Genomic DNA, 56,029 nt, shown 5'->3' with positions numbered 1-56,029 from the left:
CAGTTCCGCGCGCTTGCCCCGCAGCCGCTGCTCCAGCTTGGCGCGCAGCTCGCGCGACTCGTCGAGGTCGGTCTCCAGCTCGGCGATCCGCTCCTCGTGCCGCCAGTCGTCGCTCGCACGCGCGCGCGTGAGGTCGGCGACCTGTTTGCCCGCCTGGGCGTCCCAGCGCCGCATGACGGCCGCGCCGACGACCGCCGTGGCCGCGGCGAACGCGGCTATGACGCGGAGCACGGACGATTGTGTGAACACCCACGGCCCGAAGGCGCAGACGAGCGAGACGCCCGCTATCGCCGACGGGGGCAGCAGCCTGTGCAAGGGCGGTGAATGGCGATGACGTCCACGTGGCATGGCCAGAAACTTACCGCGCGTAGGCGAACGTTGGTGCCCCGCCCCGTAAAAACACAGCCATACCGAAACGTTCACAGGGCATCAGGAATTGCAATGCACCGAATTCACCAAGATCGACAATGCCCGAGCCCCTTGTCGAGCTGCCTCTCGACCTGCCTCTCGGCTCCCTCTCCGGCCCCTCTCGGCCCCCTCTTCGGCCCCTCTCCGACGTCTCTCCCGGCCCCTTGTCAGCGGTCGCTCAGCCGCCCGCTGATCCACTGGAGCGTCGCCGGAATCTCCCGTCGCCAGGTGTTGAAGTTGTGCCCGCCGCTTTCGAGGATGATCGACGAGATCCGGGTCAGCTTGGTCTCGCGTACGCGCTCTATGAACTTCCGTGTGTCCCGGTAGTTGGATTCCCCGATCCGGCTGCTGGTGACGAGCAGTGAAGTGTCGGGCGCGGGCTCGTGCTTGAGGAACCACCACAGGTCCGCGCGGTCGCGCAGCCGCTTGTCGCCCTGGAAGAGATCGCCGGTGGTCGGGTCGATCGGCGCCTTGTAGTACGGCGACAGGCCCGCCCCAGCCGCGTAGGAACCGGGGTGGTGCATCGCGAGCTTGAGTGCGCAGTAGCCGCCCGTGGAGTCGCCGATGATTCCCCAGGAGCCCGGTTTCGCGCCCACCCTGTAGTGCGCGAGCACGGCCTCGGGAAGGTCTTTCGCGAAGAACGTCTCGGTCTGCGGCCCGCCGGGCACGTCCACGCACTCGGTGTCCCGGGGCGGCGCGACCGTCGGCCGCATCATCACGAGGATCATCGGCTGCATACGGCCGTCCTTCGCGAGTTCCTGAGCCGTGCGCGGGTAGTGCAGCTTGTCGACGAGCGCCTTGGCGGTGCCCGGATATCCGGTCAGGACGACGGCTGCGGGAAAGGTACGCGCGCGATAGCGGGCCTGGAAGTACTCCGGCGGGAGATAGACGTACGCGGGAGTGGCGATATGGGTCGTACGCCCGACGATGTCGACCTGCTGGATCTGTCCGGCCACCTCCGGCCGCGAACCGGCCGCGCCACGCACGCGTGCCGTGTCGACCACCTCCAGGGGGCCGCCCGAGCCGCCGAGCGCCGTGTGGTCGACGACCACGCCCTGACCCTTCTCACGGCCCATCAGGTCCGCCCAGCTGGCGTAGAACCCGAAGGCCTGGTTGGCGGCGAGGGCGACGCACACGAAGAGGGCCAGCTGGGTGGCGAGGAGCAGCCCCACACGCCCGCTGACGGCCCGCCAGTTCCGCCGGGCCAGCCGCGGCCACAGCCACACCGTGCCGCCGAACAGCAGTACGGCGAACACGATCGCCGCCACCAGCACCTGATTGCTCGTCAGTCCCATGACATGCTTCCCGCCTGCGCTTTCTCCCTGGTCCCCCACTCCTTCGCGAGGGCTTGTCCGGGACTTTCCCGGGCCTTTGAACCGGCTTTGAGGAGCAGAGTGAACCTCTCCCCCTGAGACACCGTCCTAGAGGGCGCAATGTCGCCGGATGCCCGAATCGGGCCCGGATCCAAGCTCTCTCGCAGAACTACGGGATGCGATGTCTGTCAGGACAGATGAGGAAATGTCGGGCGGGGTTCCGACCCGGACACGCGGCGCGCGGCGCGTACTGAACGGTCCGCGCCCCGAGGCCGTCCCCGTCCTGGTCGCCAGAGCCTGCGCTCTCGTAGGACTTCTGGACATCGCCGCGGGCGTCTTCCCACGCTTCCGGCACAGCCGGATGCACACCCTCGCCGAGGTGCTGCCCGGCGCGCTCGGTCCGTTCGCGGCGGCCCTCTCGCTCAGCACCGGCGTCCTGTTGCTGCTGCTCGCGCACGGCCTCAGGCGCCGCAAGCGCCGGGCCTGGCGGGCCGCGGTGGCCCTGCTGCCGGCGGGCGCGGTGGCGCAGTTCACGTACCGCCACTCCCTCATCGGCGTGGTCATCTCGCTCGCGCTGCTCGCGCCGCTGCTGCGCCACCGCGACCAGTTCGCGGCCCTGCCCGACCCGCGCAGCCGCTGGCGCGCGCTGGCCAACTTCGTCCTCATGGGCGCCGGTTCCCTCGTCCTCGGGCTGGTCATCGTCAGCGTCCACCCCAGGCGCATGCTCGGCGACCCGAGCCTGGCCGATCGCATCACGCACGTCCTGTACGGCCTGTTCGGCTTCGAGGGACCGGTCGACTACGAGGGCAGCACCTCCTGGACCGTGGCCTTCTCGCTGGGCGCGCTCGGCCTGCTCACCGCGGTGACCACCATCTACCTCGCCTTCCGGCCCGAACACCCGGCCGCGCGGCTGACCGAGGCGGACGAGGCGCAGCTGCGGGTCCTGCTCGACAAGCACGGCGGCCGGGACTCCCTGGGCCACTTCGCGCTCCGCCGCGACAAGGCCGTCGTCTTCTCCCCCAGCGGCAAGGCCGCGGTGACCTACCGCGTGGTGTCCGGCGTGATGCTCGCCAGCGGCGACCCCATCGGCGACGTCGAGGCCTGGCCGGGTGCCATCGAGCGGTTCATGGACGAGGCCAGGGCGCACTCCTGGACCCCGGCCGTCATGGGCTGCTCGGAGACCGGCGGCGAGGTGTGGACCCGCGAGACCGGCCTGGACGCCCTCGAACTGGGCGACGAGGCGGTGGTGGACGTCGCGGATTTCTCCCTGGCCGGCCGCGCGATGCGCAACGTGCGACAGATGGTCAAACGCATCGAGCGCGCCGGGTACGAGACCCGGGTACGACGAGTCCGTGACGTCGGCGAGGCCGAGCTGGAGCGGATCCGGCAGGCCGCCGAGGACTGGCGCGGCACCGACACCGAACGCGGCTTCTCCATGGCCCTCGGCCGCGTCGGCGACCCCTCTGACGGCGACTGCCTGATCGCCACCGCCCACAAGAGCGACGAACACCCGGGCCCCTACGGCGACTTGAAGGCGATCCTGCACTTCGTCCCCTGGGGCACCGACGGCGTCTCCCTGGACCTGATGCGCCGCGACCGCACGGCCGACCCCGGCATGAACGAACTGCTCATCGTCGCCTCCCTGGAGGCGGCACCGAAACTCGGCATCACGCGCGTGTCCCTCAACTTCGCGATGTTCCGCGCGGCGCTCGCGCGGGGCGAGAAGATCGGCGCGGGTCCGGTGCTGCGCGCCTGGCGCGGGCTGCTGGTGTTCCTCTCCCGCTGGTTCCAGATCGAGTCCCTGTACAAGTTCAACGCCAAGTTCCGGCCCCGCTGGGAGCCGCGCTTCGTCGTCTACCGCGCCTCCGCGGACCTGCCCCGGATCGGCTTCGCCGCCATGCAGGCGGAGGGCTTCGTCAACCTCGCGCTGCCGCTGCCACGATTCCTGCGCCGCCGTCGGACGCCCGCACGCGTGTGTGCCCACGCGGTGACCGAAAGAGACGTCAGAGCGGCCTAGGGACGCGTCCCGATGCCGTCGCAGCGGCCCGAGGACCCCGCGTGACACCCCGGGACGCGTCCCGATGCCGTCCCAGCGGCCCGCGGACCCCGTGTGACACCCCGGGACAGGCCCGGGCGGAAGCCCCCCTCCAGCCCTGAGGGCCTCCGCCCGGGCCGCGGCGTCCTGCGTGCCCTGTCCTGGGCCTACGCTGAACGCATGAGCAAGCAGAGCGGACGCGGGCGCGTCGCGGGCCTACCGGAATGGGACCGCTGCGCGGTCATGGGAGTCGTGAACGTGACCCCCGACTCCTTCTCCGACGGCGGCCGCTTCTTCGACACCACGGCCGCCGTCAAGCACGGTCTCGACCTCGTCAGCGAGGGTGCCGACCTGGTCGACGTCGGCGGCGAGTCCACCCGCCCGCACGCCGCCCGCGTCGACGAGGCCGAGGAACTCAAGCGCATCATCCCCGTCGTGCGCGGCCTGGCCTCCGAGGGCGTCACCATCTCCGTCGACACCATGCGCGCCTCCGTCGCCGAGCAGGCCCTCGCCGCCGGCGCCGTCCTCGTCAACGACGTCAGCGGCGGCCTCGCCGACCCCGCGATGATCCCCGTGGTCGCCGCCGCCGGCGCCCCCTTCGTCGTCATGCACTGGCGCGGCTTCCTGGCCGGCGAGAACGTCAAGGGGGTCTACGACGACGTCGTCACCGAGGTCGTCGACGAACTGCACGCACGCGTGGAGGCCGTTTTGGCCGGCGGCGTCGCCCCCGACCGCATCGTCGTCGACCCCGGCCTCGGCTTCTCCAAGGACGCCGAACACGACCTCGTCCTCCTCGCCCACCTCGACCGCCTGCTCGGTCTCGGCCACCCCGTACTGGTCGCCGCCTCCCGCAAGCGGTTCCTCGGGCGCGTCCTGGCCGGCCCGGAGGGCGCGCCGCCGCCCGCGCGCGAGCGCGACGCGGCCACGGCCGCCGTCTCCGCGATCGCGGCGCACTCCGGCGCCTGGGCGGTCCGCGTGCACGAGGTGCGCGCGACGGCGGACGCGGTACGGGTGGCACGCGCCGTGGAAGGAGCGCGCGCCGCGCGAAACGGCGTGGAAGGAGCCCTGTGAGCGCCCCCCACACCGACGTGGAGCAGGTGGAAGCCGCCAACACCGCCTTCTACGAGGCCCTGGAGCGCGGCGACTTCGAGGACCTGTCCGCGCTCTGGCTCACCCCGTCCGACCTGGGCATCGACGAGGAGTACCACGACCCGGCCGACGCCGGAGTGGTCTCCTGCGTGCACCCCGGCTGGCCGGTGCTGACCGGCCGCGGCGAGGTCCTGCGGTCGTACGCGCTGATCATGGCGAACACCGACTACATCCAGTTCTTCCTCACCGACGTGCACGTCTCCGTCACCGGCGACACCGCCCTGGTCACCTGCACCGAGAACATCCTCAGCGGCGGCCCCGCGCCCGAGGGCAGCGAGGAGCTCGGGCCGCTCGTCGGCCAGCTCGTGGTCGCCACGAACGTGTTCCGGCGCACCCCCGAGGGCTGGAAGATGTGGTCCCACCACGCCTCTCCGGTTCTGACCGAAAACGACGAGGAAGAGGACGAGGAGACACCCTCCTGAGTGGGTAGGCGCCCCACAGGGACCAACAAGTGGTTGGAATCACGAACCCGTGGGTAGGGGCGGCTACCAACCCGTGAGCCGCCGGGTCCCCCAGGGGGAACGAGCGAGGAAACCTCCTGGCCCCGGCACCGGCCCGCACCCCGGCGGACCGGCGCTGTCAGTGCCCGCGGGTAGATTCGTTTGAGGCCGGTGTGCCGCCCGCACACGGCACGGACCGGCCGTTACCGACGACTGCAGGAGTGATTCGCGTGGATCGTGTCGCGCTGCGCGGCCTCAAGGCCCGCGGGCACCACGGGGTGTTCCCCAAGGAGCGCGAGGAGGGCCAGACCTTCATCGTGGACCTCGTCCTGGGCCTGGACACCCGACCGGCCGCGGCCGACGACGACCTGGCGAAGACCGTGCACTACGGCATCGTGGCGGAAGAGGTCGTGGCCGACGTCCAGGGGGAGCCGGTCAACCTCGTCGAGACGCTCGCCGAACGCATCGCCCAGACCTGTCTGAAGCACGACGGGGTCCAGGAGGTCGAAGTCTGCGTCCACAAGCCGGACGCGCCGATCACGGTCCCCTTCGACGACGTGACCGTCACCATCACCCGGAGCCGAGTATGACCGCGTCCTTCACCCAGGGGCACAGCGACCCGACCGTCCAGCCGGTGCCCGCCGCCGTGGTCCAGCAGGTGGACGCCGCCGACGTCACCCTCAGCAACCCCAAGCGCGCCGTGATCTCCCTCGGCGCCAACCTGGGCAACCGCCTGGAGACCCTCCAGGGCGCCATCGACGCCCTGGAGGACACCCCCGGCGTCCGCATCAAGGCCGTCTCCCCCGTCTACGAGACCGAGCCCTGGGGCGTCGAGCCCGGCAGCCAGCCCGCCTACTTCAACGCGGTCGTGCTGCTGAAGACGACCCTGCCGCCGTCCTCGCTCCTGGAGCGCGCCCACGCCGTCGAGGAGGCCTTCCACCGCGTCCGCGACGAGCACTGGGGCGCCCGCACCCTCGACGTCGACATCGTCGCCTACGCCGATGTCGTGGACGACGATCCGCAGCTCACGCTCCCGCACCCGCGCGCCCACGAGCGGGCCTTCGTCCTCGCCCCCTGGCACGACGTCGACCCGGACGCGCAGCTGCCCGGCCGCGGCACGGTCGCGGCCCTCCTGGACACCGTCACCCTCGACGGCGTGGCCGCCCGCAAGGACCTGGAACTTCACCTGCCCGAGTAGTCGTTAAGGTCAAGACGACCACAGTCCGGGATCGGTCCGGGGGAGCTGAAGGGACACCGTGAGAGAGCTGCGCATCAGGTTGCTGGCGGGCGTGTTCGTCGTCGCGGGCGTCCTGTCCTGGGCGGGTGCCCGCCTCTGGAACTCGATCGGGACCCTGCCCAGCGTCCCCCTGGCCGCCCCCATCGTGCTGGCCCTGATCGCCGTCGTCCTGATGGCCACGGCGCTCTCGATCCGCGGCCGCCTCAAGGCCCAGCGCGAGCGCCGCCCCGACGCCAAGGGCGTCGACCCCCTGATGGCGGCCCGCGCGGTCGTCTTCGGCCAGGCCAGCGCCCTGGTGGCCGCCCTGGTCTCCGGCATGTACGGCGGCACGGGAGCCTTCCTCCTGGAGCTCCTGGACACCCCCGCCCGCCGCGACCAGGCCTTCTACGCCGGCTTCTCGGTCCTCGCCGGCATCGCGGTCATAGCGGCGGCCATCTTCCTGGAACGCATCTGCAAGCTCCCGGAGGACGACGAACACAACAACGGGGCGACGTCCACGGCCTGACGAGCCTGACGCCCGCCTCGGGTCAGCGCGCCAGTATCAGGCTCATCGCCTCGGCGCGGGTCGTCGCGTCCCGGAGCTGACCGCGCACCGCCGACGTCGTGGTCTTGGCGCCCGGCTTGCGGACACCTCTCACGGACATGCACATGTGCTCGGCCTCGATGACGACGATCGCGCCCCGGGCCTCCAGAATGCGCATGAGGGAGTCAGCGATCTGCGTGGTGAGTCGTTCCTGCACCTGCGGGCGGCGGGCGAACACCTCGACGAGCCGGGCCAGCTTCGACAGGCCCGTGATCTTGCCGGTCTCCGCCGGGATGTAGCCCACGTGGGCCACGCCGTGGAACGGCAGCAGGTGATGCTCGCAGAAGCTGACGATCTCGATGTCCTTCACCAGGACCATCTCGTCGTGCCCCAGATCGAACGTGGTCGTCAGCACGTCCTCGGGCTCCTGCCAGAGCCCCGCCAGCAGCTCCCGGTAGGCCCGGGCCACCCGCCCCGGCGTCTCCTTGAGCCCCTCCCGGTCAGGATCCTCGCCGACCGCGATCAGGAGCTCGCGAACGGCGGCCTCGGCGCGCTTCTCGTCGAACTCGCCGATCGTGCCCTCGCCGTCCAGCGTCACGGGGTCGGTCATCCTGTGCCTCGTTCCTGTGCGGGTCACGCGTGTGGGTTACGCGCCTCTGTGCATACATGCGAAAAATGCCGTGCCCCTCAGGCTAGGACCTGAGGGGCACGGCATCCATTCCGGGCCGGTGGGGCCGACGGGAGCCTGGGTCAGCTCTCGGGGCGTTCCTCCGGGGCCGTCTCGGTCACCGGGGCGTGCTCCGCCGCCGTCGCCTTGGCGGTGGTGATCGCCGGCGTCGAGCCGTTGGCGCCGTTCGTCAGTGCGAGCTCCTTGGGGGAGAGCACCGGCGGACGGGTGGACGGCGTACGGCGCGAGGAGCCTGTCCAGGCGGGCCGCGGCGGGCGCTTGACGATGGTGGCGAAGACCTCGGCGATCTCCTCCTTGCCCAGCGTCTCCCGCTCGAGAAGCTGCAGGACGAGGTTGTCGAGGACGTCGCGGTTCTCGACCAGGATCTCCCAGGCCTCGTTGTGCGCGTTCTCGATGAGCTTCTTGACCTCCTCGTCCACCAGGGCGGCGACCTCTTCCGAGTAGTCGCGCTGGTGAGCCATCTCACGTCCGAGGAAGGGCTCGGTGTTGTCGCCGCCGAACTTGATCGCACCCAGACGCTCGGTCATGCCGTACTGGGTGACCATCGCGCGGGCGGTGGCCGTGGCCTTCTCGATGTCGTTCGCGGCGCCGGTGGTCGGGTCGTGGAAGACGAGCTCCTCGGCCGCACGGCCGCCCAGCATGTAGGCCAGCTGGTCCAGCATCTCGTTGCGGGTCGTGGAGTACTTGTCCTCGTCCGGCAGGACCATCGTGTAACCGAGGGCCCGGCCACGCGACAGGATGGTGATCTTGTGGACCGGGTCGGAGTTCGGGGAAGCCGCCGCGACCAGGGCGTGTCCGCCCTCGTGGTACGCGGTGATCTTCTTCTCCTTGTCCGACATGATCCGGGTCCGCTTCTGCGGGCCTGCCACCACACGGTCGATGGCCTCGTCCAGTGCGGCGTTGTCGATCAGCTTCTTGTCGCTGCGGGCGGTGAGCAGCGCGGCCTCGTTGAGGACGTTGCTCAGGTCCGCGCCGGTGAAGCCGGGGGTGCGACGGGCGACGGCCGAGAGGTCGACGTCCGGGGCGACCGGCTTGCCCTTCTGGTGGACCTTGAGGATCTCCAGACGGCCCAGCAGGTCCGGCGGGTCGACCGCGATCTGGCGGTCGAAGCGACCGGGGCGCAGCAGCGCCGGGTCGAGGATGTCGGGCCGGTTCGTCGCGGCGATGAGGATCACGCCGCCCTTGACGTCGAAGCCGTCCATCTCCACGAGCAGCTGGTTCAGCGTCTGCTCGCGCTCGTCGTGACCGCCGCCGAGGCCGGCGCCGCGATGGCGGCCGACCGCGTCGATCTCGTCGACGAAGACGATCGCCGGAGCGTTCGCCTTGGCCTGCTCGAAGAGGTCACGGACCCGGGAGGCACCGACACCGACGAACATCTCGACGAAGTCGGAACCGGAGATCGAGTAGAAGGGCACCCCGGCCTCGCCGGCGACGGCACGCGCGAGGAGCGTCTTGCCGGTGCCGGGACGGCCGTAGAGGAGAACGCCCTTGGGGATCTTGGCGCCGACGGCCTGGAACTTCGCCGGCTCCTGGAGGAACTCCTTGATCTCCTGGAGCTCCTCGACGGCCTCGTCACAGCCCGCGACGTCCGAGAAGGTCGTCTTCGGGGTGTCCTTGGTGATGAGCTTCGCCTTGGACTTGCCGAAGTTCATGACCCTGGAGCCGCCACCCTGCATCTGATTCATCAGGAACAGGAAGACGACCACGATGAGGACGAAGGGGAGCAGGGAGAGCAGGATCCCGAGGAAGGGGTTCTGCTTGGACGGCGAAACGGTGTAGCCGTCCGGGATCTGCTTGTCCTGGTACTTGGTCTGCAGCGTATTGGCGAGGTTCACGCCCTGGTCGCCGATGTAGCTCGCCTGGATCTTCGAGCTGCCGTCGACCTTTTCGCCGTCCTTGAGCTGGACCTTGATGGTCTGCTCGTCGCCGGTGGTCAGCTTGGCTTGTTCGACCTTGTTGTCATTGATCGCCTGGACGACCTGGCCGGTGTCCACCGTCTTGTAGCCGCCGGACGAGCCGACGACCTGCATCAACACGACCACGGCAAGGACGGCCAGCACGATCCACATGACCGGCCCACGGAAGTATCGCTTCACGTCCATCCATACGGAGCGAAGTCGCCCCGTCCCTCCTGCCATAGTGAGTTTGATAAGACAGTTCTTCTGACGGTACCCCAGCATCGCCGCCCGCAACTGCACGGGAGGTCTGACGAACCCGTCTGCATGCTCCAACGGCGCGCAACCCGCCGGGGTTCCCGATCGTCCTACAGGACTGGCCCGTACGGCTCAGCCGCCGCATCGGGCACGGTGTCAGCCGCCGTAGACGTGGGGCGCGAGCGTACCGACGAACGGGAGGTTGCGGTACTTCTCGGCGTAGTCGAGGCCGTAGCCCACCACGAACTCGTTCGGGATGTCGAAGCCGACCCACTCGACCTCGATGGCGACCTTGGCGGCGTCCGGCTTGCGCAGCAGGGTGCACACCTTGAGGGACTCCGGCTCGCGCGAGCCGAGGTTCGACAGCAGCCAGGACAGGGTCAGGCCGGAGTCGATGATGTCCTCGACGATCAGGACGTGCTTGCCCTTGATGTCGGTGTCGAGGTCCTTGAGGATCCGCACCACACCGGAGGACTGGGTGCCCGCTCCGTACGAGGACACCGCCATCCAGTCCATGGTGACGGGGGTGGACAGCGCCCGGGCGAGATCGGCCATGACCATCACCGCGCCCTTGAGGACGCCGACGATCAGCAGATCCTTGCCCGCGTACTCCGCGTCGATCTTCGCGGCCAGTTCGACCAGTTTCGCGTCGATCTCTTCTTTGGTGATGAGTACCTTCTCGAGGTCGGCACCCATGTCGTTCGCGTCCACCCGCATCACTTTCGGTCGTCCTACCGGCCGCTCGATGCCTCCCCGGGGGAGAACCTGCGAACTCGGTGAGTTCGGGGTGCCCCCGGGAGAGGTGAGATTCAGCCTTGCCGAATCACCAGTCTGCCACCCTGGCGCTGGGCGACGACCTTGCCCGGGAGATTGATGGCTCCCTGGCCGCGCCAGCCGGTGATCAGCCGGTCGAGTTCCTCGATGTGGCGGGCGAACAGCGAACCGGCGGGCGCACCGGCCTCGATGGCGGCCCGGCGCAGGATGCGGCGGCGCACGGCGGGCGGCAGGGCGTAGAGCTTGGCGCACTCCAGGAGGCCCGTGGCGTCGCGTACGGCGGTCTCGGCCTGGCTGGCCCAGGCGTCGAGGGCGTCGGCGTCGTCGCGGGAGAGCTGGGCCGTACGGGCGAGCGCCTCGACGACTCCTTTGCCCAGCGCCTTCTCCAGGGCGGGCAGGCCCTCGTGGCGCAGCCGGGACCTCGTGTACGCCGGGTCGGCGTTGTGCGGGTCGTCCCAGACGGGCAGGGACTGGACCATGCAGGCCTTGCGGGCGGTCTGCCGGTCGAGCTGGAGGAAGGGGCGCCGGTAACGGCCGTCGGCCCCCGAGACCGCGGCCATTCCGGACAGGGAGCGGGTGCCGGAGCCGCGGGCGAGGCCGAGCAGGACGGTTTCGGCCTGGTCGTCGCGGGTGTGGCCGAGGAGGACGGCGGTGGCGCCGTGGCGGGCGGCGCAGGCGTCCAGGGCGGCGTAGCGGGCGTCGCGGGCGGCGGCTTCCGGGCCGCCCTCGCGTCCGACGGTGACGGCGATGGACTCGGCCGGGTCCAGGCCCAACTCGCGCAGGCGCAGGACGACTTCGTCGGCGCGCAGATCGGATCCGTCCTGCAGGCCGTGGTCGACGGTGACCCCGCCGGCGCGGATGCCGAGCTTGGGGGCCTCGAAGGCGAGGGCGGAGGCGAGGGCCATGGAGTCGGCGCCGCCGGAGCATGCGACGAGCACGAGCGGGGAGGGCGGGCGCTCGTGCGCGGTGGGCCCGGAGGCCTGGTGTTCATTGAGGATGTCGTGGAGGGCGCGGCGGACCGCCAGGCGTATCGCCGCGACCGCAGGATGGGGACCCATGTCCGGTTCCCTTCATGAAGTTTTCGGGGGAGTGAGCCCGTGTTCGGTCACTCAGAGTGTGTAGATGGTGACAGAACCGGGCCGTTCCCCGAGCATTGCACGCCTACCCACGGCTCACGGTCCCTCGGACGGGTGATTGAAGGGGCGTTCGCCTGCCGACGGCCGGATTCGTTTCACGACCCTTCTACGTCCTTCACGACTCGGTCTTGCGATGCACCCGCGCGACCCAGTCCGCCGGTTTGGCGATCTCCGTCCGGGTCGGCAGGGTGTTCGGGGAGGTCCACACGCGGTTGAAGCCGTCCATGCCGACCTCGTCGACGACGGCCCGTACGAAGCGTTCGCCGTCCCGGTACTGCCTGAGCTTGGCGTCCAGGCCGAGCAGCTTGCGCAGCGCCATGTCGAGGCGGGAGGCGCCCTTGGCCCGGCGCTGCTGGAACTTCTCGCGGATCTCGGCGACCGACGGCACGACGGCCGGGCCGACACCGTCCATCACGAAGTCGGCGTGACCCTCCAGGAGGGACATCACGGCGGTGAGCCGGGCGAGGATCTCGCGCTGGGCCGGGGTCTGCACGATCTCGACGAAGGAGCGTCCGCCGTCGTCCTCCTCGGCCTCGGGGCGACCGCCCGCGAGGGACTGGGCGGCTTCCCGGATGCGCTCCAGGACGGTCATGGGGTCGACGTCGGTCTCCCCCAGGAACGACTGGATCTCGCCCTCCAGGTGGTCGCGCAGCCAGGGCACCGCGCTGAACTGGGTGCGGTGCGTCTCCTCGTGCAGGCAGACCCAGAGACGGAAGTCGTGGGGCTGTACGTCGAGTTCGCGCTCCACGTGGACGATGTTCGGGGCGACCAGGAGCAGTCGCCCGCCGCCGTGCTCGCCTGCGGGGAGTTCGCGGGTGGCCGGGGCGAAGGTCTCGTACTGACCCAGCACCCGGGAGGACATGAAGGACAGCAGCATGCCCAGTTCGACGCCGGTGACCTTGCCGCCGACCGCGCCGAGGACCGCGCCGCCCGGGGTGTTGCCGCGCCGTTCCTGCATCTTGTCGAGGAGGGGCTTGAGGATCTCCCGGAAGCCGGCGACGTTCGCCCGGACCCAGCCCGGTCGGTCGACGACGAGGATGGGGGTGTCGTGGATGTCCTCCGAGCCCATCCGGGTAAATCCGCGGACGTGTTCCTCGGAGGCCTTCGCGTGCCGCCGCAACTCCGCCACGACATCCCGGGCCTCGTCACGGCTCACCTCGGGGCCCGGCCGCGCGAGCCGCGTCGCGGTCGCCACCGCGAGATTCCAGTCGACCATCTCTGCACCACCGATGCTCGTCATGCGTCAACGGTACGTGAGCGTTCCCACTTGGGGCAGGCCGTGGGGGTTGGTGAGCTTCAGGCGGGTCTGAGCCGCACCCGGCGCAACGGTCACCGAGCGGTCAACGGCAACCGCACGCCGCCAGTGCCGTCGCCGTTCGGTCCAGGGCCGCTTGGGCCGCGGACGTGCTCGGGGTGTCGGAGGTGAGGAAGGCGAAGGCCAACAGGTGGCCGTCCTGGTCCACGACCGTGCCCGCCAGGGTGGTCACCCCCGTGAGGGTGCCTGTCTTTGCTCTTACGACTCCTGCGGCGCCGTCGGCGTAGCGGGTGGTGAGCGTGCCGGTGAAGCCCGCCACGGGGAGGCCCGTGAGGACGGACCGGAGCTCCGGGTGGGCGGGGTCGCCGGCCTTGACGAGGAGGGCGGTCAGGAGGTCCGCGGTGAGGCGGTCGGCGCGGTCGAGGCCGCTGCCGTCGTTGAACCGGGCGCCCTTGAGCGGGAGTCGGAGTTTCTTCAGGACGCCCGCGATCGCCGCGGCGCCGCCGTCGAAGTCGGCGCGCTTGCCGGTCGCCACGGCCGTCTGGCGGGCCAGGGCCTCCGCGATGTCGTTGTCGCTGTTGGTCAGCATCCGCTCGACGATCGTCGACAGCGGCGGCGAGGAGACCGCGGCGAGCGCCTGCGCGCGGGAGGTCGCTTTCGAGGGACCGGGGGACGTCGTCTTGATGCCGTGCTCCGCCAGGAAGCCGGCGAACCTGTGGGCCGCGTCCGCCGCCGGGTCCGTGTTCCGGGTGACGGGACCGCTCGTCGAGTCGTTCGGGCGGGCCTCGTCGGCCATCAGGGCGGTGACGAGGGCGAGGTTGCCGTCGACCCCGATGGGGTGAAGTTCGGAACCGGCGAACAGGGTGGTGTCGTAGGAGAGCGTGACGTCCTTGATGCCGCGCTTCTTCAGGGCGGCGGCCGTCCGGTCGGCCAGGGTGCGCAGGCTCGCCCAGCCCTCGGCGTCCTTGCGGGCGGTCAGGGTGGGGTCGCCGCCGCCGACCAGGACTAGTTCCCCGGTGTCGGGCTCCAGGGCGGTACGGGTGGTGAGGCGGTGGTCGGCGCCCATCGCGGACAGCGCGGCGACCGCGGTGGCGATCTTCGTGGTGGACGCGGGCGTGAGGGCGTCGTCGGCGCCGGTCCCGTAGAGGCGCTTGCCGTCGGTCACGTCGACGACCGCGGCGGTGCGCCGGGCGCCGAGCGCCGGGTCGGCCAGCAGGGGCCCCAGGACGTCGGCCAGCGCCTTTCCGGTCGGGTCCGACTTCACGGTGTTCGCGGCGCGGCCGAGGCCCCGCAGGACGGACGCGGCGCTCGGGGCGGGATCCGGCGCCGAATCGGCCGTACCGGATGCCCCAGAATGGCCATCGTGATCTGCGCCACCCGTGCCGTCCAGGGCGGCTGCCCGGTCCCGCTCGGCCGTACGCTGACCGGTGGAGTCCCAGGGACCTGCGGTGACCACCACCAGGACGGCCAGTGCCACACCGGCGCCGGTCGCGCCCGCGGTGTAGCGCCACAGCCCGCCGGGCTTCGGCCTGGTGATCCGCGCGAGCTGCGGTTTCGCGGCGGCCACGGCTTTCACGAGCCGCGGTCGCACGGCGTCCGCGGCCCGTTCGAGATGTGGTCGTACGGCGCCCGCGGCCCGTGCCAGACCTGGTCGTACGGCGTTCACGAACCGCACCGCATGCGGTCTCGCGGCCCGCCACGGCCTCAGCTCAGGCACGAACACCAGCCCCTTTCGCGATCACTCCCGTGCGTGAGGGACACTTAACCACCAGAACTATGTGTTGATCATGGAGGAGCCACCGGTGGAGTTCGACGTCACGATCGAGATCCCGAAGGGTTCGCGGAACAAGTACGAGGTGGACCACGAGACCGGTCGGATCCGCCTGGACCGTCGCCTCTTCACCTCGACCGCCTACCCGACCGACTACGGATTCGTCGAGAACACCCTCGGCGAGGACGGCGACCCGCTGGACGCACTCGTCATCCTTGACGAGCCGACCTTCCCGGGCTGCCTCATCAAGTGCCGCGCGATCGGCATGTTCCGGATGACCGACGAGGCCGGCGGCGACGACAAGCTGCTGTGCGTACCGGCGACGGACCCGCGCGTGGAGCACCTGCGGGACATCCACCACGTCTCCGAGTTCGACCGCCTGGAGATCCAGCACTTCTTCGAGGTCTACAAGGACCTGGAGCCCGGCAAGTCCGTCGAGGGCGCCAACTGGGTGGGCCGCGTGGACGCCGAGATCGAGATCGAGCGGTCCTACAAGCGCTTCAAGGAGTCCGGCGGTCACTGACCCCGGCAAGCCCCGTGAACAGGCCGTACGCGTGCGCGTGCGGCCTGTTCGTGTGCCTGTGCGCATACTGAGGGCCGCAGGAGGTGTCGTACAGGGAGTGGTACGGACGTGACGGACGCGGAGGACCGCAAGCCGCAGTCGGACGAGGCCAGGATGGCGTTCACGCCGCCGGCCGGGGTCGAGGTGACGGACGGCGAGTCGGAGACCACGTCGGAGTTCGCCGTCCCGGCGGGGCTCGACGTGACGCACGCGCCCGTGCCCGACGCGGAGGGGTCGGCGTTCGACGATCCGCGCGGCTACAGCGCCAAGGACGCCCATGCGGCGTTCACCCCGGCGACCGGCATCCCCGTGGTCAGCCTGACCAAGGACGCGCCCTGGCAGGACCGGATGCGTACGATCCTGCGGCTGCCGGTGACCGAGCGGCCCGCGCCGGAGCCGGCCCAGAAGCCGGACGACAGCGGCCCCGCAGTCCCGCGCGTGCTCGATCTGACCCTGCGTATCGGCGAGTTGCTGCTCGCGGGCGGCGAGGGCGCCGAGGACGTGGAGGCCGCGATGTTCGCGGTCTGCCGGTCCTACGGCCTCGACCGCTGCGAACCGAACGTCACCTTCACGCTGCTGTCGATCTCGTACCAGCCGTCCCTGGTGGACGACCCGGTGACGGCGTCACGCACGGTGCGCCGCCGGGTCACCGACTACACCCGGCTCGCGGCCGTCTTCCGGCTGGTGGACGACCTCAGCGACCCGGAGACCGAGATCTCCCTGGAGGACGCCTACCGGCGCCTGGCGGAGATGCGCCGCAACCGGCACCCGTACACCACCTGGACGCTGACCGCGGCCAGTGGGCTGCTCGCGGGGGCCGCCTCGGTGCTGGTCGGCGGTGACGTGCTCGTGTTCGTGGCGGCGGCGCTGGGCGCGATGCTCGGTGACCGGCTGGCGTGGCTGTGCGCGGGGCGCGGGCTGCCGGAGTTCTACCAGTTCACGGTCGCCGCGATGCCTCCGGCGGCCATAGGGGTCGCCCTGACGGTCGCTCACGTCGACGTGAAGGCCTCCGCGGTCATCACCGGTGGGCTGTTCGCGCTGCTGCCGGGACGGGCCCTCGTGGCGGGCGTGCAGGACGGGCTGACCGGGTTCTACATCACCGCCTCGGCGCGGCTCCTTGAGGTGATGTACCTCTTCGTGGGGATCGTCGCCGGAGTGCTGGTCGTCCTGTACTTCGGCGTCAACCTGGGCGCCAAGCTCAACCCGGACGCGGCTCTGCAGATCGCCGAGCGGCCCTGGTGGCAGATCGGCGCGTCGATGCTGCTGTCGCTGACCTTCGCGGTGCTGCTCCAGCAGGAACGGTCCACCGTGCTGTGGGTGACCCTCAACGGCGGGGTGGCGTGGTCGGTGTACGGCGCGCTGCGCTACCCGGGCGAGCTGTCGCCGGTCGCGTCCACGGCGGTGGCGGCCGGACTCGTCGGCCTCTTCGGGCAGTTGCTGGCGCGCTACCGGTTCGCCTCGGCGCTGCCGTACACGACGGCGGCGATCGGGCCCCTGCTGCCCGGTTCCGCCACCTACTTCGGGCTGCTGTCGATCGCCCAGAACGACGTCGACAAGGGGCTGGTGTCCCTGGCCACGGCCGCGTCACTGGCCATGGCCATCGCCATCGGGGTCAACCTCGGCTCGGAGATCTCCCGGATGTTCCTGCGGATCGGGTCCCCGGAGAAGCGCCGGGCCGCCAAGCGGACGAGGGGTTTCTAGCCCCTCCGGCCGCCCTAGTAGCCCTGGTTCTGCCCCTGCCCCTGACCCTGACCCTGGCCCTGATTGCCGTACGGGTACTGCTCGTCGGGGCGGCCGCCGTACTGCTGCTGTTGCTGCGGATAGGGCTGCTGGGGGTACTGCTGCTGCGGGTACTGCTGGGCGTAGTGGCCCTGGGGCGGGTTGGGCTGCTGCGGCGCCTGCTGCTGGTAGGGCTGGTCGGCCGACGGGATGCGGCGCAGCTGAGTGGTCGCGTCGTCGATCACGGGGGGCTGCTGCTGTCCCGGCACGGGCTGCGCGGGGTTCTTCTTCGCCTTGGAGCGGGCCCGCATGAACTCGATGATGATCGGGACCACCGAGATGAGGACGATCAGGATCAGCATCGCCTCGATGTTGTTCTTCACGAAGTCGATCTTGCCGAGCCAGGAGCCGAGCAGGGTGACACCGGCGCCCCACAGGACACCGCCGATCACGTTGAAGATCACGAAGGAGCGGTACTTCATACCGCTGACGCCCGCGATGATCGGCGTGAAGGTGCGCACGATGGGCACGAAGCGGGCCAACACCAGCGACTTGGGGCCGTACTTCTCGAAGAACTCGTGCGCCTTGACCACGTTCTCCTGCTTGAACAGGCGTGAGTCGGGGCGGCTGAAGAGCGAGGGGCCGACCTTCTTGCCGAACATGTAGCCCGCCTGGTCGCCGAGGATCGCGGCGACGCAGATCAGGGCGATGGCGCCCCACAGGGGGAAGTCCAGCTGGTTCGACGTGATCAGCAGGCCGGCGGTGAACAGCAGCGAGTCGCCCGGCAGGAAGAACCCGATGAGCAGGCCCGACTCCGCGAAGACGATCAGGAGCAGGCCCCAGATGCCGAACGTGTCCAGCAGATGGTTCGGATCGAGCCAGCTCGGGCCGAGGGCGATCGTCGTCACGGTTCCGGTGCTCCTGAGGGGTGGAGGGAGGTACGGCGTCCTGCTGCGGGCGCCCAAAGCTATCAACGCAAGGTGTCCGCCCCAGGTTCCACGGGTGACTCCAGGGTGCACTGTGCGCCCGCTGGGGCGAAGCTGTGAGGCTATGGGCATCGAAGAATACGGCGGCGGCCAGGGGCCGCAGGCCGACGTACTGGTCGTGACGACGAACGACGTACCCGGTCACCGGGTCCAGGAGGTCATCGGGGAGGTCTTCGGGTTGACCGTGCGCTCACGGCATCTCGGCAGCCAGATCGGCGCCGGGCTGAAGTCGATGATCGGCGGCGAGCTCAAGGGGCTCACCAAGACGCTCGTGGAGACCCGCAACCAGGCCATGGACCGGCTCATCGAGCAGGCACGCGCGCGTGGTGCCAACGGGGTACTGGCGTTCCGCTTCGACGTGACCGAGGCGGCGGACGTCGGGACGGAGGTGTGCGCGTACGGGACGGCGGTGGTCCTGGTCCGGGAGTAGCACGCCCGGACCAGGCCACCAGGGCCCGGCACGCCCCCTAGGAGGTGTGCCGGGCCGCGTTCGCCGTGATCGCGTCCCTGAGGTGCTCGGCCAGACCCGGCCCCATGGCGTCGTAGAACGCCTTGAAGCGCTCGTCGGAGATGTACATCGCGGCCAGCGAGACGTGCATCTCGTACGGGCAGTCGTAGAACCATGTGGTGATGTGCCGCCGGTGTTCCTCGGCGAGGTCCATGGCGGCCTCGCCGGTGGCGGGTGCGCCGGCGGTCACCAGGGCGGCGTAGCGCTCGCCCCAGGCGTCGACCTCGGCCTGCATGCGTTTCCAGTCGTCCTTGGTGTAGCGGGCGGCCCGGCGCTGCGACTCGGCGTAGGCCTCGGTGCCGCCCCAGCGTGCCTCCGCCTCCTCGGCGTACTGGTCGGGATCCTTGTCGCCGAAGACCTCGAAGCGTTCCTCGGGCGTGAGGTTGATGCCCATTCTGCGTGCCTCCATGGCGTGCTCCACGGCCTCGGCCATCTTCTGCAGCTTCTCGATCCGGGCGGTCAGCAGCTCGTGCTGGCGGCGCAGATGCGCGCGCGGGTCCGCCTCCGGGTCGTCGAGCAGGGCCGCGACCTCGTCGAGCGGGAAGCCGAGCTCCCGGTAGAACAGGATCCGCTGCAGCCGGTCGAGGTCGGCGTCGCTGTAGCGCCGGTGGCCCGCGTGGCTGCGCTCGCTCGGGGCGAGCAGGCCGATGTCGTCGTAGTGGTGCAGGGTGCGCACCGTGACGCCAGCGAAGCCCGCGACCTGTCCTACGGAGTAGCTCACTTCGTCCGCTCCCTTCTGGGTACGCGCTCCACGTTGGATCCTCACGCCGCGTGAGGTGCAAGCCCGTTTCTCCTCGGCCCCGCGCCGTGCCGGTTTCCTCCAGGTGTCGCGTCCGATATGTCCGCTTATCGTGAGCGCGTGGCCCAGGACCCCGCGCTCACGGCGCCCGCCGACCGGGCGAGACCGGCGACCCCCGCGCGCGTGCTGCTGCCGTCGATCCTGCCCGCCCTGGTCGTGGGGGTGGTCGCGAGCCTGCTGTTCCTCGGGGTGAGCGCGCTGGCCGAGCGGTTGCAGCACGTCCTGTGGCGGAACCTGCCGGACGCGCTGGGCGTGGGCCGGTACTCGGTGCTGTGGATGCTGGTCATGCTCACCGCGACCGGTCTGGCGGTCGGCCTGGTGGTGTGGAAGGTGCCGGGGCACGCGGGCCCCGACCCGGCGACCATGGGCCTCGACGCGCGCGTGCTGCCGCCCGCGGTCCTCCCGGGGCTGCTCCTCGCGACCGCGCTGATGCTCGCGGGCGGGCCGAGTCTGGGTCCCGAGAACCCGATCATCGCCGTCAACGTGGGGCTCGCGTTCTGGCTGGGCACCCGGTTCGTGCCCCGGATGCCGGGCGCGATGTGGCCGGCGCTCGCGGAGGCGGCGACGATCGGCGCGCTGTTCGGCACGCCGGTCGCGGCGGCGCTGGTGATCTCCGAGGCGCTGGCCGGGCGGTCGCTCAAGGGGCCGCTGTGGGACAACGTCTTCCCGCCCCTGGTCGCGGCGGCGGCCGGCGCCCTGACCACCACCCTGGTGGCCCATCCGACCTTCGACCTGCATCTGCCGGAGCTCGGCCGGCCCGGCTGGGGCGATCTGCTGGCCGCCCTCGTGGTCGCCTCGCTGGCCGCGCTGCTCGGCATGTGCGCGGTCCGCGCCTTCCCGTACGTCCACGGGGCCTTCCAGCGACTCGGGCACCCCATGCTGGTCATTCCGGCGGGCGGGCTCGTGCTGGGCCTGCTGGCGGCCCTGGGCGGGCATCTGACGCTCTTCAAGGGTCTTGACGAGGTCGCGGAGCTGGCCCGCGATCCGGACGGCTGGTCGGCCGGCGAGTTCGCGGTGATGACGGTGGTGAAGCTGGCGGCGCTGGTGGTCGCCGCGTCCAGCGGGTTCCGGGGCGGGCGGATCTTCCCGGCGGTGTTCGTCGGCACCGCCTTCGGCCTGTGCGCGCACGCCCTGGTCGCCGGGGTCCATCCGGCCGTCGGCGTCTGCGCGGGCGTGCTCGGCATGCTGCTGGCCGTCACCCGGCAGGGCTGGGTGAGCCTGTTCACGGCCGCCGTACTGGCGTCCTCGGGGGCGATGCTCGCCCTGTTGTGCATCGCCTCGCTGCCGGCCTGGCTGCTGGTGACCGGGCGTCCGCAGATGCAGTTGCGCGAGGACGGAACTCCGGTGCGCTGACAGCCGTTCGATATCCGTTGATCGTCCCAGGAGGCAGGCCCATGGCGTTGCACAAAGGTCCCGAGCAGCCCGACGAACGCCCGCTGTCCGTCAACCCCTTCTTCGGGGAGGCGAATCCGGTCGGCGGCATGACCGAGGCGCCGCCGAAGCACCGGCTGCCGGACTCCCCGATGTCACCGTCGTCGGCGTATCAGCTCGTGCACGACGAGCTGATGCTGGACGGCAACTCCCGGCTGAATCTGGCCACGTTCGTCACCACCTGGATGGAGCCCCAGGCGGGGATCCTGATGGCGGAGTGCCGGGACAAGAACATGGTCGACAAGGACGAGTACCCGCGCACCGCCGAGCTGGAGAAGCGCTGCGTGGCGATGCTGGCGGCGCTGTGGAACGCGCCGGATCCGGCCGCCGCCGTGGGCTGTTCGACCACCGGTTCCAGCGAGGCGTGCATGCTCGCCGGGATGGCCCTCAAGCGCCGCTGGATGCGGCGCAACGCCGACCGCTACCCGTCCCGGGACGCCCGCCCCAACCTGGTCATGGGTGTCAACGTGCAGGTCTGCTGGGAGAAGTTCTGCAACTTCTGGGAGGTGGAGGCCCGCCAGGTGCCCATGGAGGGCGACCGCTACCACCTCGATCCGCAGGCCGCCGCCGAGCTGTGCGACGAGAACACCATCGGGGTCGTCGGCATCCTGGGCTCCACCTTCGACGGGTCCTACGAGCCGATCGCGGAGCTGTGCGCGGCCCTGGACGCCCTGCAGGAGCGCACCGGACTCGACATCCCGGTGCACGTCGACGGCGCGTCCGGCGCCATGGTCGCGCCCTTCCTCGACGAGGACCTGGTCTGGGACTTCCGCCTCCCGCGCGTGACGTCGATCAACACCTCGGGGCACAAGTACGGGCTGGTCTACCCGGGCGTCGGCTGGGCCCTGTGGCGCGACAAGGACGCCCTCCCGGAGGAGCTGGTCTTCCGCGTCAACTACCTGGGTGGCGACATGCCCACCTTCGCGCTCAACTTCTCCCGCCCGGGCGCCCAGGTGGTCGCGCAGTACTACACCTTCCTGCGCCTGGGCCGGGACGGCTTCCGGGCGGTGCAGCAGACCACCCGGGACGTGGCGCGTGACCTGGCCGGCCGGGTGGCGGCGCTGGGCGACTTCCGGCTGCTCACCCAGGGCGACGAGCTGCCCGTCTTCGCCTTCACCACGGGCCCGGACGTGACGGCGTACGACGTCTTCGACGTGTCCCGGCGGCTGCGCGAGAGCGGCTGGCTGGTTCCCGCGTACACCTTCCCGCCGAACCGGGAGGACCTGTCCGTGCTGCGGGTGGTGTGCCGCAACGGCTTCTCGGTCGACCTCGCCGACATGTTCGTAGAGGACCTGACCCGGCTGTTGCCGGAGTTGCGCCGCCAGCCGCACCCGCTGACCAGGGACAAGACCGCGGCAACCGGTTTCCACCACTAAGACCGGATTCGATCCTGTCGGACGAAGGACGGCAGCTGTTCACCGGACGTTCGAACGGCGGTCAGTTCATACGGTCATCAGTGAGCAGATGCCCCTCATGGCCAACGCACAAGTATCCGACAGCAATCCGGGCGAGCTCAAAGACGTGCCCGGCTGGTTTCCGCCCCTGGACCAGATCCTGTTCACCTGGCTCCTGGAACGGCAGGAGGCGCAGGGCTTCCGGGGCGGGCTGCTGGAACTCGGCGCCTACATGGGCAAGAGCGCGATCCTGCTCGGCCACCACCGGCGGGACGGCGAGGAGTTCACCGTCTGCGACCTCTTCGGCGGCGACGCGCCGGACGGGGCCAACCGGGCCGAGACGAGGAAGTCGTACGCCTCGCTCACCCGGCAGGCGTTCGAGCGGAACTACCTCGCCTTCCACGACACCCTGCCCAACGTGATCGAGGCCCCCTCCTCCGTGATCCGCAAGGAGGTGGACCCCGGGACCTGCCGGTTCGTCCACATCGACGCCTCGCACCTGTACGAGCACGTCCACGACGACATCGGCGCGGCCCGCGACCTGCTGCTGCCCGACGGCATCGTCGTCCTCGACGACTTCCGCTCCGAGCACACCCCGGGCGTCTCGGTCGCCACCTGGGAGGCCGTGCTCAACCGCGGACTGCGCCCGATCTGCCTCAGCACCCAGAAGCTGTACGGCACCTGGGGCGACCCGGAGCCGGTCCAGGAGGAGCTGCTGGCGATGCTCAAGGAGCGGGCGGACTGCGGGCTGAGCGTCCAGCCGGCCGCGGGCCACCGGCTGATCCGCACCCGCGCCCAGAAGGACCTCAAGCCGCCGCCCTTCCCGCACTCCCGGTACTACTCGGCGCCCGAGCCCGAGCAGCAGGCGACCGCCGCCCCGACCTCCGCTCGCCCGGCGCGCCGCCCCCGCTCGCGCTCCCGCCGGATCGTCCTGGACCTGCTGCCGCCGATCGTCACCCGGGCGGTACGCCGGGCCCTTGCCGCGACTCGTCCGGCGCGCCCCGCGCCGCAGAGCCCTATCGGCTGAGGCGCGCGAACCTCCGTACCGCGAGCGGGAAGAACACCGCGAGCAGGCCGAGCGGCCAGACGACGGCAGCCCAGATGTGCCCCGGCTCCCCGCCGGGGCCGCCCAGCAGGTCCCGTACGGCCGTCGCGGTCTGGGACATCGGGTTCCACTCGACGACCGTGCCGAGCCAGCCGGGCATCGAGGCCGGGTCGGCGAACGCGTTGGACAGGAAGCCGACCGGCCAGACCAGGATCTGCACGGCCTGGACCATCTCGGGTTTGCCCGCGACCAGGGCCAGTTGGATGCCGATCCACAGCATGGCGAACCGGAAGAGCAGCAACAGGCCCATGGCGCCCAGGAATTCGGCCGGCGTGCAGTGCACGCGCCAGCCCAGCGCGAACCCGACGCCGACGAGGATCGTCAGGCCCAGCGCCGACTGGAGCATGTCGGCGGCCGAACGGCCCACCAGGACCGCGCCGTTGACCATCGGCAGCGAGCGGAAACGGTCGATCACGCCCCGGTCGAGGTCCTGGGTGACGCTGAGCATCGTGCCCTCCAGGCCGAAGGCCATGGTGAGCGCGAGCATGCCGGGGACGAGGAAGTCGAGGTAGTCGCCCTCGATCCCGCGTCCGCCGCCGACCAGGTAGCCGAACATCAGCAGCAGCATCACGGGGAAGACCAGACCGACCAGCACCTGCACGGGCTGCCGTGCCCAGTGGGCGAGTTCACGGCGGGTCATGGTCCAGCAGTCGGTCAGCGCGTACGCGGTCATGCGGCGGCCCCCTTCGTGACGGACTCCTTCTTCGCGCCGGCCCCTGGCTCCGTGACGGTCTCCGTACGGTCCTCGTCCCGTGCTGTCAGCCGCAGGAACACCTCGTCCAGGGTGGGCCGGCGCAGGGCCACGTCCTCCGCCTCGATGCCGGCGTCCTCCAGGGCGCGTACGACGCCGGAGAGCGCGGCCATGCGGTCGGTGACCCGGGCGCTGAGCAGCCGGCGGTCGGGGTCGACGGAGACGTCGTCCTTGGGGACCGGCAACAGGGCGACCGCGGCGTCCAGTTGGCCGGCGTCCCGCAGGACGATGTCGATGCGGTCGCCGCCGAGGGCCGCCTTCAGCTCGTCCGGTGTGCCGTCGGCGATCACCCGGCCGCCGTCGACGACACAGACGCGGTCGGCGAGCTGATCGGCCTCCTCCAGGTACTGGGTGGTCAGCAGCACCGTCGTACCGCCGCCGGTCAGGGAGCGGACCGACGCCCACACCTCGGCGCGGCCGCGCGGGTCGAGGCCGGTCGTCGGCTCGTCCAGGAACAGCACCTCCGGGTCGGTGATCAGGGACGCGGCCAGGTCCAGGCGGCGCCGCATGCCGCCGCTGTAGGCGCGGACCTGCTTGCGGCCGGTGTCGGCGAGGCCGAAGCGCTCCAGGAGCTCGTCGGCACGCACGCGCGCGTGGCGGGCGCCCAGGTGGTGGAGGCGGCCGAACATCTCCAGGTTCTGCCGGCCGCCGAGCTCCTCGTCGAGGGCCGCGTGCTGGCCGAGCAGTCCGATGCGGGAACGGACCGCGCGGGCCTCGGTCACGACGTCGTGCCCGGCCACCCGGACGCGGCCGGCGTCGGGCCGTAGCAGGGTGGACAGGATCCGGACCAGGGTCGTCTTGCCCGCGCCGTTGGGGCCCAGGACTCCGTGCACCGCGCCGCGGGCGACCGTGAGGTCGAGCCCGTCCAGCGCGGGTTTCCCGCCGTAGGCCTTGCGTGCTCCGTCGACGGTGATTGCGGTGTCGGCCACTGCACTCCTTCACACTCGTCCAGCTGATCAAGCTCGACCAGCCAAGCCACGGCTAATCAAACTTGACTACTCCGTCGAAGGTAACGCCGTCGACCCGATTGGTCAAACTTGATTAGCGGTCGTCCTCCGGGTGCCGGTCACCCGTCGCGTACGGGTTCTCCTGGCCCTCGGCGAGGACGCCGACGAACGGTTCGCCCTCGCCGGCGAAGGTGTAGGCGCCGCCCTCGATGCGGTCGATGAGCCCCTGGGTCCAGGCCGAGTCGGAGTCGGCCGTGTGGACCCAGAGGTTCATGATCTCGCCGATGTGGCCGAGCTGTTCGGGCCCGTCCTCTGGGATGTAGTGCTCGGTGACGGCTCCCCGCCAGTCCCCGATCCGGCGGATGCGCTCCTTGAGGAGGGACACCGCCTCGTCCCGGGTCAGCTCGACCAGGAAGCCGATGGCCGCCGACTGGATGTCCATCTTCTGGTCGTAGGCGACCAGGGACTCCCGCAGCAGCCGGAAGAACTCGTCGGTGCCCCAGTCGGTGATCTCGTACTCCGTGCGCGGCGGGCCGCCGGCCGTGGACGGCGCGATCTCGTGCGCGTGCAGCAGTCCCTGCTTCGCCATCTGCTTCAGGGCGTGGTAGATCGAGCCGGGCTTGGCGTTGGACCACTCGTGCGCGCCCCAGTACTCCAGGTCGTTGCGCACCTGGTAGCCGTGGGCCCGCCCGTGCTGACGGACCGCGCCGAGCACGAGGAGACGGATCGCTGACATGGGGCCAGCGTAGGACCAGCCAGGCGCTGTCCCTGGATCAGCCCCAGCTTGCGCCCTGCTCCTGGGCGACCAGTTCGAAGGCCGTCCTGCCGTCGAGGGACTCGCGGATGATGTCGGCGTGGCCGGCGTGCCGGGCGTGCTCGCGGATCAGGTGCAGACAGAGCCAGCGCACCGAGACGCGGCCCTCCGGCGGGAACCAGGGGTCGCTGGGGAGCGGGAAGGTGTCGTCCAGGCTCGGCACCGAGCGGACGTACGCGTCGGTCTCGGCGGCGACCTTCTCCCAGTAGGCGAGCTGGGACTCGACGGTCTCGCCGTCGACGAGCGTGAAGTTCTCGTGCCAGTTGGTCTCGTCCCGCTTCACCGCCGGCGGCTCCTGCTTGGCCCGGGCGATCCAGCCCTGCTCGACCTCGGCGACATGCTTGAGCAGGCCGGAGAGGGAGAGGTCGCTGGCGCTGGGCTTGCTCGCGGCCTGCTCGTCGGTCAGCCCGAGCAGCGCCCTGCGGATGCCGCCGCGCTGCTCCTCGATGAACGCGAGCAGCGCGCCGCGCTCGTCGCCCTGGGCCTCTGCGGGAACGTGAGTGACCATGACCGGCCGCCTTTCGTCGGGTCTGTTCGAGGTTTCCCCCTGACACCGACGAAGCTACGGGCCATTGAGGTCACCTTCTGTCCTCAATGGCCCGCCCGCTTGAAGAACTAGAACGGGAAGCCGCTGCGGCCGTGCTGGACCGAGATCCACTTCAGGGTGGTGAAGGCGTCCAGGGTCGTCTCGCCGTTCAGGCGGCCGAGGCCGGAGCTCTTCTCGCCGCCGAAGGGGACGAGGGGCTCGTCGTGGACGGTGCCGTCGTTGACGTGGAACATGCCGGTGTCGATCTGCTTGGCGAAGGAGACGCCCCGCTCGATGTCACCTGTGTGGACGGCGCCGCTCAGCCCGTACGGCGTGTCGTTGACGAGACGGACGGCCTCCTCCTCGCCGTCGAAGGTGATGAGGAAGGCGACCGGGCCGAAGACTTCCTGCTGGAGCAGGGCCGAGTCGGCCGGGACGTCGGCCAGGACGGACGGCGCGACCAGGTTGTCGGTGGTCGTGCCGTGCAGCAGCGCCGTCGCGCCCTCGGCGATCGCCTGCTCGACGACGCCCGAAATGGCCTCCGCCTGCGAGGAGTTGATGACCGGGCCGATGACGGTCCCCGGGTCGCGCGGGTCGCCGACCTTGAGGGTCTTCACCTTGGCGACGAACTTCTCGGTGAACTGCTCGGCGATCGAGCGGTCCACCAGCACGCGGTTGGCGGCCATGCAGACCTGGCCCTGGTGGACGTACCGGCTGAAGACCGCCGCGTCGACCGCGTAGTCGAGGTCGGCGTCGTCGAGGACCACGATCGCGCTGTTGCCGCCGAGTTCGAGGACCGAGCGCTTGAACTGGGCGGCGCAGACGGTGGCGACGTGGCGGCCGACCTTGTCGGAGCCGGTGAAGGAGATGACCTTCGGGATCGGGTGCTCGATGAAGGCGTCACCGATCTCCGCGATGTCGGTGACGACGACGTTCAACAGGCCGCCGGGCAGGCCCGCTTCCTCGAAGATCTTGCCGACCAGGGTGCCGCCGGCGATCGGGGTGTTCTGGTGCGGCTTGAGGACGACCGCGTTGCCGAGCGCGAGGGCGGGGGCGACCGACTTGATCGACAGCAGGAAGGGGAAGTTGAAGGGGCTGATCACACCGACGACGCCGACCGGCTCGCGGTAGACGCGGTTCTCCTTGCCGTCGATCGGCGACGGCAGGATCCGGCCCTCGGGGCGCAGGGCGAGGTGGACCGACTCGCGCAGGAACTCCTTGACGAGGTGCAGTTCGAAGCCGGCCTTGAGGTAGGTGCCGCCGAGCTCGGCGATGATCACCTCGGTGATCTCCTGCTCGCGGTCCTCGATGACGCGCAGCGCCTTCTCGAAGACGGCACGGCGGGCGTAGGGGTTGGTGCGCGCCCACTGCTTCTGGGCCGCCGCCGCCGACTTGTACGCCTCGTCGACCTCGTCGACCGTGGCTATGGTGATCGAGGCGAGCTTCTCGCCGTCGTACGGGTTGAAGTCGATGATGTCCCAGGAACCTGTACCCGGGCGCCACTCACCGTCGATGTACTGCTGAGCCAGGTCGGTGAAGTAGGACGACATGTGATCCCTCAATCGCTAGCAGACACCTGCACCACGTCACGGTCTGATCACGTGTCATCGTACTTGTGCGCTAAGCGAGTTGGGGACGGAGAGCAATCTTCTGGGGAGAACCCTGGGAGAGTCTGGGGAGATCCCTAGGAGAGCTGGAGCAGGCCCCTCAGGAGGTCGCGACTCTCGTCGGGGCCCGGGCTGTCCTGCTGGAGCTCCTTGAGGGCCTTCTCGTACTGGGCCACGTCCTCCTGCTTGTCCAGGTAGAGGGCGCTGGTGAGCTGCTCCAGGTACACGACGTCCGACAGGTCGGACTCGGGGAACGACAGGATCGTGAACGCGCCGCTCTCGCCCGAGTGCCCGCCGAAGCCGAACGGCATGATCTGCAACCGCACGTTGGGCCGCGTGGAGATCTCGATCAGGTGCTGGAGCTGACCGCGCATCACCTCGCGGTCGCCGTAGGGGCGGCGCAGGGCGGCCTCGTCCAGGACGATGTGGAACTCGGGGGCGTTGTCCGCGGACAGATACTTCTGCCGCTCAAGCCGCAGCGCGACGCGCTTCTCGATGTCGGCCGGGCTCGCGCCCTTCATGCCGCGCCGCACGACCGCGCGCGCGTACTCCTCGGTCTGCAGCAGACCGTGCACGAACTGCACCTCGTAGGCACGGATCAGCGACGCGGCGCCCTCCAGGCCCACATAGGTGGGGAACCAGCTCGGCAGGACGTCCGAGTAACTGTGCCACCAGCCCGCGACGTTGGCCTCGCGGGCGAGGGAGAGCAGCGACATGCGCTCGGCCTCGTCCGTGATGCCGTACAGCGTCAACAGGTCCTCGACATCGCGTGTCTTGAAGCTCACCCGGCCCAGCTCCATCCGGCTGATCTTCGACTCCGAGGCGCGGATCGAATACCCCGCCTGCTCTCGCGTGATGCCCTTCGCCTCACGCAGTCGCCTGAGTTGCGAGCCGAGCAGCATGCGCCGCACCACCGATCCTGGCTCTCCCGCGCTCACGTTCGCCAGCCTCCCCAACCGTCTTCAGGGGCCGCAGTCTGCCACTAAAACACTCCGAGCAGTACTCGTCCGATTACAGAGACGGCAATAAGTCAAAGATTCTGCACAGGTAAGGGGGAGGTGTTGGCAAGTAGGTCACCAGAAGATGGCGGAAAAAATGGCCAACAAGCGGTACGGGAGGGTCCAATTCGGTCGCGTGCACGTGCATCTGCCCTTGCATCTGCCCTACGCATCCGAAACCATGGTCTCGCGCCACCGCTGCATCGCAACGACCGCGAATTCCCGGGAGTGCCTCGCATGGGGACGAATGGATCGACCATGCTCGAGCCGTTACGGCAGGGCCTTCCGCCGCTTGATCCCGCGGCCGTGTCCGACGCCGCGTCGTGTTCGCTGCCCGCCCGCTACGAAGCGGTGGGCGAGGCGAGACGCTTCACGCGCCGGACGCTGGACCAGTGGGACACCGGCGAGCGGTTCGACGACGTCTGCCTGGTGGTCTCCGAGCTCGTCACCAACGCCCTGCGGCACGCCCTGCCGGGAACCTGCGTCCGGGTGGACCACGCGCCGCCCGTGCGGCTGCACCTGATGCGCTGGACCGAGCGGCTGGTGTGCGCGGTGCGCGACCCCAGTCAGGACTCCCCCGTGGCCCGCGAGACGGACGACTTCTCGGCCGAGTCGGGCCGTGGCCTGTTCCTCGTCGACTCCTTCAGCGACAGCTGGGGCTGGCACCCGCTGGCGGGCACGCTCGGCGGCAAGGTGGTCTGGGCGCTGTTCCAGCTGCCGGCCACGCCCTCGCCCACGGCCGAGTGAGACACCGCGGCGCTTTTTCGCGCCGCGGTTCTACGCGCGTCAAAGCGCCGGGCGTTTCCTGTCACCCCGGGTCATCCCGAGGTGGACGGTGTGTCAGCCCGCGACCAGGTGGTCGAACTCGCCGTCCTTGACGCCGGCCAGCATGGCCTCGATCTCGGCGCGGGTGTAGACGAGGGCGGGCCCGTCGGGGAAGCGCGAGTTGCGCACCGCGACCTCGCCGCCGGGCAGCCGGGCGAACTCCACGCAGGAACCCTGCGAGTTGCTGTGCATGCTCTTCTGCCAGGCCACCCCGTTCAGCTCCGTGGCTGCCATGCCGTTGTACACGTCCCGGTCCACAGGTCGCTCCCCGGTGGTGCGGTGGCCCCTGGGGCCATTGATGCAGTGGTCAACTGATCCGGATCATAACCCTGTTCACGTGCAAATGCATGAGCAGATGCACGTGCACGCGGGGTGTTCCCTCGGTTACAGCTTTGACGACCCCTTTGCCGGACTTGATCCAGCGTGTGCCCCGGGGTCCCCGGACCATGCGATGCGGTTCACCGGGATCGAACCCCCGTGCACTAGGAAGAGACGCAGACCGGGCCGTTCCTGTTCCAGGGTCCGTGAATCGATCCAGTGGGCGGTACGTGGAGGTTCGGGCGGGGGCGGTGACCGGGAAGGTTGTTCAGCGACCTGAACCGTAACTCACCTGCTGATATAGGGCAGCAGCGCCATCTCCCTCGCGTTCTTGATGGCCCGCGCCAGCTGCCGCTGCTGCTGAGCCGTGACCCGGGTGACGCGCCGGCTGCGGATCTTGCCCCGGTCGGAGATGAACTTCCGCAACAGATCGGTGTCCTTGTAGTCGATGTACGTGATCTTCGCCTGGTCCAGCGGATTGGGGCGACTGCCCGCGGACTTGCGGTCGGACCTGCGGTCGGTGGTGCGGGGCATCAGACCTCCAAGAAGGCGTCGAAGGCGGGCGGGAGCCGCTTCCAGGCGGTGCGGCCCGCGGCGTACTCGGTGTCGGTCAACAGGCAGGACTCCAGCAGCTGTTCGAGGCCGTCGCGGTCGAGGCCCGGGGAGGTGAAGACCAAGTGCTGGCAGCAGTCGCCGTGTTCGGCGTGCCAGTCCAGCGCGGCGGCGGCGCGGCGCACCGGCGGGACCATGTCCCAGGCGGCGTCGGGCAGCGAGGCCAGCCACGGACCCGCGCTCTCCACGCACAGCGCACCGCCGGCGGCGTCCCAGTGGAGCAGCGTGTCCGGCTTGTCGGCCAGCCAGAACCGGCCCCGGCTGCGGGCGGCCGCGCAGGTCAGGTCCTCCAGGGCCGCGAAGAGCCGCTCCGGATGGAAGGGCCGGCGCCGGTGCCACACCAGGGTCGACACCCCGTGCGCGTCGGCGTCGGCGGGCAGCAGCGCGCAGGCGGGGTGCTGGGCGGCGGCTGCGGCCTCCACGTCGAAGCCGGCCAGGGCGGCCCGGGCCAGCGGGGAAGATCGTGCGCCTTCCGATGCAGGTGCAGGTGCACCGGAGGGCCGGGGCGCCGGATCGGCGGATGGCTGGAAAACGCCCGTCAAATCCCCGGAGTGGCCGCTCCGCACAGGGACTTGACGGGCTGTCGGATGCAGCTGGGCGAGCAGCTCGCGGTCCTCGTCGTCGGCCTCCGGGGAGTCGAGGACGGCGAGGACGGGGGCGTACTCCAGCTGGCGGGCGAAGGTGTCGGCGACCGTGCGCTGGTCGGTGGCGGCCGCGGCGAGGCCGCGTTCGGCGAGGTCGTCGCCGTTGCCGAGGTAGGGCAGCAGCAGCGCCGGGTCCACGGCGGTGATCACGCCGGTGACGGTCAGCCCGCCGGCCGCCACCACCTCGGCCATCGCCTTGGGCTCGACGGAGTCCCACAGCTCGACGACGGCCAGCCGGGTCAGCCCCGCGTCCGCGAGGCGGCGCAGCTCGGGGACGAGGTCCTCGCGCAGGGCGCAGCACGCGCAGTCGTTGACGAGCGGCGCCTCGCCCGCGGAGAGCAGCCCGGTGGCGTCGCTGATCGTGCGAACCACCGTGCCCGCGGCGGCCGTTGCGAGGTCGTGGTGGAGTACGACACTGCCGGGCACGTCGGCCAGCAGCCGCGCGACGGTCGCCCTGCGGGCCTCGGCGTGCAGCCCGCCGACGATGACGACGGACAGACTCACGACGCCTTGCCCCGCTTCCCGAACCGTCGCTCGAAGCGCTCCACGCGCCCGGCGGTGTCCAGCACGCGCGCGGTGCCGGTGTAGAAGGGGTGGCTGACGTTCGAGATCTCGACGTCGACGACCGGGTAGGTGCGGCCGTCCTCCCACTCGATGGTCTTCCCGCCCGCCGTCGCCTCGCCGACCAGCGTCGAGCGGGTGAGGAAGGCGTGGCCGGCGGCCCGGTCGCGGAAGACGACGGGGCCGTAGGAGGGGTGGATTCCGTTGCGCATGGCGGGGGTTCAGCGCTCCTCTCGGAAGTCGACGTGGCGGCCTGCGACCGGGTCGTACTTGCGCAGGGTCATGCGGTCGGGGTCGTTGCGCCGGTTCTTGCGGGTCACATAGGTGAAGCCGGTCCCCGCGGTGGACCGCAGCTTGATGACCGGGCGGAGTTCGTTGCGTGCCATGGTGCTACCTTACTGAAAATGAATTCCATTAACACCACTCGTGGTGACAACGATCGAGGAGAGGTACGTCACCCATGTCCGCGCACTGCATGCTGACCGGCGCACAACCCGGCTTCGGCAATCGCATCTCGCACTCCCACCGGCGGACCTCCCGCCGCTTCGACCCCAACATCCAGACCAAGCGCTACTGGCTGCCGAGCGAGGGCCGGCACGTACGACTGCGGCTGAGCGCGCGCGGGATCAAGACCGTCGACGTGATCGGCGTCGAGGCGGCCGTGGCCCGGATCAGGGCACGGGGGGTGCGGGTCTGATGGCGAAGAAGAGCAAGATCGCGAAGAACGAGCGGCGCCAGGAGCTCGTCGCCCGGTACGCCGGGCGCCGCGCCGAGCTGAAGGAGATCATCCGGCGGCCGTCCTCGACGGAGGCCGAACGGCTCGCCGCCCAGCGGGAGTTGCGCAGGCAGCCGCGCGACGCCAGCGCGACGCGGGTGCGCAACCGCGACCAGATCGACGGGCGGCCCCGCGGCTACTTCCGCGCCTTCGGGCTGTCCCGGGTGTCGCTGCGTGGGCAGGCGCATGCCGGGTATCTGCCGGGGGTGCGCAAGTCCTCCTGGTAAGCCTCACAGCTGCTCCCCATGGCAGGGAGAGCGCGGGCTGGTAGCTTGCAGCGGGCGTTGCGGCCAACCGGCCACGGCCTGCTCGGGCCTACGCGTTCGGGCCCTTTCCGGGCCGGGGCGGCTGTGCCGCGGGGTGCCTCGGGCCGAACCGGGCGGGGGCGGGTGGCTGCGCGTGCCGGTGCGGGTGGCCGGGTGGCCAGTGCCGGTCTGCGCGCAGGGTCGGTTCTGGAGGCGGGGCGCCTCTCGGCCGAGCCGTGCGGGCCGGGGCCCGCGACGCCGAGCTGATCCGAAAGACCGGTCCTAGAGCTTGGGAGTTACCAGTGACTTCGGCGACTACGAAGGTGCGGATCGTGGCCGCGGCCGCGGGTCTGGCGGGCGCGCTCGCGCTCACCGGGTGCAGCGACGACGGCGGTTCGGACGACGGCGCCTCGTCGAACCCCAGCGCGTCCGCGTCCTCCACGGCCACCGCGGACACGGGCGGCGGCTCGGGCGACTCCAGTTCCGCCGCCTCCGGTGGCTCCGACGGGACGACCGCGTCCGACGGTCTGCAGGGCAGTTGGCTCGCCACCACCGACGGCAAGGCCGTGGCGCTGGTGGTCAACGGCAAGCAGGCGGGGCTCTTCTCGACCGGCGGGACCGTGTGCAGCGGGACCGCGGGCGAGGAGGCGGGCATGCAGATGATTCACCTCACCTGCACCGACGGCAGCAAGCAGCGGGCGACCGGGATGGTCGACTCCGTGGACAAGTCCGCCCTCGCGGTCACCTGGTCGGGCAGCCTCGGCAAGGAGACGTACGCCAAGGCGGAGGGCGGACAGCTGCCGTCGGGGCTGCCGACGGCGAGTCTGGGGCAGTAGGGGCTCGGCGGTGGTCCGGCCGACTGCGGTCCGGCGCCGGCGGCTGAGCCGGGGGCGGGCAACCGGCTCGCACGTTCGTGCGTGATGATCCATGCACGCGTCTCACCGACGTCACTCCCCCGAAGCACCCGAGGACCCTCATGCGCGCCACCCGGATCACCGTCGCCGCCTTCGCCGCGGCCCTCCTTCTGACCGCCTGCGACGACGGCGGCGGTGACGGCGGGAGCGGCAGCGGCGCGAGCAAGGCCGCCGGTGGCGGCTGCACGCTCGACTCGGTCGGGGTGCAGGTCGACGCGAGCCCGGCCCCGGCCGCCGGGGACAGCGGCAACGTCACCGTGACGATCACCAACCGCGGCTCGGAGTGCACCCTGGACGGCTACCCGGGCGTCGACCTCACCGCCGGCAAGACCTCCACAAAGGTCCCCGAGGACAAGGCGTCCACGGCCGAGAAGCTGACGCTGGCCAAGGACGCGACGGCCTCCTTCACGATCACCTACGTGCGCGGAGAGGCGGGCGGCGCGAAGAGCCTGGCGGTGAAGACGGGCACGTTCACCCTCCCCGGCGCCGACGCGGACCACGGCTTCCCGTGGTCGTACGGAGAGGTCGCGCTCAAGGGGGACGCGGGCACACCGGACGCCTCGGTGACGGCGTTCACGCAGGCGGGCGACTGAGGCCTACGACGGTCAGGGCAGCCGGGGCCGGGCGCCGACCTGGGCCCGGTCGGCCGCTTCGGCGCCCTCGGTCCAGCCCGCCGCGTCGGTCACGCCCCGCAGCCGGGTCGTGGTCGTCTCGGGGAACATGCGGTCCGCCTCGGCCGTGACCGCGACCTCGCGGGTGGCCAGCACCGGGAGCAGGTCGTCGGTCACCTGGGTCTCGGCGGCGGCCGCGAGGCGGGTGCCTATCCGGTGGGCGTAGGCCGCGAGGAACGACTGCCGGAAGCTCTTCGTACGCCGCCGACCGCCCGCGCGCTGCGCCGCCTCCGCCTTCGTCATGGCCGTCTGGGCCTGGACCAGCAGGGACGCGTAGAGCAGCTCGACCACCTCCAGGTCGGCCTCGAAGCCGACGACCGTGGAGAAGGCCAGCGGTTCGTTCCACACGGCCCGGCAGTGGTTCGCGTCCGCCACCGCGTCCAGCAGCACCGCCTTGGCCTGCTCGTACGGCGGCTCGACACCGATCCGGCAGGCGGCGGGCGCGTCCTTCGCGGGCGTCCGCGCGGCGAGCAGCGCCTCGTCGATGCTGTGCCGGGCGGTCAGCTCCTGCGCCTTGGCGGTGAGCGCCTCCGCCTCCTCGGGAAACCCGGTCGCCTCGGCCTTGGCCAGCAACGCGCGGATACGGGTGAGCATGCGGGACTCGGGCCGCGGCCGACCGCCGTCCCGGGACCGGTGATCGGGCTGGTCGTCGAGAGGTTCGAGGCTCGGCAGGCGCAACAGCAGGCGGTACAGCTCCAGCACCGCGGTGGCGTGCGAGAAGCGGTCGGCGCGGGGCGGGGCGTCGCCGGCACCCGGGAGCGACTCCACCTGCGCGGTCCAACGGGGCCCGCGCGGACGGTCGTCCGGCGCCTGCTCGCGGATCAGCGCGGACACGAGATGCACGTGTACGTCGTCCAGCTCCCGGCGCACGATCCGTACGACGTCGGCGGGCTGCCAGCCGCGCCGCCAGGCCGCCGCCACGAACTCCCGCCCCCGACGGGCGAGTTCGGCGTCGGCCGCCGGGTCCGCGGCCAGCACGGACGCGCCCGTGTCGAGGGCGGAGTCGGCATCGGCGGCGTAGAGGGCGGCCTCGAAGGCGCGCTCGACGGGGCTGGTCGGCGTACTGGTCACGCTTCGATCGTGACACGGGGCACTGACAAGCCGGACCGAGTCAGCCGCGTACGGGCGCCGGGACAGTAGGAGCGGTAGGAACGGCGGCCGTCAGGTCGAGGTGGAGGAGCCAGGTGGCATCGGAGTGGCACACGAGCCGCAGGTGCGGATCGCCATTGACCGACCGGAGGTCGGCGGTGACCAGGGCGCCGAGTTCCGCCGCGTTCGTGACGTCGTACGCCCCCTCCGCCAGGCGTCGGCGCAGCAGCGCGGCCAACTGCTCGGCGACGTCCGGCAGCGCGTAGTGCTCGGTGAGCAGCCGGGCCGTCGCGTCGACGATCTCGGGGACGTCGGCGACGGGAGTGAGGGCGGGGGCGGCGTTCGTCGTCAACGTGCTCATGGCAGCCGAGTCAACCACCGTTGGCCGGAGCCTCACACGGTGTTTCTTCAAAAGAGGAGCCCCCTTTATGTCAACCCGAGGTTGACACCTCCGAACTGTCAACCTACGGTTGACACATGACGACGAAACCGACCATCACGTCTTCCGTACGTCTCGACGACATCATCGACGCGATCAAGAGGGTGCACGTCGAACCCCTGGACCAGCTCCAGGACGCGGTCATCGCCGCCGACCACCTCGGTGAGGTGGCCGACCACCTGATCGGCCACTTCGTGGACCAGGCCCGGCGTTCGGGCGCCTCCTGGACCGACATCGGCAGGAGCATGGGGGTCACGCGGCAGGCCGCGCAGAAGCGGTTCGTGCCCAAGGAGTCGACCGACCTCGACCCGAACCAAGGGTTCGGCCGGTACACCACACGCGCGCGGAACGTCGTGGTGACCTCGCACAACGCGGCCAAGTCCGCGGGCAACTCCGAGGTCGTCCCGGCCCACCTGATCCTCGGCCTCACCGCCGAGCCGGACGGCCTGGCGGCCAAGGCGGTCGTGGCCCAGGACGTCACCCTCGACGCGCTCGTCGAGGCCGCGACCGCGGCGCTGCCGGCCGGCGTCGAGTCGCCCCCGGAACTCGTCCCCTACGCCTCCGACGCCAAGAAGGTCCTGGAACTCACCTTCCGCGAGGCCCTCCGCCTCGGCCACAACTACATCGGCACCGAGCACATCCTGCTGGCCCTGCTGGAGTTCGAGAACGGCACGGGTGTCCTCTCCGACCTCGGCATCGAGAAGACCCCCGTGGAGGCCGCGCTCAGCAAGGCGCTCGCGGGATATCTGCAGGCGCCGGGCGGGGTGAGCGAGGAGGACTGAAGGGGCTGACGGGGGCTGAAAGGAGGGGCGAAGGGTTCAGGCGGCGGCCGCTCGCGAGGGCGTTGTCAGAGGTGGCTGCGACACTCGCAACCATGACCGATCGCTGGGCGCTCGCTCCGGCCGAGGGTGGTGGCGTGGAGGCCGCGCCCCTCGGTCCGGACGGCGTGCTCGCGGGACCGGTGCGCCGGGAGGCGGAGCCCGGGGACATCGTGCGCGGGCTGCCGGAGGTCACGCGGTGGGTGTGGCGGTCCACCGCCGAGATGTATCCGCGGCTGCTCGCCGCCGGCGTACGGGTCGAGCGGTGTTACGACGTCGAGGACGCCGAGACCCTCCTGCTCGGCCACGAGGGGCGGTACGGGGAACCCAGCTCGGCCGCCGCCGCCCTGGCCCGCCTGCGCGGCGGCCCCGTACCCGCCGATCCGCCGACGCGCTCGGCCGAACCCAACGCCCAGTCCCCCCTGTTCGAGCCGCAGAGCATCCAGCTGCCGCTGCCCGACCTCGCCGCGGTCTACGCCGAGCAGCAGCGCCGGCACGACACGACCGCGCACCCGGACCGGATGCGGCTGCTGACGGCGGCCGAGTCGGCGGGGATGCTGGTGGCCGCGGAGATGAACCGCTCCGGGCTGCCGTGGAGCGCCGAGGTGCACCGGCGGGTGCTGCACGAGCTGTTGGGCGAGCGGTACGCGGGCGGGGGCGAGCCCCGGCGCCTCGCCGAGCTCGCGGACGAGGTGTCCGCCGCCTTCGGGCGCCGGGTGCGGCCGGACCTGCCCGCCGATGTCATAAAGGCATTCGCCCAGGCCGGCATCAAGGTCAAGTCCACCCGGCGCTGGGAGATCGAGTCCGTCGACCACCCGGCCGTGAAGCCGCTGATCGAGTACAAGAAGCTCTACCGGATCTGGGTCGCGCACGGCTGGTCGTGGTTGCAGGACTGGGTGCGTGAGGGGCGGTTCCGGCCCGAGTTCCACGCGGGCGGCACGGTCACCGGACGCTGGGTCACCAACGGCGGCGGCGCGCTGCAGATCCCCAAGGTGATCCGGCGCGCGGTGGTCGCCGACCCCGGCTGGCGGCTCGTCGTCGCCGACGCCGACCAGATGGAACCGCGCGTGCTGGCGGCCATCTCGCGCGACCCCGGCCTCATGGAGGTGGCCGGCCGGGAGACCGACCTCTACCAGTCCGTCTCCGACCGCGCCTTCTCCGGCGACCGCGCCCAGGCCAAGCTCGCCGTGCTCGGCGCGGTCTACGGCCAGACCTCGGGCGACGGTCTCAAGAACCTCGCCGCGCTCAGACGCCGCTTCCCCAAGGCGGTCGCGTACGTCGACGACGCCGCGCGGGCCGGTGAGGAGGGCCGGCTGGTGCGGACCTGGCTCGGGCGGACCTGCCCACCGGCGGCGGGCGCCGACGAGGACGCGGAGGAGGCGGGCATCCCCGTCGGGGACGAGGACTCCGACGCCCGTCAGTGGACGCCGGGTTACGCCTCCACGGACGCCCGCGCCCGAGGCCGCTTCGCCCGCAACTTCGTCGTCCAGGGCAGCGCCGCCGACTGGGCTCTGCTGCTGCTCGCCGCACTGCGGCGGACGTGCGCGGGGATGTCGGCCGAGCTGGTCTTCTTCCAGCACGACGAGGTGATCGTGCACTGTCCCGAGGAGGAGGCCGAGACGATCGTGGCGGCGATCCGGGAGGCATCCGACCTGGCGGGGCGGCTGACGTTCGGGGAGACGCCGGTGCGGTTCCCGTTCACGACGGCGGTGGTGGAGTGCTATGCCGACGCGAAGTGATGAGTGGAGTGATCAGTGGGGGCCGGATTCGCGGGCGGTTTGGATGCCGGTTTCGGTGACGGCTTCGCCGCAGTGGGCGGCCGCCAGTTCGTGGGCGAAGTCGCGGACCAGGTCGTGGGGGGCGTAGCGGCCGTATGCCGTTTCCTCCAGGAGGGCCACGTCCACGAGGCGGTCGAGGGCGGCCTCGGTGCGGCGGGCGTCGGTGCCGGCCAGACGGGCGAGGAGGGGTGCGCCGTAGGCGGGGAGGTCGAGAGTACCGATGGCGCGCAGAACGAGGGCCGCGTCCCGGTCGGCCCGGCGGGCGGAGGCGGCGAGTGCGTCGTGGGCCACGGCCAGGGAGCGGCGGACGCTCAGGTCGTCGTACTCCAGGTGGTTCAACCGGCCTTGTTCTGCGGCCAGTTGACCGGCCAGGACGTCCGGGGTGAGGGCGCTGCGGGCGGCCAGCCGGGCGGCGACCACGCGCAGGGCGAGCGGGAGCCGGCCGGTGAGTGCGACGAGGGGGTGGGCCGCGTCGAGGCCCTCGCGTCCGCTCACCGCGCGCAGCAGCGCCGCGCTCTCCTCGTCCGACAGCGGGGCGAGCGGGAAGCGGTGGGCACCGTCCAGCGCGGTCAGCGGCGAACGGCTGGTGACGATCACCGCGCAGTCGGCTCCGCCGGGCAGCAACGGCCGTACCTGAGCGGCGCTCGCCGCGTCGTCCAGGAGCAGGAGGGTGCGGGTGGGGGCGAGGAGTGAGCGGAGCAACGCGGCTGCGGCGTCGGGGTGTTCGGGGATGCGGTGGGGGTGGTGGGGGTCGGTGCCGAGGTCGTGGAGGAGGGCGGTGAGGGCTTGGGTGGGGGTGAGGGGGGTCATGCCGGGGGTGGCGCCGTGGAGGTTGAGGTAGAGCTGACCGTCGAAGAAACGTTCCTTCAGAGTGTGGGCGAGGTGGAGGGCCAGGGCGCTTTTGCCTATACCGGGCATGCCGTGGATGACGGTGATGGTGGGAGTGGGTGGGGTGGCGGGGGTGGTCTCGGTGGACCCTTCGGGGGTGTTGTGCAGGACTTCACGCAGGGCGGCGAGGGTCGGGGATCGGCCGGTGAAGTGGGCGAGAGGTGGGGGGAGTTGGGCGGGTAGAGGGAGTTGAGGAGGCGAGGTGTGTTGAGTAGGTAGGGGGATGTCTTCGCGCATAGAGGAAGGGCCTGTGGCCGCGGCGGCGGCTTCCCGGAGGACCTCCACGTGGGCCTCGCGTACGGTCGGGCCCGGTTCCACGCCGAGTTCCTCGATGAGGTGGGTGCGCAGGTCGCGGTGGACGGCGAGGGCTTCGGCCTGGCGGCCGGTGCGGTGCAGGGCGAGCATCAACTGGCGGTGGTACGCCTCCCGCAGCGGGTGCTCGCCGGCCAGTGCCGCCAACTCCGGTACGAGGGCGCCGAGTCGGGGGCCGCCGACGGCGAGTTCGGCGTCGTAGCGCCGCTCCAGGAGCAGCAGCCGGGCCTCGCGCAGCCGTCGGACGAGGGCGTATCCGCCGGTCTCGGCCGGGAGGCCGCTGAGCGGAGCGCCTCGCCAGAGCGCGAGGGCCGCCGTGGATGCGCGTATCGCCCGGGCCCAGTCGCGGGTGGCGTGCGCATCACGGGCCGTGGCGAGGTGGTGCTCGAAGACGTGGACGTCCAACTCGCCCTGTTCGACGCGGAGTACGTAGCCGGGCGGGACGGCTCGCAGCCGGTCGGGGTCGTGGAGCAGGCGTCGTAGGCGGGCCACGTGGTTGTGCAGTGAGGCTTGTGCGGAGGAGGGTGGTGCGCCGCCCCAGAGGGCGTCCTTGAGTGCCTCGACGGAGACGACTCGGCCGCTGTCGATGAGGAGGGTGGCGAGGAGGGCGCGGAGTTTGGGGCTGCCGATGGGGGTGACGGCGGGGGTATTGAGGTCGCCACTCCGAGGGGCTTCACTCCCGGAGTCGAACAGGACCGGCGTACCCAGCAGTCCGAAACGCAGACCGTGCCGCACCACGCCGTTCACTGCCCTTCCCGCGCTCCCGCGCCGCGCTCCCACGCTCCCGCGCCGCGCTCGCTCTTGGCGGGATAGCGCCCGTCGTCTGATTCAAGCCCTTGACCAATGTTAGCGATCTGTTGGCGCGGCCTGATGTGATCACTACATCGGATCTGGCCCCGGGGGTGCGCGCGTACGACGCGTTGCTCGGGGGAGTGACGCCGCCGCGGCCGGATCCGGATGTCGGGCCGACTCGCTGGGCTCAAGTGCCGGATCCGGATGACGGGTTGGCCCTCTGACGTCAGATGACGGGCGGGCGGCCGAGTCGGGAGAGCCGCCATACCGTGCGCCAGCGCATCGGACGCCGTTCACCGGCCGGCTCCCGCAGCCCCTCCATGAAGCCGCCGAACCAGGCCCGCAGGCCGGGTCCCGAACGGGTTCGTACGAGGGTGAGCAGGGTCCATATGCCCAGGTGAACGGGTATGAGGGGCAGGGGCAGCCGGCGGCGGACGAGCCAGACGCGGTTGCGGGCGGTGACGCGGTAGTAGATGGCGTGGCGGGCGGGCGAGGTCCTCGGGTGGCGGAGCAGGAGCTCGGGGGCGTAGCGGATCCGCCAGCCCGCGTCGGCGGCGCGCCAGGCCAGGTCGGTCTCCTCGTGCGCGAAGAAGAACGCGGCGGGCCAGTCGCCGATCTCGTCGATCATGGCCGTACGGAGGGCGTGGCCGCCGCCGAGGAAACTGGTGACGTATCCGCCGCGCATCGGATCGGCGTTGCCGACCCTGGGTACGTGGCGGCGCTGGGTCACGCCGTGTTCGTCGGCGATCCGGAACCCGACGATGCCGAGCCGCGGTTCGGCGTCGAAGAAGTCCCGTACCCGGCGCAGTACGTCCACTTCGACGAGTTGTCCGTCGTCGTCCAGTTCGACGACGTAGTCGATGTCGTCGAACTCGCGCAGCGTGCGGAGCGCGATGTTGCGTCCGCCGGGGCAGCCGAGGTTCTCGTCGAGTTCGAGCTGGGTGACTTCGCCGGGGAGGGCCAGGCGGGTGGCGTAGTCGGGGAGCGGGCAGCCGTTGCCGACGATCACGATGCGCGCGGGGGCCAGGTCCTGTTTGGCGACCGACTCCAGCAGCGCGTCGACCTCGGCGGGACGGTTGCCCATCGTCACCACGGCGACGGCGATCCTCGACGACGCCTCCGAGCCAGCCAGGTCATCCATGCCCTCACCCCATCCCGACCGGCAGCATGACGCGCGATGCTAGCCGTTCACGGTAAGGACTTCTTAAGCACCCCGGTGATTTCCCTCACTACCCCGGATTTTGCCCCTTATCCCGAAGTTTTGTGTCGGCGTCCCCGAGGGTTCACGTTGGCGTCCCGAGAGTCTATGCCGAAGCCCGGCCGGTTCGGCTTCGCGCCCTACGGATTCGCCGCGGCACCCGCGCGATTCTCCTTCCGCCGTACGAACTTCAGCCCCGACCAGTCCTCCCCCAACGCGGCGACCTTCACATCGACGATGCCCAGCGGGAGGAAGAGGTCCCGCAGATCATTCTCAGCAATGTCACTCACGTGACCTGCGGCCTTCCGCGGCCAAGCGATCCAGAGCATGGCGGTGTCGGCGAGGGCGGCGACGAGGGCGGTGGCTTCGGCGGCGAGGGTGGCGCGGGTGCGGTAGAAGGCGAGGGTGATGTCGGCGGGGTGGGGGTCGCGGGGGCCTTGAGGGGTGGGGGTGGACGTGGTGGTGCGGGTGCGGGTGGTGGATGCGGTGAGGTCTACGTCGTCGGGGAGATCCGGGATGTCGAAGGTGTCCGGGGCGTGCAGCAGGCGTACCCGGTGGCCGGGCTTGATGCCGATCTTCTTGGCGAGCGGGGTGCCGGAGTAGCCGCCGCGGGTCGCGTTGTCACTGTGGCCGGCCATGTCTCGGCTCCTGAGGTGGGGCGGTGGATCGGTTGGACATCATCCAAGCGGCTGGGGTGACTTGGCGCCTGCGGAATCGCCGAGCGCAATAACAAGACTTTTGTTAAAGTGGCCTCATGGCCATCCCCGCAGACCCCGTTCCCGGCGAAGGCCCGGTCCGGCCGGTCTCCGTCTCGCTCCACGAGGGCACCATCGCCGCGCTCAAGGCACGGACCGGCAAGCGAGGGATGTCCGCCTACGTCGAAGCCCTGATCCAGCGTCAGTTGGAGCGGGACCGGCTGCGTGAACTCATCGAGGACGCCGAGACCGAGCACGGCCCGGTCGACCAAGCCGCGGTGGAGGCCAAGCGGGCGCGGCTCCGGGGTGACGGGGCCGACGCGGTGGACGCCGCGTGAGCGGCACGCTCGTCCTGGACTGCGAGGGGTTGTCCAAGCTCGTACGACGGTCACCCGAACTCACCGAATGGCTGGCCGCGGCCGAAGCCGAGGACATGCGCGTCGTCACGAGTTCCGTCACCCTCGTCGAAGCCCGGGATCCCAGGACCGACCAGGCCCGATTCGACTACGCCGTGTCACGCGTGAACATCGTCCCGCCGACCGAAGCCATTGCCCGGCACGCCAGCAGGCTCCTCGCGGCGGCGGGACTCCACGGCCACAAGTACGCCCTGGACGCCATTGTCGCCGCGACCGCTCTCGCCTCACCGGCCCCTGCGACTGTCCTGACGTCGGACCCTGAAGACCTCCGGGTTCTGTGCGGTGCCGGTATCCGCGTGATCAAAGTCTGAGTCTCTGCGGCGATAAACGTTTCCGCTGGTCAGCACACTCCTCCACTGATCACACAGGGCAGTGAATCAAGAGGGAAATCGGTAACTGGTCGCCGCAGGGCGTGGTTGTCCCCGGTACTCATCAGAGATCACCAGAAGGGACCTGCCTTCGTCGTGCACTTCGTCATGCGTCTCACTACAGCTCTGGGCACCGCACAGCGGATCAACTCCCGTACGTACCGGTGAGTTGTTCATGATCGAGCAGCAACAGGGCCCCGGTTCGGACCAGGTGCGGCGAACTCGGCGGCGCCGGGCGGGGGTTGTCGCGTTTCTCGTGGGACTCGTCGCCGCGCTTGCCTTCCTCGCGTTCTTTCCCGGGCTGCCGCACGTCATCGACTGGGGGGCGATTCTTGTGTCCCTCGCCGTGGGCGGGCTTGCTCAGTGGGGGTGCCGGTCCTGGATGGCGAGAACGGAGAGGGAGGAGAGTAGGCGCGCCTCGCCCTAGGGTCCGCCCCAGCCCGTCGACTCGTCGTCCGGGTCCTCCGTTGCGTAGAAGGTAGGGCCCAGGCGGGCTGCCAGTGTGTTGCCTGCGATGTCCGTTCGGGTTATCGGGCCCGTGCCGTCGGTGGGCTGGGTCAGGTGGGCGTAGTAGCCGATGGTTCCCCAGTCCGTCGGGCGGTGGAAGTAGAAGTCGGCCTTGTCGTCCGGGTATTCGGTGCGGAGCAGGGGGAGCACCGTCTCCAGGTCGTACTCGGCGCTGCGGCCGCTGAGCACGATGGTCACGTGATCCCGATCCGTTCGCCACACCCGTACGTGTGCGTAGCCGCGCCAGCCGTCGGGGTGAGTCGGCTGCCAAGGGTGTTCGTCGCGGATCATCTCGGGGTGGGTCTGCTCTTCGGCCATACCGCACCGTATGGGCGGTGGTGCGGGTGGCGCTCCTGACCATCAACCTGCCTGGGAGGTATGGGCAGTTCAGTGGGGGTGGGTGACGCGAGTATCGGTCCCCGTTGCGGGCCGGTCCGGGGGGCCTGTCCTCGCATAGACTCGGGCAACTGGCGTGGCGGGCGGGGGCCGAGGGGGAACGCGGGTGGATGAGCGCGGAACCGATGATCCCAGGCTGGTGTTCGCGGCGGCGTTGACCCGGTTGCGGCGGCGCCTGCCGGATGTGTCGGACGAGGCGCTGGCCCGGCGGGCGAGTGCCGTGGCGTTGCCGTCCGGGCGGCGGGTCGCCGTCAACGCGCGCCGGCTCGGTGAGTGGCTCAACGGGCAGTCCGTCCCTCGTCAGTTCGAGGCTGTCATGGCCTTGGTGCTGGCCATGGACAGGGCGGTGGGGGGCGCGACCGGTGCCCAACTCGGCGGTACGCACATCGGCATGGCGCAGTGGCAGCGGTTGTGGCGTGCGGCTCGGGAGCATCGGAACAGTGGCGGTGTGGGGCAGCGGATCGCGTCGTCCTCGCCATTGACCTCGAACTCGCCTAAGCATTCGCCGTCTCAGGGGCAGGTCGGCACGCCGGCACACGTGCCGGCTCGGATCGTGATCGGGCGGCCTCCCGGTGACGCCGCCGCACTGCGTCGGCGTGCGGAGTTGGCCGAGCGGATCGACGCGGGGCTGTTGGATCGTTCCGTACGGCAGGTGCTGCTCACGGGGGCGGGGGGTGTCGGCAAGTCACAGCTGGCCTCGGCCGCGTTTCATCGGGCCAAGCGGTGGGCGGAGGTGTTGCTCTGGGTGCCTGCGGGCAATCGGCTGTCGGTGCTGGGGAGTTATGCGCGGGCGTGGCGGGCGCTGTCTGGGGCGAGCATCGCGGGCGGCGTGGGTGGCTCGGGGGGCTCGGGGGGTGTGGGTAGCGCGGGCGCTACGAGTCTTGCAGGCCTCGCGGGGGACGTCGTCGCGCTCGGCGCCCGTGACCGGAACAACCCCGGCGGCCCCATGGCCCTCGCCCCCGCACCCAGCATCCCCCCGGCGGTCGTCCCCTCCCCCGACTCCGCCCCCGGCGGCGACGACGAAACCCAGGCCGACCTCTTCCTAACCTGGCTGAGATCGACCGCGACCCCCTGGCTCGTGGTCCTCGACGACATCGACGACCCGGGTGAACTCGCCGGCCTCTGGCCCGCCGGTGACGCCGGTCGGACCGTCCTGGTGACCCGACGACGGGATGCCGCGCTGTTGCGTCCCGGCGTCCGGGTCATACCCGTCGGGGTGTTCAGCGCCGCCGAGGCGACCGCGTACCTGACCGACCGGCTGCGGCTCGACCTGGGCGACGTAAGCGACTTGAGCGACGCGGGGCCCTTGGGCAACTTGAGCGATGCGCGCAAACTGGGTGATGCGGGCGTCTTGGGCGACGCGGGCGCCTTGAGCAACGTAGGCGATCTGTACGACGTAAGCGATGCAGACGGCTTGCGTGACTCGGGCGATCCCGGCGACGACCCGAGTCCGACCGCCGCCCACCACGGGTCCCCGGCGCGGTACCAGCCGCCTACGACGCACCACACTGAACCCCCGTCCTACCCTCACCCTCACCAAGACCTCGCAACCCTCGCCGCCCTGCTGGGCAACTTCCCCCTCGCCCTCTCCCAGGCCGCCGCCTTCCTCATCGACACCGGCATGGATCTGCCCACGTATCTGGGCCTGTTGGCGGACCGCCGGGAGCAGGTCGCCGGGCTGCTCCCGCCCTCCTCCCCCGCCGACGAACACGGCGGAACCGTCACGAGCACCCTCCAACTCGCCCTGGCCCGGGCGGAGTCACTCGCCCCGCCCGGTACCGCCCGCGCGATGCTCGAACTGATCTCGATGTTCGCGCCCGACGGCATTCCCGACGCGGTACTGCTCGGTTCGGCGGCGCGCGCATGGCTGGGTGACGGCCTCGACGGGGGCGAAGTACCCGAACGGGGCAGCCTGTTGGCGCTCCGGGCACTGCATCGGCTGAGCCTGGTCACCCACCACGGGCCCGCCCCCGCCGACGGCGCCCTGTCCGTCGTGGACGTGCACTCCCTCGTCCAGCGCGCGGTCCGCGACGGCGTACCGGCCGATCGCCGTGAACGCCTCGCCACCGCCGCGGCCGACGCGTTGGAGGAGGTCTGGCCCGCGCCGGACCGCGATCCGGAGACGGAGACCGCCCTCTACCGCAGCGCCGAGGTACTGCTGGCGCACGCCGACGGTGGCCTGTGGCGGGGCGGCGACCCACGTCCCTTGCCTGGCCGGCGTCCTCCGCCCGACCCGCAGCACCCGTCCGGCACGCATCCCCTGCGAGACCCGTATCACCTGCCCGACCCACAACCTCCGTCCGACCCGCAGCCCCTGCCCAGCCCACAACTCCCGTCCGGCACGCATCCCTTGCCCGACCAGCGCCCGGAACTCAACCCGCAATCCTCGCTCAACGCACGTGCCCCACTCCGCCTACACCCCCTACTCCGCCGTTTCAGCCCCCACCTCACCGCCCTCGGACGTCCCGGCGCCGCCCGCGACATGGCCCGGGCTCTGGCCGACCAGGCCCGCCGTCGGCTGGGTGACGGTCACCCGGACGTGCTGGTGCTGCGAGCTCAGGCGGCTCAGGCGGTCGGCGATCTCGGGGACACCGCGACCGCCCTGCACTCCCTGACGGAGATCCGGCGCGAGGCCGAGGACGGCCTGGGTCCCGTCGACCCCGACACGCTGTCCATCCGGCTCCACGAGGCGCGCTTCCGGATGGAGGCAGGTCAAATCGACGCGGCGCTCGCCGAGTTCGTCGCTCTGGCGGCCGAGGCGCGTACGACGCTCACCGCGGGTGACCCCCTGGTGGTCTTCGCCGACGACCATGTCGCCCTGTGCCGCGGGCTGTCCGGGGACGCCGACGGCGCGCGCGAGGGGTACGCCGCTCTCGTCCGGGAACTCGAACGGGACCTCGGGCCCCGGCACCCGACGACGTTGAAGACCCTCACCGGTCTCAGCCGGTGGATCGGCGAGACGGGTGACGTGCGGCTGGCGGTGACCACGTACCAGCAGGCGGTGGAAGGCCTGGCCGCCGTCTTCGGACGGCTGCATCCCGAGACCCTCGTGGCCCGGCACAACCTCGCCTACTGGCACGGCATCGCCGGCGAACTCGACGAGGCCATAGGGCAGTTCGTGGGCGCGGCCGACGACTCAGAACGCGCGCTCGGCGCCGAGCACCCCACCACCCTGACCTACCGGGTCAACCTGGCCTTCTGGCGCGGTGTCGCCGGAGACACCGCCGGCGCGCTCGACCAGCTGGAGCGGCTCCAGCAGCCCCTCGAACAGGTCCTCGGCGCGGACCACCCCCGCACCCTGCGGACCCGCCAGCAGCGGGCCGAACTCCTTTACCGCCGCGGCGATCACACCACCGCGGCGGACCAACTCACCACCCTGCTGGCCGACATGGTCCGGATCCAGGGCGCCAACCATCCCCGCACCCGCGAGGCCGACGAACTTCTGACCCTTTGGTCACGGGAACGGACCGCCACCACCGCGAACCTTCCGAACCTCGACGCACCGGACCTCAACGCGCCGAACCTCGACGTACCAGACCTCAACGCGCCGAACCTCGACGTACCAGACCTCACCGCACCGAAGACGGCACCCCCGACCGCCCCCGACGCACACTCCTGACGACCAGAACCCCCGCCCCGGCCACGACCGCACCGCCGATCGCCACCTGGATGTTGGTCCCCTCCCGGTCCTGGACGTCCGCCAGCGTCGCCCGCGCCCGCGCCTCCTCCTCGGGCGCCAACTGAAGGTCGTAGACCCGGTGTTCGGCCTGATGCAGTTCGTCCTTGTCCGCATACGTCACCAGACTCAGCAGGGCGAACGCGCCGCCGATCACGATCATGAGTACGCCGATCACGGACCTGGTTCCTCGCATGATGCCTCCCTGAGGGCGCGGCCGAAGGGTCGGGCCGGCGCTGCCACCCGCGCCGTTCCGAGGCCGCCGAATCTAGAGCCGCGTCCCGTTGCACCGCCCCCGCCTGCCCCTCCGCTATCCCCAACGCCGCAGGCCAGAGCCAGGAACGCGAATCCCCGCTCCGGCCCGGTACGGGGCGGAGGAGAGCCGTAGTAGCGTCCACACAGGGTAGAGACGTAGATACGCAGAGGCGCAGAGACGCAGCCGTGCGGGGACCAGGAGTGACGTCGGCGGAAGGCGGACGGACGGGTGAGCGGGGCGATGAGCTACGAGCCTGAGTCCGGGTCCGTATTCGGGTCCGTGCGCGTGCCCGGGTCCGAGTCCGAGCCGCTGCGACCCGAAGAGACCATCCCCCTCGCCCCGTTGCCCGGGCTGAAGGGCGCAGCACGACGGTACGGGACCGGGCTCAAGGGACCCGAGTTCGCCGAGGCGCAGCTCGTGGGGGCCGGGTGGGCTGCCGTGCCGGTCGTGGTGGCGCTGGTGGGGTTGCTGGTGCCGGGTGTGCGGACCGCCGCGTTGGTGTGTGCGGTGGTGCTCGGGGCGGGGGTGCTGGCCCGGTCGCTTCTTCTGGTCGTCTTCGAGCGGCGTCAACACGCGTACGAGCCCTGCTGGTTGGCGGACCGGACCGCCGACCTCCGTACCCACCACTTCCCCCTCCTGCGCTGCGCCGTCCGCTCGGACGAGGTGCCGGGTCCGCCCGAGGTCTATGACCTGACCAGGGGCCAGCAGGTCGGTGAGTTGCTGCGACGGCGCGAACGGGAGCGCTCCGTCGGTACGTTCTCCCAGGCCACCCTTCAGTTCGTCTGTTCCGTCGGCCGCGACGAACTCGCCGTGCTCGCCGAAGTGCGCCGGGAGCTGGCCGAGTTGGACTTCCAGCCGGTGCGCCCCGGCGCCCCGCAGGCCTGGGTCCGCTTTCCCGCGGCGAGCTATCTGGCGCTGCCCGACACCGGACGCAGGCCCGCCCGACGGGCCTACTGGGTGTTGTCCGGGCCGGTGTTGGTGTCGGCGGTGGAAGCGACGGCCCGGGCCGGCTCGGCCAGATGACGCTGGAGCAACTGGTGCCGGAACTCGTAATGCCCGTTCATCTGCCGTAGTACCTCCCGCCGTTGGGCGTCCTCCATGAACGCCATCAGCCGCCGCGGAGTGTGCCCCTGCACCGCCAGCCACCCGCGGGTGGCCACGAACCGCCCCCACGAACTGGACCCGAGCGCCATCAGCCCCAGCCCGGTGGCGCTGAGCAGCGCCCCGCCCGCCGCCCCCATCAACGCCTCGACAGCGGTGGGCAGTTTGTCGATCAGGGTGACGTCGTCGAGCTGCGGGGTGCGCCGGCCGGCCTTGATCGAGCCGCCGAGGTAGGCACCGGTGAGCCCGCCCGCGACGGCGCCGGCCAGCCAGGCGTAGAGGACCGTGGAGCGGTCGGAGCGGAGCAGGGTCGTAGGGGTGATGGCTTCCATGAGGTCGCTGGGTTCGCTGAAGTAGCGGGCGGCGGCGAAGGTGATGCCGCTCAACACCCCGCCGATCACCACGTATTGGGGTCTCTCGTAGAGGAACGCGACGATCACGGCGCAGGCGGCGCCGCCCACCACCCCGAAGCCGAGCACCCGTTGCAGCGCGTGCGAGGAGGGCGGTCGTACGGATCTCAGCCGCGGCTTGGCGCGGCGCGGATCGTCCCCGGGCACCAGTTCCACGACCAACGCGCCCACCAGCGCGGCACCCAGCCCGATCCACAGGCCCAGCAGCGGGCGGCCGAAGAGGGCGAACAGCGCGACCGTCGGGATCGAGCAGCCGATCGCGGCGTTGAGCAGGGCGAGCGTCAGATGGACCCAGCGCGGCACGGCCCGGTGCAGCTGCCACCAGGCCAGCCGTCCGGTGGCGGGATCGACGTTGCGGGCGAGGAAGGTCAGATGGCGGCGGGCGTCCTCGGCGCTGTAGTGCGGGGCCTTGTCGCGGGGTCGGAGGTAGGCCTGGGTGATGAAGGCACCCAGCAGCCGCTGCCCGATCCGTTCCTCGGCCTCGGCCTCCGCGTCGGCGCCCGCCCCGCCCCCCGCGTTCGCGTTCGGATTCGGATTCGGATTCGGATTTGGATTCCGATTCGCCCCGCCTCCCGAGAGGATCTCCCGAGGCAGCGAACCGTCCAACGACACGGCCAGGGAGAGCATGAACGGCGTCTCCAGCACCCGCGCCAGCGGCCCGTCCGGCCGTTCCTCCAGGGCGGCGAGCAGCGGTTCCAGTACCGGCCCGGGACGGGCGGTCTCCAGCACCCCGCGCGCCTCGTCCGCACGCAGCGGCTGAAGTCGTACGACGAGCGTCTCGCGCAGCATGCCGTCGGCGTCCAGCGCGTGGAACTCCTCGGTACGGCAGGCCAGTACGAAGGACCGGCCCTCCAACCCCGCGGCGAGACCCTGCAGTACGGCGGCCCGGTCGGCGGCCTGGTCCAGTCCGTCGAGCACGGGCAGCACGTGATGCCGGACCAACTCGGCGCAGATCAGCCGGTTGCGGGTCCTGTCGGTGCTGGCCGTGTAGACGGCGGTGAGTTCGTCCGTCATCCACTCCATGAGCGGGCGGGCCGGGTCCCAGGACGAGACCTGGAAGATCACGGGCACCAAGTGCCCGGCGGGCTCGGCGAGTTCGAGCGTGGTCAGGACACAGACGGTGGTCTTCCCGGCGCCGGGATTCCCCGTCACGACCAACCGCGACAGACCGCCCGCGCGCACGCGCCGCGCGAAGGTCCCCGTCAGCTGATTCAGCACGCCCTCCTCGGGCAACTCGCCGGCCAGCCGCGAGAACCGCTCCGCCCCGGCCCTCCGCCGCCATCGCACCGCCATCCGTCGGTCCTCGAAGAGCCCTCGGTTCCGGCTCTCGGCCGCCCACGCCTTGACCACACTCCGCGCCAGCGCCGGCACCTGCGCCGCGACCGCCTCGTCCAGGGTGCCGGACGGACGCAGCCCGCTGTACAGCACGGTCGTCACGATGGCGGCGACGGCGAGCACGACGGGTATCAGGGAGGCCCACAGGTCCAAGGGCTTGAGATCGCCGCTCCTGAGCCCCAGCACGGCGACGACGACGGTGGCCACGAGCACCGCGGCGAGCAGGCAGGCGAGGGCGACTCTGAGCACACGGCGGGTTCTCATGAACGGGGGTTCCTTGGGGTGGTCTTCGGGACTGCGACGGGCGGGACGGAGGGGGCCGCCGAGGTCACGCCGAGCGCTGCCGCAAGGCCCATCCTCAGCGCACCCGGCCCCCTCACGACCGGCCCTCCGGCTCGCCGACGGCCGGCGGCAGGGCATCCCCGCTGCGGGCGAAGACGGTCAGTACGGCGGATCTCCCCGCGGCGCGGCGCGTCAGCCGGCCGAGGACGGGGAGGTAGCGGCCGACCCACGCCTTGAGGAGCAGGAAGTAGAGCATCCCGCAGTACGTCCGGGCGGACCGTCGGCCGTAGCACGCCACCAACCGCGGCCGCATGCCCCGCAGTTGCTCCGCGATACGTGCCAGGGTTACCACACCGAGAGTCGCGAGGGTGGTGACACCGTGCGCCCGGTCGGGGCCGACGTCCATGTAGTCGTCGAGGGACTGCAGGGCCTCCCCCAGATCCATGGCGAGTTCACGTTCGGCGGGATCGAGGCCGGGTTTGACGATGCTGCACAGAATCAGATGCGCCGAACTGCCCTTGCCCCGGGTGATCTTCTCCAGCACGTCGACGGGAACGTCCACCTCGCGCTGCCGCCGCGACAGCACCTGGAACTCGTGCAACGAGGCGATCGCCGCGAACACGTCCTCACCGGGGGTGTACCCGAGCCTGCGCTCCAGTTCACGCACCAACCGCCCGAGCAGCGACTCGGCGTCCGTACCGGCGGTGAAAGGCCGGTTCCCCATCAGGTCGGCGAGGCGGGCATCGGCGGACGGATCGGTGTCACCGTCGATGAGATCGTCGTAGAGCCGGGTGACGGCACCAGCGAGAACGGCGACGTCCAGCGGCAGCGTCCGCCCGGTCAACCGGGCATAACCAAGCATCGCCAGCCCGAACTTCACACTCATCGCCCGCAACGACCGCTCGGCCCGCGCCCGTTCGTCCGGATCGGCAAGGCTCTCGCTCACCAGCGGCGCCACAACCTGTCCGTACGCCGCACCGAGCCCACCCAGCGACCGATAGGCCCCCACGACGGTCGACGGCAACCCCACAGCCATCCCACCCGACCGGAAGAGCGCACCGACCTCCACGAACCCCTGGCCCATCCGCACTCCCCCCGGCCCGTGCCATCCGAGCGTGACACATGGGTGAGCAGGCGGTAAATACCTTGGCTGACGCGGGCAGTTGGCGGACGCTCGCGACCGTCTCACTCCTCCGCGTCGCGGACCAGGAGTGCGATCTGCACCCGGTTCTCGACCGCCAGCTTGGCGAACAGGTTGCCCGTGTGCGCCTTGACGGTCGCGATGCTGATGCGCAGCCGCTCGGCGATCTCCGGGTTGCCGAGACCGTCCGCGATGGCCCGGGCGGTGTCGAGTTCTCGCTCGGTCAGCGCGGACAGCCGCTTCCGCGCGGCTTCGCGGGACGAGCGACGGGCCTCGGAGGACAGCGGCCCGGTGGCGGCGGCGATCACTCGTGCCGTGGCGGCCGGGGACAGCACCGGGTTCCCGTCCGCGACGGTCCGCACCGCGTCGAGAATCCGCGCCGGCGGGGTGTCCTTCAGGACGAACCCGAGGGCCCCGGCACGCAGCGCGCCGAGCACCAGATCGTCGGAGTCGAAGGTGGTCAGCATGAGCACCCGGGGCGGCGCCGGCCGGGTGAGGAGTTCCCGGGTCGTGCTGAGCCCGTCACGGCCGGGCATCCGGATGTCCATCAGCACCACGTCCGGCCGCTGCTCGTCCACCACGGTGATCGCGGCGTTCCCGTCGGCGGCGTCCGCGACGACGGTCAGGTCCGGTTCGCCGTCGATGACGAGTCGGAGCGCGAGGCGCACCAGTTGTTCGTCGTCGACGATGACGACACGCACCGGCTCCCGCTCGCTCTCCACTCAGCTTCTCTTTTCGTGGTCGTGGTCGTGGTCGTGACTCGGCCAGGGCAGTCGCGCGGTGAGGACGTATCCGCCGTCGGGTGTGGGGTGGTGGCTGAGGTGTCCACCGGCGAGGGTGATGCGTTCGGCGAGGCCGAGCAGGCCGAATCCTGATGCCGGCGGCCCGGTGGTCGTCGTGGTGGCCGAGGAGTTGTGGACGCTCACGCGCAGTTCGTCGCCGGCTGTTCCTTCGACGGTGATGTGCACGGGGGCGCCCGGGGCGTGTTTGACGGCGTTGGTCAGCCCTTCCTGGATGACCCGGTAGCAGGTTCGTCCCACGACGTCGGACGGTTTTCCCGTCACCGTGGTGGTGAGCCCGACGTCCAGTCCGGAGGTACGGGCGTCGGCCACCAGCTCCGGGATGCGGTCGAGGGAGGGCTGTGGCGGTTCCGGGCGGCCCGGTTCGGCGCGGAGCACACCGAGGACGTCTCGCAGTTCTTCCAGCGCTTGGTGGGAGCCGTCGGCGATGCCACGGATCAGCGTGCGGTTCTCCTCGGTGGGCAGGTCGCCGCGGTGGTCGAGGACTCCGGCCTGCATGGCGACCAAGGAGATCCGGTGCGCGAGCACGTCGTGCATCTCCCGGGCGATGCGGTTCCGTTCCAGGGCCCGAGCCCGCTCGGCCCGTGCGGTCTGTTCCCGCTCCGCGCTCTCCGCCCGCTCCCGCAAGGACCGCATCTCACCGCGCCCCGCGCCGATCGCCACGCCCATGGCCACCGCGATGCCCGCACTCAGTGCCGGGAGTGCGAGTTGGAGCGGTATCGAGCCGGGCGGGGTCTCGATCGGGTAGATCACGAGGGCGAGTTGCGACGCGGCGACGTAGACGAGCGCGACAACTCCGATCTCCACGGGACGGCGACGAGTGGAGATCGAGCACAGAGCCAGTAGCGCGGCCCCGATGGCGAGTGCCGATACGCCCGAGGCGATGGCGACCACCAGGGCGGCGGCCAACGGGAACCGTCGCCGCAGCAGCAGCGCCAACAGACAGCCGAGAGCCACCAGCGGATCGCCGGTGACCAACCACGAACACGTGTCGCTCGCGCACCCCCGCGGCAGCGCCGCACCGGTGGCGAGCCAGAAGGGAACGCCCAGTGCCGCGGCCGCCACCAGCCGCCACGTCTGCTGCCACCCCCCGAGCCGTGGCGCGACCTCCGTGTTCATCCGGTCATTGTCGCGAACCCGCGCGGCCGGTGCAGCGGCCCCTGCGACACCCCCGTCCTCGCCCTGTCCTCGCCCCGGAGTCGTAGCACCGCCTCGACTTTGGTCGAAGGTGCCTGGAGCCTCCGGGCCGATGTGCCGATGACGCCGGACGAACAGACTCGTATCCGTCGCCCGACCGTTGGGGCGCCCGACCGTTCCGGCGCCCGACCTCGTACGCCCCCTCAGGAGGACACCAGATGCGCAGAACCCTGTCCCTCGCCCTCGCCGCCACCGCGGTCGCGGCGGTCGCGATGCCGGGAGCGTCGGCGGCGACTCCGGACACGGTGACGGCAACGCCGGGGGCCCTGCGGTGGGGCCCGTGTCCGCAGCGGGCCGAACCGCGGAACGCCGACGCGCCCCGTCTTGAGTGCGCGACGCTCGACGTCCCGCTGGACTACCGCGATCCCGACGGCCGGCAGATCGAGCTCGCCGTCTCCCGCCTGGCGAGCAAGGACCCCGCGAAGCGCCGCGGTGTGCTGCTGACCAACCCGGGCGGCCCCGGTGGCTCCGGGGTGGACTACCCGGCCCAACTCGCCGGCGCCGGGCTGCCGAAGGACGTCCTCGACTCCTACGACCTGATCGGCTTCGACCCGCGCGGCGTCGGCCGCAGCACACCGGTGACCTGCGACCTGACACCGCGGCAGCAGGCTCGCGGCAACTTCCCGCCGTACGCGCACACCGCGGCCGACGTCGCCGCGGAGGCGCCGTACGCGCGGACCGTCGCCGACCAGTGCGCCACGTCGGAGACGGCGTGGATGCTGCCGTACACCACCACCGCGAACACCGCACGCGACATGGACCGGATCCGGGCGGCGCTGGGCGAGCCGAAGACCTCCTACTTCGGTTCCTCCTACGGCAGTTACCTCGGCGCGGTGTACGCGACGCTGTTCCCCGAGCGCGGCGACCGGATCGTACTCGACAGCAACATGGGCCCCGGCGGCTACGACCTGTCGAGCTTCCGCCTGCTGGGCCGCGGAATGGAGGACCGGTTCCCGGACTTCGCGGCGTACGCGGCCGCGCACCCCGAGTACGGTCTGGGCGCCACACCGAAGCAGGTGACCGCCAAGTTCTTCGAACTCGCGAAGCGGCTGGACGCCGAACCGGTCGACGGCATCGACGGGACGCTGTTTCGCGGGGTGACGTTCGATCGCCTCTACGTCGAGGGCTACCTGCCCCAACTGGCCACGGAATGGCAGGCGTTGGACCAGGGCAAGCCGCTGCCGACCGCGCCGCCGCAGATCACGGAGAACTTCTACGCCAGTCATCTCTATGTGGCCTGCGGTGACTCGCGTTGGCCCGGCAAGGTCCGGGACTACCAGCGCAATGCCGCGACCGACCGGGTGAAGTACCCGATGCTGGGCGGGATCACGGGAAACATCAAGCCGTGCGCGTACTGGCCGGACAGCCGGGTCGAGCCGCCGGTGCGGATCGGTGACCGCGGCCCGTCGAACGTACTGATGGTGCAGAACGAACGCGACCCGGGGACACCTCTGGCCGGCGCCATGAAGATGCGGCGGGCCCTCGGCGACCGGGCCACGATGGTGACCGCCGACCAGGGCGGGCACGGTGTCTACCCGTTC

General features: G+C 70.9%; 55 protein-coding genes and 1 pseudogene (1 of these 56 cut by a window edge). 24 read left to right on the top strand and 32 right to left on the bottom strand.

The window, feature by feature from the left end; genetic code table 11:
- Positions 1-348, bottom strand: partial view of a hypothetical protein gene (locus tag ACWDR3_RS25810; protein ID WP_450354948.1) — the 5' end (the start) only. 1,170 nt of this gene lie to the left of the window's left edge; only the first 348 of its 1,518 coding nucleotides appear in the window; its start codon is at positions 346-348; its stop codon lies off the left edge, out of view.
- A gap of 227 nt (positions 349-575) precedes the next feature.
- Positions 576-1,703: an alpha/beta hydrolase gene (locus ACWDR3_RS25805; protein WP_450354947.1), complete on the bottom strand. Its 1,128-nt coding sequence runs from the start codon at positions 1,701-1,703 to the stop codon at positions 576-578.
- A 223-nt stretch (positions 1,704-1,926) separates the two neighbouring features.
- On the opposite strand from ACWDR3_RS25805, the gene ACWDR3_RS25800 reads away from it, so the two are divergent.
- From ACWDR3_RS25800 to ACWDR3_RS25775, 6 genes are all read left to right on the top strand, one after another.
- Positions 1,927-3,738, top strand: coding sequence for a phosphatidylglycerol lysyltransferase domain-containing protein (locus ACWDR3_RS25800; RefSeq protein ID WP_450354945.1), 1,812 nt, complete (start codon positions 1,927-1,929; stop codon positions 3,736-3,738).
- A gap of 198 nt (positions 3,739-3,936) precedes the next feature.
- Positions 3,937-4,827 (top strand): dihydropteroate synthase, encoded by an 891-nt coding sequence (folP, locus tag ACWDR3_RS25795; RefSeq protein WP_401718700.1) that lies wholly within the window; start codon positions 3,937-3,939, stop codon positions 4,825-4,827.
- Positions 4,824-5,327 (top strand): nuclear transport factor 2 family protein, encoded by a 504-nt coding sequence (locus ACWDR3_RS25790; protein WP_450354944.1) that lies wholly within the window; start codon positions 4,824-4,826, stop codon positions 5,325-5,327. The genes folP and ACWDR3_RS25790 overlap by 4 nt, the downstream gene beginning before the upstream one ends.
- Before the next feature lie 248 nt (positions 5,328-5,575).
- A complete protein-coding gene (gene folB / locus ACWDR3_RS25785; protein ID WP_401718706.1) occupies positions 5,576-5,935 on the top strand; it encodes a dihydroneopterin aldolase in 360 nt (119 codons plus the stop codon).
- Positions 5,932-6,543, top strand: coding sequence for a 2-amino-4-hydroxy-6-hydroxymethyldihydropteridine diphosphokinase (gene folK / locus ACWDR3_RS25780; protein ID WP_450354942.1), 612 nt, complete (start codon positions 5,932-5,934; stop codon positions 6,541-6,543). Before folB ends, folK begins: the two co-directional genes overlap by 4 nt.
- 58 nt (positions 6,544-6,601) lie before the next feature.
- Positions 6,602-7,087 (top strand): DUF3180 domain-containing protein, encoded by a 486-nt coding sequence (locus ACWDR3_RS25775; protein WP_450354941.1) that lies wholly within the window; start codon positions 6,602-6,604, stop codon positions 7,085-7,087.
- Between the two features lie 22 nt (positions 7,088-7,109).
- On the opposite strand, the gene folE is transcribed toward ACWDR3_RS25775, so the two are convergent.
- From folE to dacB, 6 genes are all read right to left on the bottom strand, one after another.
- A complete protein-coding gene (folE, locus tag ACWDR3_RS25770) occupies positions 7,110-7,715 on the bottom strand; it encodes a GTP cyclohydrolase I FolE (RefSeq protein ID WP_450354940.1) in 606 nt (201 codons plus the stop codon).
- Positions 7,716-7,855: 140 nt separating this feature from the next.
- Entirely contained in the window at positions 7,856-9,895 is a 2,040-nt protein-coding gene (gene ftsH, locus ACWDR3_RS25765) for an ATP-dependent zinc metalloprotease FtsH (protein WP_450354939.1), read from the bottom strand.
- Positions 9,896-10,102: 207 nt separating this feature from the next.
- Entirely contained in the window at positions 10,103-10,663 is a 561-nt protein-coding gene (gene hpt, locus ACWDR3_RS25760) for a hypoxanthine phosphoribosyltransferase (protein ID WP_123998615.1), read from the bottom strand.
- Between the two features lie 92 nt (positions 10,664-10,755).
- Positions 10,756-11,778, bottom strand: coding sequence for a tRNA lysidine(34) synthetase TilS (gene tilS / locus ACWDR3_RS25755; RefSeq protein WP_450354938.1), 1,023 nt, complete (start codon positions 11,776-11,778; stop codon positions 10,756-10,758).
- 193 nt (positions 11,779-11,971) lie between these two features.
- Positions 11,972-13,096 carry a zinc-dependent metalloprotease gene (locus ACWDR3_RS25750; protein ID WP_450354936.1) on the bottom strand — a complete coding sequence of 375 codons (1,125 nt, stop codon included), beginning with the start codon at positions 13,094-13,096 and terminating at the stop codon, positions 11,972-11,974.
- A 100-nt stretch (positions 13,097-13,196) separates the two neighbouring features.
- Entirely contained in the window at positions 13,197-14,834 is a 1,638-nt protein-coding gene (gene dacB / locus ACWDR3_RS25745; RefSeq protein WP_450354935.1) for a D-alanyl-D-alanine carboxypeptidase/D-alanyl-D-alanine endopeptidase, read from the bottom strand.
- Between the two features lie 79 nt (positions 14,835-14,913).
- Between dacB and ACWDR3_RS25740 the strand changes: the two genes are divergently transcribed.
- Together ACWDR3_RS25740 and ACWDR3_RS25735 are read left to right on the top strand one after the other, a co-directional pair.
- Positions 14,914-15,405: an inorganic diphosphatase gene (locus tag ACWDR3_RS25740; protein WP_030942583.1), complete on the top strand. Its 492-nt coding sequence runs from the start codon at positions 14,914-14,916 to the stop codon at positions 15,403-15,405.
- 108 nt (positions 15,406-15,513) lie between these two features.
- Complete coding sequence (locus tag ACWDR3_RS25735) at positions 15,514-17,145, top strand: threonine/serine ThrE exporter family protein (RefSeq protein ID WP_450354934.1); 1,632 nt, start codon at positions 15,514-15,516, stop codon at positions 17,143-17,145.
- Between the two features lie 14 nt (positions 17,146-17,159).
- Here ACWDR3_RS25735 and ACWDR3_RS25730 read toward each other — a convergent pair whose 3' ends face one another.
- Entirely contained in the window at positions 17,160-18,071 is a 912-nt protein-coding gene (locus tag ACWDR3_RS25730) for a DedA family protein (RefSeq protein ID WP_450354932.1), read from the bottom strand.
- A 142-nt stretch (positions 18,072-18,213) separates the two neighbouring features.
- On the opposite strand from ACWDR3_RS25730, the gene ACWDR3_RS25725 reads away from it, so the two are divergent.
- Positions 18,214-18,579 carry a YbjQ family protein gene (locus ACWDR3_RS25725; RefSeq protein ID WP_123998621.1) on the top strand — a complete coding sequence of 122 codons (366 nt, stop codon included), beginning with the start codon at positions 18,214-18,216 and terminating at the stop codon, positions 18,577-18,579.
- Positions 18,580-18,616: 37 nt separating this feature from the next.
- Here ACWDR3_RS25725 and ACWDR3_RS25720 read toward each other — a convergent pair whose 3' ends face one another.
- Positions 18,617-19,378, bottom strand: coding sequence for a MerR family transcriptional regulator (locus ACWDR3_RS25720; protein WP_450354931.1), 762 nt, complete (start codon positions 19,376-19,378; stop codon positions 18,617-18,619).
- A 138-nt stretch (positions 19,379-19,516) separates the two neighbouring features.
- On the opposite strand from ACWDR3_RS25720, the gene ACWDR3_RS25715 reads away from it, so the two are divergent.
- The 3 genes from ACWDR3_RS25715 (at position 19,517) to ACWDR3_RS25705 (ending at position 23,308) form a co-directional block, all read left to right on the top strand.
- Positions 19,517-20,809, top strand: coding sequence for an ion channel protein (locus tag ACWDR3_RS25715; protein WP_450354930.1), 1,293 nt, complete (start codon positions 19,517-19,519; stop codon positions 20,807-20,809).
- 41 nt (positions 20,810-20,850) lie between these two features.
- Positions 20,851-22,263, top strand: a complete 1,413-nt coding sequence (locus ACWDR3_RS25710; protein ID WP_450354929.1) for a glutamate decarboxylase — start codon at positions 20,851-20,853, stop codon at positions 22,261-22,263.
- A gap of 97 nt (positions 22,264-22,360) precedes the next feature.
- Positions 22,361-23,308: a class I SAM-dependent methyltransferase gene (locus tag ACWDR3_RS25705; RefSeq protein WP_450354927.1), complete on the top strand. Its 948-nt coding sequence runs from the start codon at positions 22,361-22,363 to the stop codon at positions 23,306-23,308.
- Here ACWDR3_RS25705 and ACWDR3_RS25700 read toward each other — a convergent pair.
- The 6 genes from ACWDR3_RS25700 to ACWDR3_RS25675 form a co-directional block, all read right to left on the bottom strand.
- Positions 23,298-24,059, bottom strand: a complete 762-nt coding sequence (locus tag ACWDR3_RS25700) for an ABC transporter permease (protein ID WP_450354926.1) — start codon at positions 24,057-24,059, stop codon at positions 23,298-23,300. The two genes, ACWDR3_RS25705 and ACWDR3_RS25700, sit on opposite strands and share 11 nt — an antisense overlap.
- A complete protein-coding gene (locus ACWDR3_RS25695; RefSeq protein ID WP_450354925.1) occupies positions 24,056-25,066 on the bottom strand; it encodes an ATP-binding cassette domain-containing protein in 1,011 nt (336 codons plus the stop codon). Before ACWDR3_RS25695 ends, ACWDR3_RS25700 begins: the two co-directional genes overlap by 4 nt.
- A gap of 112 nt (positions 25,067-25,178) precedes the next feature.
- Positions 25,179-25,820, bottom strand: a complete 642-nt coding sequence (locus tag ACWDR3_RS25690; protein WP_450354924.1) for a PadR family transcriptional regulator — start codon at positions 25,818-25,820, stop codon at positions 25,179-25,181.
- Between the two features lie 37 nt (positions 25,821-25,857).
- The gene (locus tag ACWDR3_RS25685) at positions 25,858-26,406 is read right to left on the bottom strand and encodes a DinB family protein (RefSeq protein WP_450354922.1); all 549 of its coding nucleotides are present in this window, start codon (positions 26,404-26,406) and stop codon (positions 25,858-25,860) included.
- Positions 26,407-26,513: 107 nt separating this feature from the next.
- Positions 26,514-27,974, bottom strand: coding sequence for an aldehyde dehydrogenase family protein (locus tag ACWDR3_RS25680; RefSeq protein WP_450354921.1), 1,461 nt, complete (start codon positions 27,972-27,974; stop codon positions 26,514-26,516).
- A 134-nt stretch (positions 27,975-28,108) separates the two neighbouring features.
- On the bottom strand, positions 28,109-28,933 hold the full coding sequence (locus ACWDR3_RS25675) for a helix-turn-helix domain-containing protein (protein WP_450354949.1): 825 nt from the start codon (positions 28,931-28,933) through the stop codon (positions 28,109-28,111).
- 333 nt (positions 28,934-29,266) lie between these two features.
- On the opposite strand from ACWDR3_RS25675, the gene ACWDR3_RS25670 reads away from it, so the two are divergent.
- A complete protein-coding gene (locus ACWDR3_RS25670; protein WP_450354920.1) occupies positions 29,267-29,776 on the top strand; it encodes an ATP-binding protein in 510 nt (169 codons plus the stop codon).
- 93 nt (positions 29,777-29,869) lie between these two features.
- Here ACWDR3_RS25670 and ACWDR3_RS25665 read toward each other — a convergent pair whose 3' ends face one another.
- The 5 genes from ACWDR3_RS25665 to rpmG form a co-directional block, all read right to left on the bottom strand.
- Positions 29,870-30,088 (bottom strand): DUF397 domain-containing protein, encoded by a 219-nt coding sequence (locus ACWDR3_RS25665; RefSeq protein ID WP_123998632.1) that lies wholly within the window; start codon positions 30,086-30,088, stop codon positions 29,870-29,872.
- A 372-nt stretch (positions 30,089-30,460) separates the two neighbouring features.
- Entirely contained in the window at positions 30,461-30,706 is a 246-nt protein-coding gene (gene rpsR / locus ACWDR3_RS25660; RefSeq protein ID WP_450354919.1) for a 30S ribosomal protein S18, read from the bottom strand.
- Positions 30,706-31,932, bottom strand: coding sequence for a CobW family GTP-binding protein (locus tag ACWDR3_RS25655; RefSeq protein WP_450354917.1), 1,227 nt, complete (start codon positions 31,930-31,932; stop codon positions 30,706-30,708). Before ACWDR3_RS25655 ends, rpsR begins: the two co-directional genes overlap by 1 nt.
- Entirely contained in the window at positions 31,929-32,201 is a 273-nt protein-coding gene (locus tag ACWDR3_RS25650; RefSeq protein WP_450354916.1) for a type B 50S ribosomal protein L31, read from the bottom strand. The genes ACWDR3_RS25655 and ACWDR3_RS25650 overlap by 4 nt, the downstream gene beginning before the upstream one ends.
- A 9-nt stretch (positions 32,202-32,210) precedes the next feature.
- On the bottom strand, positions 32,211-32,375 hold the full coding sequence (gene rpmG, locus ACWDR3_RS25645; RefSeq protein WP_015658813.1) for a 50S ribosomal protein L33: 165 nt from the start codon (positions 32,373-32,375) through the stop codon (positions 32,211-32,213).
- A 74-nt stretch (positions 32,376-32,449) separates the two neighbouring features.
- Between rpmG and rpmB the strand changes: the two genes are divergently transcribed.
- The 4 genes from rpmB to ACWDR3_RS25625 all read left to right on the top strand — a co-directional run bounded on the left by rpmB (position 32,450) and on the right by ACWDR3_RS25625 (position 34,516).
- Positions 32,450-32,686 (top strand): 50S ribosomal protein L28, encoded by a 237-nt coding sequence (gene rpmB, locus ACWDR3_RS25640; RefSeq protein WP_123998637.1) that lies wholly within the window; start codon positions 32,450-32,452, stop codon positions 32,684-32,686.
- On the top strand, positions 32,686-32,991 hold the full coding sequence (rpsN, locus tag ACWDR3_RS25635; RefSeq protein ID WP_450354915.1) for a 30S ribosomal protein S14: 306 nt from the start codon (positions 32,686-32,688) through the stop codon (positions 32,989-32,991). Before rpmB ends, rpsN begins: the two co-directional genes overlap by 1 nt.
- A 320-nt stretch (positions 32,992-33,311) precedes the next feature.
- A complete protein-coding gene (locus ACWDR3_RS25630) occupies positions 33,312-33,845 on the top strand; it encodes a hypothetical protein (RefSeq protein WP_450354914.1) in 534 nt (177 codons plus the stop codon).
- Between the two features lie 140 nt (positions 33,846-33,985).
- Positions 33,986-34,516 (top strand): DUF4232 domain-containing protein, encoded by a 531-nt coding sequence (locus tag ACWDR3_RS25625; RefSeq protein ID WP_450354913.1) that lies wholly within the window; start codon positions 33,986-33,988, stop codon positions 34,514-34,516.
- 12 nt (positions 34,517-34,528) lie between these two features.
- Here ACWDR3_RS25625 and ACWDR3_RS25620 read toward each other — a convergent pair whose 3' ends face one another.
- Together ACWDR3_RS25620 and ACWDR3_RS25615 are read right to left on the bottom strand one after the other, a co-directional pair.
- Complete coding sequence (locus ACWDR3_RS25620; RefSeq protein ID WP_450354911.1) at positions 34,529-35,665, bottom strand: DUF2786 domain-containing protein; 1,137 nt, start codon at positions 35,663-35,665, stop codon at positions 34,529-34,531.
- Between the two features lie 40 nt (positions 35,666-35,705).
- Positions 35,706-36,044 (bottom strand): hypothetical protein, encoded by a 339-nt coding sequence (locus ACWDR3_RS25615; RefSeq protein ID WP_450354910.1) that lies wholly within the window; start codon positions 36,042-36,044, stop codon positions 35,706-35,708.
- Positions 36,045-36,160: 116 nt separating this feature from the next.
- Here ACWDR3_RS25615 and ACWDR3_RS25610 point away from each other — a divergent pair, with 116 nt between their 5' ends.
- On the top strand, positions 36,161-36,904 hold the full coding sequence (locus ACWDR3_RS25610) for a Clp protease N-terminal domain-containing protein (protein ID WP_450354909.1): 744 nt from the start codon (positions 36,161-36,163) through the stop codon (positions 36,902-36,904).
- Between the two features lie 92 nt (positions 36,905-36,996).
- Entirely contained in the window at positions 36,997-38,679 is a 1,683-nt protein-coding gene (locus tag ACWDR3_RS25605) for a bifunctional 3'-5' exonuclease/DNA polymerase (protein WP_450354907.1), read from the top strand.
- Between the two features lie 57 nt (positions 38,680-38,736).
- Here ACWDR3_RS25605 and ACWDR3_RS25600 read toward each other — a convergent pair.
- The 3 genes and pseudogenes from ACWDR3_RS25600 to ACWDR3_RS25590 form a co-directional block, all read right to left on the bottom strand.
- Positions 38,737-40,653, bottom strand: a pseudogene (locus ACWDR3_RS25600) (BTAD domain-containing putative transcriptional regulator); the annotation flags it as partial.
- A 283-nt stretch (positions 40,654-40,936) separates the two neighbouring features.
- Entirely contained in the window at positions 40,937-41,851 is a 915-nt protein-coding gene (locus tag ACWDR3_RS25595; protein WP_450354906.1) for a glycosyltransferase family 2 protein, read from the bottom strand.
- 197 nt (positions 41,852-42,048) lie between these two features.
- The gene (locus ACWDR3_RS25590; RefSeq protein WP_450354904.1) at positions 42,049-42,546 is read right to left on the bottom strand and encodes a DUF3052 domain-containing protein; all 498 of its coding nucleotides are present in this window, start codon (positions 42,544-42,546) and stop codon (positions 42,049-42,051) included.
- 116 nt (positions 42,547-42,662) lie between these two features.
- Between ACWDR3_RS25590 and ACWDR3_RS25585 the strand changes: the two genes are divergently transcribed.
- Positions 42,663-42,941 (top strand): hypothetical protein, encoded by a 279-nt coding sequence (locus tag ACWDR3_RS25585; protein ID WP_450354903.1) that lies wholly within the window; start codon positions 42,663-42,665, stop codon positions 42,939-42,941.
- The gene (locus ACWDR3_RS25580) at positions 42,938-43,330 is read left to right on the top strand and encodes a type II toxin-antitoxin system VapC family toxin (protein ID WP_450354902.1); all 393 of its coding nucleotides are present in this window, start codon (positions 42,938-42,940) and stop codon (positions 43,328-43,330) included. The genes ACWDR3_RS25585 and ACWDR3_RS25580 overlap by 4 nt, the downstream gene beginning before the upstream one ends.
- A gap of 480 nt (positions 43,331-43,810) precedes the next feature.
- On the opposite strand, the gene ACWDR3_RS25575 is transcribed toward ACWDR3_RS25580, so the two are convergent.
- The gene (locus ACWDR3_RS25575; protein WP_450354900.1) at positions 43,811-44,212 is read right to left on the bottom strand and encodes a hypothetical protein; all 402 of its coding nucleotides are present in this window, start codon (positions 44,210-44,212) and stop codon (positions 43,811-43,813) included.
- 184 nt (positions 44,213-44,396) lie between these two features.
- On the opposite strand from ACWDR3_RS25575, the gene ACWDR3_RS25570 reads away from it, so the two are divergent.
- The gene (locus tag ACWDR3_RS25570; protein WP_450354899.1) at positions 44,397-47,909 is read left to right on the top strand and encodes a tetratricopeptide repeat protein; all 3,513 of its coding nucleotides are present in this window, start codon (positions 44,397-44,399) and stop codon (positions 47,907-47,909) included.
- Here ACWDR3_RS25570 and ACWDR3_RS25565 read toward each other — a convergent pair.
- Positions 47,860-48,162, bottom strand: coding sequence for a hypothetical protein (locus ACWDR3_RS25565; RefSeq protein WP_450354898.1), 303 nt, complete (start codon positions 48,160-48,162; stop codon positions 47,860-47,862). The two genes, ACWDR3_RS25570 and ACWDR3_RS25565, sit on opposite strands and share 50 nt — an antisense overlap.
- Before the next feature lie 300 nt (positions 48,163-48,462).
- Here ACWDR3_RS25565 and ACWDR3_RS25560 point away from each other — a divergent pair, with 300 nt between their 5' ends.
- Positions 48,463-49,245 (top strand): hypothetical protein, encoded by a 783-nt coding sequence (locus ACWDR3_RS25560; RefSeq protein ID WP_450354896.1) that lies wholly within the window; start codon positions 48,463-48,465, stop codon positions 49,243-49,245.
- On the opposite strand, the gene ACWDR3_RS25555 is transcribed toward ACWDR3_RS25560, so the two are convergent.
- The 4 genes from ACWDR3_RS25555 to ACWDR3_RS25540 form a co-directional block, all read right to left on the bottom strand.
- Positions 49,173-51,332, bottom strand: coding sequence for an NACHT domain-containing protein (locus tag ACWDR3_RS25555; RefSeq protein WP_450354895.1), 2,160 nt, complete (start codon positions 51,330-51,332; stop codon positions 49,173-49,175). The genes ACWDR3_RS25560 and ACWDR3_RS25555 overlap by 73 nt on opposite strands.
- Positions 51,333-51,444: 112 nt before the next feature.
- Complete coding sequence (locus ACWDR3_RS25550; protein ID WP_450354894.1) at positions 51,445-52,434, bottom strand: hypothetical protein; 990 nt, start codon at positions 52,432-52,434, stop codon at positions 51,445-51,447.
- Between the two features lie 101 nt (positions 52,435-52,535).
- Positions 52,536-53,213 (bottom strand): response regulator, encoded by a 678-nt coding sequence (locus tag ACWDR3_RS25545; RefSeq protein WP_450354893.1) that lies wholly within the window; start codon positions 53,211-53,213, stop codon positions 52,536-52,538.
- On the bottom strand, positions 53,214-54,410 hold the full coding sequence (locus ACWDR3_RS25540; protein WP_450354892.1) for a sensor histidine kinase: 1,197 nt from the start codon (positions 54,408-54,410) through the stop codon (positions 53,214-53,216).
- 236 nt (positions 54,411-54,646) lie between these two features.
- Here ACWDR3_RS25540 and ACWDR3_RS25535 point away from each other — a divergent pair.
- The coding region (locus ACWDR3_RS25535) for an alpha/beta hydrolase (RefSeq protein WP_450354891.1) at positions 54,647-56,029 on the top strand (1,383 nt) is incomplete at its 3' end.

The sequence above is a fragment of the Streptomyces sp. NPDC001002 genome (genome assembly GCF_053599215.1).
The sequence above is the reverse complement of the archived record's forward strand: the minus strand, read 5'-3'. Positions and strand labels throughout refer to the sequence as shown.

Coding starts and splice junctions, on each gene's coding strand:
- ACWDR3_RS25805 (WP_450354947.1), bottom strand. CDS start 1,703: ATGGGACTGACGAGCAATCAGGTGCTGGTGGCGGCGATCGTGTTCGCC.
- ACWDR3_RS25800 (WP_450354945.1), top strand. CDS start 1,927: ATGTCGGGCGGGGTTCCGACCCGGACACGCGGCGCGCGGCGCGTACTG.
- folP (WP_401718700.1), top strand. CDS start 3,937: ATGAGCAAGCAGAGCGGACGCGGGCGCGTCGCGGGCCTACCGGAATGG.
- folK (WP_450354942.1), top strand. CDS start 5,932: ATGACCGCGTCCTTCACCCAGGGGCACAGCGACCCGACCGTCCAGCCG.
- folE (WP_450354940.1), bottom strand. CDS start 7,715: ATGACCGACCCCGTGACGCTGGACGGCGAGGGCACGATCGGCGAGTTC.
- ftsH (WP_450354939.1), bottom strand. CDS start 9,895: ATGGACGTGAAGCGATACTTCCGTGGGCCGGTCATGTGGATCGTGCTG.
- hpt (WP_123998615.1), bottom strand. CDS start 10,663: ATGCGGGTGGACGCGAACGACATGGGTGCCGACCTCGAGAAGGTACTC.
- tilS (WP_450354938.1), bottom strand. CDS start 11,778: ATGGGTCCCCATCCTGCGGTCGCGGCGATACGCCTGGCGGTCCGCCGC.
- ACWDR3_RS25750 (WP_450354936.1), bottom strand. CDS start 13,096: ATGACGAGCATCGGTGGTGCAGAGATGGTCGACTGGAATCTCGCGGTG.
- ACWDR3_RS25725 (WP_123998621.1), top strand. CDS start 18,214: ATGGGCATCGAAGAATACGGCGGCGGCCAGGGGCCGCAGGCCGACGTA.
- ACWDR3_RS25710 (WP_450354929.1), top strand. CDS start 20,851: ATGGCGTTGCACAAAGGTCCCGAGCAGCCCGACGAACGCCCGCTGTCC.
- ACWDR3_RS25705 (WP_450354927.1), top strand. CDS start 22,361: ATGGCCAACGCACAAGTATCCGACAGCAATCCGGGCGAGCTCAAAGAC.
- ACWDR3_RS25700 (WP_450354926.1), bottom strand. CDS start 24,059: ATGACCGCGTACGCGCTGACCGACTGCTGGACCATGACCCGCCGTGAA.
- ACWDR3_RS25690 (WP_450354924.1), bottom strand. CDS start 25,820: ATGTCAGCGATCCGTCTCCTCGTGCTCGGCGCGGTCCGTCAGCACGGG.
- ACWDR3_RS25685 (WP_450354922.1), bottom strand. CDS start 26,406: ATGGTCACTCACGTTCCCGCAGAGGCCCAGGGCGACGAGCGCGGCGCG.
- ACWDR3_RS25680 (WP_450354921.1), bottom strand. CDS start 27,974: ATGTCGTCCTACTTCACCGACCTGGCTCAGCAGTACATCGACGGTGAG.
- ACWDR3_RS25675 (WP_450354949.1), bottom strand. CDS start 28,933: ATGCTGCTCGGCTCGCAACTCAGGCGACTGCGTGAGGCGAAGGGCATC.
- ACWDR3_RS25670 (WP_450354920.1), top strand. CDS start 29,267: ATGGGGACGAATGGATCGACCATGCTCGAGCCGTTACGGCAGGGCCTT.
- ACWDR3_RS25665 (WP_123998632.1), bottom strand. CDS start 30,088: ATGGCAGCCACGGAGCTGAACGGGGTGGCCTGGCAGAAGAGCATGCAC.
- rpsR (WP_450354919.1), bottom strand. CDS start 30,706: ATGCCCCGCACCACCGACCGCAGGTCCGACCGCAAGTCCGCGGGCAGT.
- ACWDR3_RS25650 (WP_450354916.1), bottom strand. CDS start 32,201: ATGCGCAACGGAATCCACCCCTCCTACGGCCCCGTCGTCTTCCGCGAC.
- rpmG (WP_015658813.1), bottom strand. CDS start 32,375: ATGGCACGCAACGAACTCCGCCCGGTCATCAAGCTGCGGTCCACCGCG.
- rpmB (WP_123998637.1), top strand. CDS start 32,450: ATGTCCGCGCACTGCATGCTGACCGGCGCACAACCCGGCTTCGGCAAT.
- rpsN (WP_450354915.1), top strand. CDS start 32,686: ATGGCGAAGAAGAGCAAGATCGCGAAGAACGAGCGGCGCCAGGAGCTC.
- ACWDR3_RS25625 (WP_450354913.1), top strand. CDS start 33,986: ATGCGCGCCACCCGGATCACCGTCGCCGCCTTCGCCGCGGCCCTCCTT.
- ACWDR3_RS25615 (WP_450354910.1), bottom strand. CDS start 36,044: ATGAGCACGTTGACGACGAACGCCGCCCCCGCCCTCACTCCCGTCGCC.
- ACWDR3_RS25610 (WP_450354909.1), top strand. CDS start 36,161: ATGACGACGAAACCGACCATCACGTCTTCCGTACGTCTCGACGACATC.
- ACWDR3_RS25605 (WP_450354907.1), top strand. CDS start 36,997: ATGACCGATCGCTGGGCGCTCGCTCCGGCCGAGGGTGGTGGCGTGGAG.
- ACWDR3_RS25595 (WP_450354906.1), bottom strand. CDS start 41,851: ATGGATGACCTGGCTGGCTCGGAGGCGTCGTCGAGGATCGCCGTCGCC.
- ACWDR3_RS25590 (WP_450354904.1), bottom strand. CDS start 42,546: ATGGCCGGCCACAGTGACAACGCGACCCGCGGCGGCTACTCCGGCACC.
- ACWDR3_RS25585 (WP_450354903.1), top strand. CDS start 42,663: ATGGCCATCCCCGCAGACCCCGTTCCCGGCGAAGGCCCGGTCCGGCCG.
- ACWDR3_RS25575 (WP_450354900.1), bottom strand. CDS start 44,212: ATGGCCGAAGAGCAGACCCACCCCGAGATGATCCGCGACGAACACCCT.
- ACWDR3_RS25565 (WP_450354898.1), bottom strand. CDS start 48,162: ATGCGAGGAACCAGGTCCGTGATCGGCGTACTCATGATCGTGATCGGC.
- ACWDR3_RS25560 (WP_450354896.1), top strand. CDS start 48,463: ATGAGCTACGAGCCTGAGTCCGGGTCCGTATTCGGGTCCGTGCGCGTG.
- ACWDR3_RS25555 (WP_450354895.1), bottom strand. CDS start 51,332: ATGAGAACCCGCCGTGTGCTCAGAGTCGCCCTCGCCTGCCTGCTCGCC.
- ACWDR3_RS25550 (WP_450354894.1), bottom strand. CDS start 52,434: ATGGGCCAGGGGTTCGTGGAGGTCGGTGCGCTCTTCCGGTCGGGTGGG.
- ACWDR3_RS25540 (WP_450354892.1), bottom strand. CDS start 54,410: ATGAACACGGAGGTCGCGCCACGGCTCGGGGGGTGGCAGCAGACGTGG.